The sequence below is a fragment of the Pseudomonas sp. 15C genome (genome assembly GCF_055484735.1).
The window spans coordinates 1-48,728 of record NZ_JBUDGD010000045.1 but is presented as its reverse complement, the minus strand read 5'-3'; the positions used below and the strand labels follow the sequence as shown (position 1 = coordinate 48,728).

Annotated in this window: 34 protein-coding genes; 13 read left to right on the top strand and 21 right to left on the bottom strand. The window is 61.0% G+C overall.

Annotated features, from left to right (window positions below; genetic code table 11):
- Window positions 1-112: 112 nt before the first annotated feature.
- The 11 genes from ACYYKW_RS20230 to ACYYKW_RS20180 form a co-directional block, all read right to left on the bottom strand.
- The gene (locus tag ACYYKW_RS20230) at window positions 113-274 is read right to left on the bottom strand and encodes a hypothetical protein (protein ID WP_157720848.1); all 162 of its coding nucleotides are present in this window, start codon (window positions 272-274) and stop codon (window positions 113-115) included.
- Between the two features lie 6 nt (window positions 275-280).
- On the bottom strand, window positions 281-559 hold the full coding sequence (locus ACYYKW_RS20225) for a DUF971 domain-containing protein (protein ID WP_464990958.1): 279 nt from the start codon (window positions 557-559) through the stop codon (window positions 281-283).
- Window positions 556-1,518: a HEAT repeat domain-containing protein gene (locus ACYYKW_RS20220; protein WP_093101268.1), complete on the bottom strand. Its 963-nt coding sequence runs from the start codon at window positions 1,516-1,518 to the stop codon at window positions 556-558. The genes ACYYKW_RS20225 and ACYYKW_RS20220 overlap by 4 nt, the downstream gene beginning before the upstream one ends.
- Complete coding sequence (locus ACYYKW_RS20215; RefSeq protein ID WP_464990957.1) at window positions 1,515-2,363, bottom strand: ABC transporter ATP-binding protein; 849 nt, start codon at window positions 2,361-2,363, stop codon at window positions 1,515-1,517. Before ACYYKW_RS20215 ends, ACYYKW_RS20220 begins: the two co-directional genes overlap by 4 nt.
- Complete coding sequence (locus ACYYKW_RS20210; protein ID WP_336355677.1) at window positions 2,363-3,145, bottom strand: ABC transporter permease; 783 nt, start codon at window positions 3,143-3,145, stop codon at window positions 2,363-2,365. The genes ACYYKW_RS20215 and ACYYKW_RS20210 overlap by 1 nt, the downstream gene beginning before the upstream one ends.
- A gap of 134 nt (window positions 3,146-3,279) precedes the next feature.
- The gene (locus ACYYKW_RS20205) at window positions 3,280-4,683 is read right to left on the bottom strand and encodes an ABC transporter substrate-binding protein (RefSeq protein WP_336355676.1); all 1,404 of its coding nucleotides are present in this window, start codon (window positions 4,681-4,683) and stop codon (window positions 3,280-3,282) included.
- A 237-nt stretch (window positions 4,684-4,920) separates the two neighbouring features.
- The gene (locus tag ACYYKW_RS20200; RefSeq protein WP_003225615.1) at window positions 4,921-5,166 is read right to left on the bottom strand and encodes a 4Fe-4S dicluster domain-containing protein; all 246 of its coding nucleotides are present in this window, start codon (window positions 5,164-5,166) and stop codon (window positions 4,921-4,923) included.
- 28 nt (window positions 5,167-5,194) lie between these two features.
- Window positions 5,195-6,925: a fumarate reductase/succinate dehydrogenase flavoprotein subunit gene (locus ACYYKW_RS20195; protein ID WP_464990956.1), complete on the bottom strand. Its 1,731-nt coding sequence runs from the start codon at window positions 6,923-6,925 to the stop codon at window positions 5,195-5,197.
- Window positions 6,922-7,674: a GntR family transcriptional regulator gene (locus ACYYKW_RS20190; protein ID WP_090283790.1), complete on the bottom strand. Its 753-nt coding sequence runs from the start codon at window positions 7,672-7,674 to the stop codon at window positions 6,922-6,924. The genes ACYYKW_RS20195 and ACYYKW_RS20190 overlap by 4 nt, the downstream gene beginning before the upstream one ends.
- Window positions 7,675-7,890: 216 nt before the next feature.
- On the bottom strand, window positions 7,891-8,778 hold the full coding sequence (locus ACYYKW_RS20185) for a Dyp-type peroxidase (RefSeq protein ID WP_093101258.1): 888 nt from the start codon (window positions 8,776-8,778) through the stop codon (window positions 7,891-7,893).
- Between the two features lie 189 nt (window positions 8,779-8,967).
- Entirely contained in the window at window positions 8,968-10,065 is a 1,098-nt protein-coding gene (locus ACYYKW_RS20180) for an AraC family transcriptional regulator (protein WP_093101256.1), read from the bottom strand.
- A 210-nt stretch (window positions 10,066-10,275) separates the two neighbouring features.
- Between ACYYKW_RS20180 and ACYYKW_RS20175 the strand changes: the two genes are divergently transcribed.
- The 3 genes from ACYYKW_RS20175 (at window position 10,276) to ACYYKW_RS20165 (ending at window position 11,873) form a co-directional block, all read left to right on the top strand.
- The gene (locus ACYYKW_RS20175; RefSeq protein ID WP_336355673.1) at window positions 10,276-11,220 is read left to right on the top strand and encodes a SphA family protein; all 945 of its coding nucleotides are present in this window, start codon (window positions 10,276-10,278) and stop codon (window positions 11,218-11,220) included.
- A gap of 253 nt (window positions 11,221-11,473) precedes the next feature.
- Window positions 11,474-11,668 (top strand): type II toxin-antitoxin system RelB family antitoxin, encoded by a 195-nt coding sequence (gene relB / locus ACYYKW_RS20170; RefSeq protein WP_093101253.1) that lies wholly within the window; start codon window positions 11,474-11,476, stop codon window positions 11,666-11,668.
- Window positions 11,649-11,873, top strand: a complete 225-nt coding sequence (locus tag ACYYKW_RS20165) for a type II toxin-antitoxin system RelE/ParE family toxin (RefSeq protein ID WP_464990961.1) — start codon at window positions 11,649-11,651, stop codon at window positions 11,871-11,873. The genes relB and ACYYKW_RS20165 overlap by 20 nt, the downstream gene beginning before the upstream one ends.
- A 116-nt stretch (window positions 11,874-11,989) precedes the next feature.
- On the opposite strand, the gene ACYYKW_RS20160 is transcribed toward ACYYKW_RS20165, so the two are convergent.
- From ACYYKW_RS20160 to ACYYKW_RS20150, 3 genes are all read right to left on the bottom strand, one after another.
- Window positions 11,990-24,490, bottom strand: a complete 12,501-nt coding sequence (locus ACYYKW_RS20160) for a filamentous haemagglutinin family protein (RefSeq protein WP_464990955.1) — start codon at window positions 24,488-24,490, stop codon at window positions 11,990-11,992.
- Between the two features lie 831 nt (window positions 24,491-25,321).
- Window positions 25,322-25,663: a YajG family lipoprotein gene (locus tag ACYYKW_RS20155; RefSeq protein WP_093101244.1), complete on the bottom strand. Its 342-nt coding sequence runs from the start codon at window positions 25,661-25,663 to the stop codon at window positions 25,322-25,324.
- Between the two features lie 87 nt (window positions 25,664-25,750).
- Entirely contained in the window at window positions 25,751-26,395 is a 645-nt protein-coding gene (locus ACYYKW_RS20150; RefSeq protein WP_464990954.1) for an ATPase, read from the bottom strand.
- 165 nt (window positions 26,396-26,560) lie between these two features.
- Between ACYYKW_RS20150 and ACYYKW_RS20145 the strand changes: the two genes are divergently transcribed.
- The 4 genes from ACYYKW_RS20145 to ACYYKW_RS20130 all read left to right on the top strand — a co-directional run bounded on the left by ACYYKW_RS20145 (window position 26,561) and on the right by ACYYKW_RS20130 (window position 29,719).
- Entirely contained in the window at window positions 26,561-26,809 is a 249-nt protein-coding gene (locus tag ACYYKW_RS20145) for a hypothetical protein (RefSeq protein ID WP_464990953.1), read from the top strand.
- Between the two features lie 220 nt (window positions 26,810-27,029).
- Entirely contained in the window at window positions 27,030-28,187 is a 1,158-nt protein-coding gene (locus ACYYKW_RS20140) for a GGDEF domain-containing protein (protein WP_464990952.1), read from the top strand.
- Window positions 28,188-28,195: 8 nt separating this feature from the next.
- Entirely contained in the window at window positions 28,196-28,690 is a 495-nt protein-coding gene (locus ACYYKW_RS20135; RefSeq protein ID WP_464990951.1) for a PaaI family thioesterase, read from the top strand.
- A 312-nt stretch (window positions 28,691-29,002) separates the two neighbouring features.
- Window positions 29,003-29,719 carry an NYN domain-containing protein gene (locus ACYYKW_RS20130; protein ID WP_336355666.1) on the top strand — a complete coding sequence of 239 codons (717 nt, stop codon included), beginning with the start codon at window positions 29,003-29,005 and terminating at the stop codon, window positions 29,717-29,719.
- Window positions 29,720-29,808: 89 nt separating this feature from the next.
- On the opposite strand, the gene ACYYKW_RS20125 is transcribed toward ACYYKW_RS20130, so the two are convergent.
- Entirely contained in the window at window positions 29,809-32,013 is a 2,205-nt protein-coding gene (locus tag ACYYKW_RS20125) for an OsmC domain/YcaO domain-containing protein (protein WP_464990950.1), read from the bottom strand.
- A gap of 219 nt (window positions 32,014-32,232) precedes the next feature.
- Between ACYYKW_RS20125 and ACYYKW_RS20120 the strand changes: the two genes are divergently transcribed.
- A complete protein-coding gene (locus ACYYKW_RS20120) occupies window positions 32,233-34,854 on the top strand; it encodes a bifunctional diguanylate cyclase/phosphodiesterase (protein WP_093101232.1) in 2,622 nt (873 codons plus the stop codon).
- Window positions 34,855-34,856: 2 nt separating this feature from the next.
- Here ACYYKW_RS20120 and cydB read toward each other — a convergent pair whose 3' ends face one another.
- The 4 genes from cydB to ACYYKW_RS20100 are packed head-to-tail and all read right to left on the bottom strand — an operon-like array spanning window position 34,857 to window position 37,883.
- Window positions 34,857-35,858, bottom strand: coding sequence for a cytochrome d ubiquinol oxidase subunit II (gene cydB / locus ACYYKW_RS20115; RefSeq protein ID WP_464990949.1), 1,002 nt, complete (start codon window positions 35,856-35,858; stop codon window positions 34,857-34,859).
- Between the two features lie 12 nt (window positions 35,859-35,870).
- Window positions 35,871-37,247: a cytochrome ubiquinol oxidase subunit I gene (locus tag ACYYKW_RS20110; protein ID WP_464990948.1), complete on the bottom strand. Its 1,377-nt coding sequence runs from the start codon at window positions 37,245-37,247 to the stop codon at window positions 35,871-35,873.
- 8 nt (window positions 37,248-37,255) lie between these two features.
- Window positions 37,256-37,645: a VOC family protein gene (locus ACYYKW_RS20105; protein WP_464990947.1), complete on the bottom strand. Its 390-nt coding sequence runs from the start codon at window positions 37,643-37,645 to the stop codon at window positions 37,256-37,258.
- A 22-nt stretch (window positions 37,646-37,667) separates the two neighbouring features.
- The gene (locus ACYYKW_RS20100; RefSeq protein WP_464990946.1) at window positions 37,668-37,883 is read right to left on the bottom strand and encodes a hypothetical protein; all 216 of its coding nucleotides are present in this window, start codon (window positions 37,881-37,883) and stop codon (window positions 37,668-37,670) included.
- A gap of 260 nt (window positions 37,884-38,143) precedes the next feature.
- Here ACYYKW_RS20100 and ACYYKW_RS20095 point away from each other — a divergent pair, with 260 nt between their 5' ends.
- A complete protein-coding gene (locus ACYYKW_RS20095; protein WP_464990945.1) occupies window positions 38,144-40,270 on the top strand; it encodes a TonB-dependent receptor family protein in 2,127 nt (708 codons plus the stop codon).
- 119 nt (window positions 40,271-40,389) lie between these two features.
- Window positions 40,390-41,442, top strand: coding sequence for an alpha/beta hydrolase family protein (locus ACYYKW_RS20090; RefSeq protein WP_464990960.1), 1,053 nt, complete (start codon window positions 40,390-40,392; stop codon window positions 41,440-41,442).
- Window positions 41,443-41,465: 23 nt separating this feature from the next.
- Here ACYYKW_RS20090 and ACYYKW_RS20085 read toward each other — a convergent pair whose 3' ends face one another.
- Window positions 41,466-41,900 carry an HhH-GDP family DNA glycosylase gene (locus ACYYKW_RS20085; RefSeq protein ID WP_093101218.1) on the bottom strand — a complete coding sequence of 145 codons (435 nt, stop codon included), beginning with the start codon at window positions 41,898-41,900 and terminating at the stop codon, window positions 41,466-41,468.
- A 271-nt stretch (window positions 41,901-42,171) separates the two neighbouring features.
- Between ACYYKW_RS20085 and ACYYKW_RS20080 the strand changes: the two genes are divergently transcribed.
- The 3 genes from ACYYKW_RS20080 to ACYYKW_RS20070 all read left to right on the top strand — a co-directional run bounded on the left by ACYYKW_RS20080 (window position 42,172) and on the right by ACYYKW_RS20070 (window position 46,111).
- Entirely contained in the window at window positions 42,172-43,737 is a 1,566-nt protein-coding gene (locus ACYYKW_RS20080) for a sensor domain-containing diguanylate cyclase (protein ID WP_464990959.1), read from the top strand.
- An 80-nt stretch (window positions 43,738-43,817) separates the two neighbouring features.
- Window positions 43,818-44,795 carry an AraC family transcriptional regulator gene (locus tag ACYYKW_RS20075; protein WP_093101216.1) on the top strand — a complete coding sequence of 326 codons (978 nt, stop codon included), beginning with the start codon at window positions 43,818-43,820 and terminating at the stop codon, window positions 44,793-44,795.
- 188 nt (window positions 44,796-44,983) lie between these two features.
- Window positions 44,984-46,111, top strand: a complete 1,128-nt coding sequence (locus tag ACYYKW_RS20070; protein WP_464990944.1) for a mechanosensitive ion channel family protein — start codon at window positions 44,984-44,986, stop codon at window positions 46,109-46,111.
- Window positions 46,112-46,159: 48 nt separating this feature from the next.
- Here ACYYKW_RS20070 and ACYYKW_RS20065 read toward each other — a convergent pair whose 3' ends face one another.
- Window positions 46,160-48,079: a tyrosine-protein phosphatase gene (locus ACYYKW_RS20065; protein ID WP_464990943.1), complete on the bottom strand. Its 1,920-nt coding sequence runs from the start codon at window positions 48,077-48,079 to the stop codon at window positions 46,160-46,162.
- Between the last annotated feature and the right edge of the window lie 649 nt (window positions 48,080-48,728).

Sequence of the window (48,728 nt, the reverse complement as noted above, 5' to 3'; positions counted from 1 at the left end):
CACAGCGGAAGGAGGTGCAGCGAAGCAAACCGTAGCCGCTGCGCCCGGATCGATCCCGGAGCGAAGGGACCCGAGCCTGCGAGGGCCGAACGCAGGAGCTAGCGTTTTTTGCTTACTTTTTTAGGCGCTTGTAAAAAAGTAAGTCGCCGTCAGGCGAAACCGCCAGCCGCAGCACCCGAAGCAAAGGATATGTACCCAAACCAAAAAAACTCAGCGCCTGAAAAAAAGCCATCGCCAGCAGGCTGGCTCCCACAGTTTCAACCGCGTACGCCATTGAATATCAGGCCCCCAGCCCCACCAGATACTCCCAGGGATAAATCCCCCGCTGATGCCCATCACTGAACACCAACTGCACCCCATACCCTTGACCGTTCACCTCAATCAGACGCACCCGATCATCGATCAACGGCGTAACCCCCCGCAGCCGAAACGCACGGCATTGCGAACACGGACACTGCCGCCGTAGTTGAGCATGCCCCAACACCGACTCACGCCCATCCGGCCAGCTCAGACGCAACGTCCGCGTGCTCTGCGAATTGACCACCGCCAAAGGACTCATTGCAACTGACTCAAGGCAATGCGCACCGCCTTGCGCACTTCCGGATCGCCGTCATCCTGCGCCGCCTGCAAAGCCGCCACCGCGCCACGATCATTCAGCTCACCCAAGGCCAGCGCCGCCTCCTTGCGCAGGTTGCTGATGCGATGACCGAGCGTATCGATCAACGCCTCCAGCGCCGGCACAAAACGCAAACGACCCAGGCTGCGAGTGGCGCGCAGACGCACTTGCCAATAGTCATCGCTCAACGCCTCGACCAGCGCCGGGCCGGCGTCGCCATGGCCGACCTTGCCCAACGTCGTCGCCGCTTCTTCGCGCACCTGCCACGCAATGTCGCGCAAGGCCTGACGCAGAGCTGGCAACACCTCGGCACAAGAGGCCAACCCCAGCGCACCTGTCGCCGCACGGCGCACTTCGGTGTCCGGATCATCGCTGGCCAAACGCGCCAACGCCGGCAACGCGTCGAGTTGCTTGAGCCAACCCAGCACGCCGACCGCTTCGCGGCGCACATTGGCGTCGGCATCGTTCAGCGCGGCGACGGCAGCGGGTGCCGCGTCGGCAAAACGCAACTCACGTAAAGCGCGAAACGCAGCGATGCGCACATTAACGTCGGCATGATCAGTCCACGGCAGAATCACCCGCCCCGCCGCTTCAGACTTGAGCAGACTAAGGCTTTGTGCGGCAGCCGCTTGCACGGCCAGCGATGGATCGGTCAGCGCCTCACACAAGGCCTGCACGACCGGCTCATCCTCCCAGGCCTCAAGCAATCGCGCTGCTTCGGCACGCACTTCTTCGGCAGGATCGTGGCCAAGTCGATCGACCAGCCAGAGCAAGCCGTCGGGTTCTTCAAGATCCGCCAGCTCGATCAGGGCGATGCGCCGCACACCAGCGTCATCAGCGGTCAGGCGCGGTTGCAGGGCAAGGATTTCATCGATATCGGTCACAGCAAAAATAGAGGTCATAGGGCAAATCGCGGCAAAGGGTTTTCAGGAGGCAAGCCGAGCGGGTTGAGGCGCGGCAGCGGTCGGTCGGTGTCGTGGCGCAGCAGGTCGAGGCAATGACGCTTGAGGCGCGCGAATTCAGCGCTGGTGACCAGTTCGCTGGTGCGTGGACGCGGGAAATCCAGACGCAGGTCTTCGATGATCCGCCCAGGGCGTGCGCTCATCACCAGCAAGCGGTCGGCGAGAAACAGCGCTTCGTCGATGTCGTGGGTGACGAACACGACGGTGGTACGGATGCGCGTCCAGATATCCAGCAGCAGTTCCTGCATGTTCAGGCGGGTCAGCGCATCCAGCGCGCCGAACGGCTCGTCCATCAGCAACAGCCGTGGACGATTGACCAGCACCCGAGCAATTTCCACCCGTTGCTGCATGCCGCCGGACAGCTGATCGGGCCAGCGCTCGGCAAATCCGTCGAGGCCTACCAGTTTGAGCATGTCATCGGCCGCGCGATGCCGCTCGACCTTGCCGATACCCCGCATCTTCAAGCCGAAGGCAACGTTGTCGCGCACCGTGCGCCATGGAAACAGCGTGTGATGCTGGAACACCATGCCGCGCTGCGGCGACGGCCCGGACACCGCCGCGCCGTCGACTCTCAGGCTGCCGGTGCGGGCCTTCAAGTGCCCGGCCAGAGCGCCGAGCAACGTCGATTTGCCGCAACCGGACGGGCCGAGAATGCACACGAACTGGCCGGGTTCGATCTGGCAATCGAGATCCTGCACCGCTTCGAAAGCATCGCGACCTTCGCCGAGCACGATCGACAACCGGCGAATGTCGATCCGCCCTTCCGGGGTTTGCATTACGCTCATCAGGCTTTTCCTCGCGGTCGATGCCAAGGCGTGAACACGCCGCCCAGACGTTTGATCAGCCCACTGCTGCCCATGCCCAGCACACCGATCAGCAGCATGCCGACGACAATGTCGGCGTAGTTCTGAATGGTGTAGGACTCCCACGTGTAGTAGCCGATGCCGAACTGGCCGGAGATCATTTCCGCCGTGACCAGACAGAACCACGACGTGCCCATGCCGATGGCCAGGCCAGTGATGATGCTCGGTGCCGCGCCGGGCAGAATCACTTCGAGCAGAATCGCCCGGCGTCCTGCCCCGAGGCTTTTCGCTGAAGCGACCAGCCGCGGGTCGACGCCCTCGACGCCGTGCACGGTGTTGAGCAGAATCGGAAACAGTGCGCCGGTGAAGGTGATGAAGACCATCGACAGTTCCGAGGACGGAAACATCAGGATTGCCAGCGGTATCCACGCCACGGCGGGAATCGGGCGCAGGACTTCCAGCGGTGGCAGCAACACGTCTTCGGCCCATTTCGAGCGGCCGATGGCCAGGCCCAGGGCGATGCCGATGACCAGCGCGGCGAGGTAACCGGCAAACACGCGGCCGAGGCTGGCGGTCAGGTGCTGCCAGAGTTTGCCGGAGTCACCGAGGCCCAAAGCGGCTTCGATCACGGCCAATGGCGTGGGCACGTTGGCGAACGTGACCAGGCCGAGGTTCCAGTGGTGGCTGGCAGCGAGTTGCCAGAACAGCAGGCAGAGCAACAGTGAGGCGGCTCTTGGAACCCAGCGTAAACAGGATCGGTACACAATAATTCCTCTCAACACAAATCCCTGTAGGAGTGAGCCTGCTCGCGATAGCGGTGTGTCAGGCGATGATATTTTGGGTGTGCCACCGCTATCGCGAGCAGGCTCACTCCTACAGGGGAAACGGTGTTCCGAAGTTAGCGAGCAGCAACGACTTGCGCCGTGGCATCGCTGAAATCAAACACCTTGCCCCCCTGCACCGAAGCAAACGCCTGCGCCTGCCCTTTCAGCAGAAACGCACTCAACCGCCCCTTCGCATCACTGGCAAACCACGCCTGCTCGGCCAACAACTTGATCCCGCTGTCGCTCGCCTGCGCATACACCGCACGAATGTTTTTGCCCTCCTGCTTCAACGCGGCCAACGCGCTGAACGCCGATTCAGCCGAGGCATAACGGCGCACCTTGTCTTCGCCGCGCACCCAGATTTCCGCGACGTGGCTGACGTCGGTGATCGCTTTGCCCGTTGCGGCATCCACCCCCGTTAATGGCGTTTGCGCGTAATCGGCCAGTTGCGCGGTGTAATCCAGATTCGACGCCTTGAACGCCGCGCGGATGTACTGGTCGTCGATGAAGCTGTTGAGATCGAGCCCACGATCGGCCTTCTTCAGTAGTTTCAGCGTGTCGATGGCGGTACCCACCGCTTGGCGATATTCAGGTTTCCAGCTCAGGTCACGGGTCTGCACGCCAAGCGGGCCGTGGAACAGGTAGGCGACCTCGGCATCGACACCGGTGACCTTGGCGATCAGTTCGCTGTATTTCTCAGGCTCTGCGGCGAGCAGTCGATTGGCTTCGATACTCGCCTGCAGATATGCGATAACGATTTCCGGGTATTTCTTCGCATAGGCCTGATCGACCAGCGCACCGTGGAATGTCGGCGCGTTGGCTTGAGAACCGTCATAAATCTTGCGAGCGAAACCGCGACTGGGGAACAGTTCGGCGAACGGCACGAAATCGGCGTGGGCGTCGATCTTGCCAGCCTGCAACGCCGAGCCAGCGACTTCCGGTGGCTGGGCGATGATGTTGACGTCCTTGAGCGGATCCCAGCCCTGCGCCGCCACCGCACGTAACAACATGCCGTGGGCCGTGGAGGCGAATGGCACGGATATGGTCTTGCCCTTGAGCTCCGCCAGTGACTGTACCGTCGACGCGCTTGGCACGACGATGCCGTTGCCGCTGCCCTTGATGCTGCCCGACAGCACGCTGATGAACAGGCTATGTTTGCCCGCCGTTTCAAACGCCACGCCGTTGAACGCACCGGGGAAATCGGCCATGGTGCCGAAGTCGAGTTTGCCGGCGACCATCTCGTTGGTCAGCGGTGCGCCGCTGGTGAAGTTCTTCCACTGCACGTCGTATCTGGCGTCTTTGTAGGCGCCGTCGTGGGGCAGGTATTTGTCAAGCAGACCGAGCTCACGAATCAACAAACCGCCAGCGGCGCAGTTGATGGTGGTGTCCTGGGTGCCGATGGCGATGCGGATGGTTTCGGCCGAAGCCGACACGGTGAACGAAGCCAGTAGCAGACCGGCAATTGCTGCACGCAACATGGGTGTTTCCCCTCGAATCGTTTATTGGATGTTCGTCTCCGCCGCGATCAGGGTGCGGTGGGAAACGAGGGGGTTTCGGTAAATCGAGCGTCCGGCGTTTCCGGATGGCTTTGGGTTGTCTCGGCTGGCCTCATCGCTGGCAAGCCAGCTCCCACAGTTTACTTCGGTGTTTATACAATCGTTGTTCGACCACAAATCCCTGTGGGAGCTGGCTTGCCAGCGATGGCGTCCGCCCGATCAACGCAGGAGATAGGGGATGTCGACCTTGACGGCCCCGGTCGGGCAATCTTTCTCGCACGGCATGCAGTACCAGCATTCATCGAACGCCATGTAGGCTTTTTGCGTCGCCGGGTTGATCGCCAGCAAGTCCATCGGGCACACATCGACACACACGGTGCAGCCCTTTTCGGCGATGCATTTGTCCTCGTCCACGGTGACGGGAGCGTTGGAGCGGAAGAAGATTTCCTGAGCTTGATAGGCCATGGTTCGGGCTCTCTTGTCTAGTCGTGCATCAAGCGGCGAAGGCGCCTACGCGCAAGCGGTCGTAGGCCTGCAGTTCTTCGGCATCGAGCGGGATGATGTAAGGCTCGACGGCTTTCTTGAAACTGGTCATCTGGCCGTCCTCGCCCTTCTTCAGGTGGCAATGGCAGAACCACTCGCTGTCGTCGCGTCGCGGGTGATCGACGCGGTAGTGATACAAGCCCCAGCGGCTTTCGGCGCGGAACAACGAGGCGCGAGCAGCCATTTCGGCGCAGTCGCGAATCACGCTGGTTTCCATAGCGCGCATCAGTTCGTGAGCATTGTTGGCTTTCATCTGCTCGAGATCGCGCGCGATGTCGCTGAAGCGTTGCAGGCCGATCTGCATTTTCTTCGTTACTTTCGGCGGTTGCAGGTAATCGTTGACGAATCGCCGCAGCTTGTATTCGACCTGCGCTGGCGGCAGGCCGTCTTCGCGTTCCAGTGGGGCGTAGACCCGGGCTTTTTCCTTGGCGATCTGCTCGGCATCCAGCGCCGTAAATTCGCGGTCGGCGACAAACTCCGCCGCGTTATGCCCGGCGAACCAGCCGTAAGTGAAGGCACCGAGCATGTAGTTGTGCGGCACGGCGGCCATATCACCCGCCGAGTACAGGCCTTTCACCGAGGTTTCTGCGCGTTCGTTGACCCACACGCCAGACGCCGAGTGGCCGCTGCAAAAGCCGATTTCGGAAATGTGCATCTCGACCATGTGCGTGCGGTAGTCGGTGCCGCGATTGGCGTGAAACTGGCCGCGACTCGGGCGCTCGTTGCTGTGCAGGATCTCCTCGATGTTCTGGATGGTTTCCTCGGCCAGGTGATCGAGTTTGAGGAACACGGGGCCATTGCCGCTCTCCAGTTCCTGATGAAATTCCCACATCATCTGCCCGCTCCAGTAATCGCACTCGATGAAGCGCTCGCCCTTGTTGTTGGCGGTGTAGCCGCCCAAGGGACCGGTGACGTAGGCGCAGGCCGGGCCGTTGTAATCCTTGATCAGCGGGTTGATCTGGAAGCACTCGAGGTTGGCCAGTTCGGCGCCGGCGTGATAGGCCATCGCGTAGCCGTCGCCGGCATTGGTCGGGTTCTCATACGTGCCCATCAGGTAGCCCGACGACGGCAGACCGAGGCGCCCCGCCGCACCGCACGCGAGGATCACCGCTTTGGCCTTGATCACATGGAAATCGGCGGTGCGACAATCAAAGCCCATCACGCCATTGACGGCGCCCTCCTCGTCGGTCAGCAAACGCGTGCAGACCAGGCGATTGGTAATGCTCACCCGCGCGCGCTTCAACTGCCGATACAGGACTTTCTTGATGTCGTGCCCTTCCGGCATCGGCAGCACGTAGGCGCCCATGTGGTGGACCTTTTTCACCGCGTAATCGCCGGTTTCGTCCTTCTCGAATTTCACGCCCCAGCGGTCGAGCTGTGAGAGGGTTTCGAAACTGTGCGTTGCATAGGCGTAAACCGCTGCCTGATTGACGATGCCGTCGTTGGCGATAGTGATTTCCTTGGTGTACTGCTCCGGCGTCGAATGGCCCGGAATGATCGCGTTGTTCAGGCCGTCCATGCCCATGCTGATCGCGCCACTGCGTTTGACATTGGCCTTGTCGACCAGCAGAACGCGCAAGTCACGGTTCTGCTCTTTCGCCTTGATCGCCGCCATCGGCCCGGCCGTACCGCCGCCAATCACGACAATGTCGTATTCCTGCTCGAGCACGTTGCGGGTCATGCCTGCTCCCCTTTTTGCCGATCGATGCGCAGGCGGTACTGGAAGGCATCGCCACGGTAGTAAAGGTGTTCAAAGTCCAGCGGCTGGCCTTGGGCATCGTGGGTCAGACGCTCAATGCGCATGATCGGCGAACCGGCCTCGACGTTGAGCGCCTGGGTCAGGTCGCTGTCGGCGAGCACCGCGTCGATGGCCAGATCGGCGTGGCCGAGGGCGATGCCGCAGTCGTTTTCGAGGATCAGGAAAATGTCGCGGGTGACCAGATCAGCCTTCTCCAGACGCTCGCCCAGCGCTTTGGGCAGGTAGGTGATTTCCAGCGAGATCGGCTCGCGGTTGATCAGGCGCACGCGTTTGATCTGCGCGACGATTTCGCCTTCCGCTACCTGCAAACGCTCGGCGACACGCTTGTCTGCGGCAATGAATCTGAAACTGCGCAGGCGGTTGATCACCTCGTAACCGCGGCCGGTCATCGACTCGGCGAGGCCTTGCAGGCTGCTGACGTTCTGGAAGGTTTTCGGCTTGGCGACGAAGGTGCCCTTGCCATGGATCTTGAAGATCAGCCCTTCCTTTTGCAGATCGCCGAGCGCCTGGCGCACGGTGATGCGGCTGACTTTGAACAGCGCACCGAGTTCGCTTTCGGAGGGCATCTGGCTGTCTTGCGGGTATTCACCGTCGAGAATCCGCGCGCGCAGCACGTCGCGCAACTGGGTGTGCAGCGGGACGCTGCCGAGGGAGAGAACGTTATCGGTCATCTTCGGATCACTTGTCATAACGAGTTATGGCGTGATCTTAGGGTTGTTATGACAAGTGTGGGAAATACCGAATGGGCATAACCTTAGACGCTTCACACGGTCGCTTTTGTAGGAGTGAGCCTGTTCGCGATAGCGGTTCAGTCATTGATGTGTTGTCTGACACACCGCTATCGCGAGCAGGCTCACTCCTACAGGGAATCGCGGTCCAGCACGCGATCAGCCGATGCGCAAGGCGCGCAGGTCGAGGTGGCCGTTCTGGAGTGGTGGGCACCAGTAGTAGCCGCCGGTGATTGGCCGGCTGATGCGGTACAAGCCGTCGGTGATGCCGTCTTCCAGGCCGCTCATGCGTCGCAGTTGCGCTTCGAAGGCATCCAGCGAGAAGCCGAACGCGAGGAACATCAAACCGGCGCGATCGCCTTCGATCCACGGCATCGAGCGGCGCACGACGAAGGCTTCCGGGGCAAAGCTTTCCTGCGCGGTGCGTTTGACGTGGGCCGAAACCGGCGCGTCGTCGATTTCTTCGTTGTCGCTCAGGCGCCGGCCCATGATGTTGTCTTTGTCTTCGGCGGACAGTTGGTGAAAGCCCTTGAGGTCGTGCTGCCACTGCTGGATGGCGGCGAAACTGGCACCGACGTGGCCGTCAGCGCCCTGGCTCAGCAGCGCGGCAGCGATGGCGGCGTCATCGTGCGGGTTTTCCGTGCCGTCTTCGTAGCCGGTCAGGTCGTGGCCGTCCTTGTGGCGGAAGGCTTCCTGACGATCGACGAGGCGCAAGGCCGGTGCGAGTGCGGCTTCGAGGGCGTTGGAGCGATTGAGCAATTCGCCACGGTCGACGCCGTGCAACCAGACCCACAGCGCGTGCTGGGTGGCAGGGTTTTCGACACCGACGCCGGCCAATGCCGGGAAGCTGCGCAGACCGTCGATGTGCACGTTGAGCACCTTGACCAGCGGTTCACCGAAACCCACCACCGCCGACGCGCCATCTACCTGATTCAGCAGGTTGTCGAGCGCCTGCGGCAGCGCTTCCACCGACTCGAGGGCGAAGAACAGGTGACGCGCTTGCGCAGGAACTGGGGTGGCGAGAATGCCCGGCTGGTAGTAACTCATGTGAACTCCTTGAAAAAGTGCGCGGAGTTTACCTGCGGGCGGTGGATTTGTGGGGGTTTGGTGAATGTGTAGAACACCGAGGACCCTCACCCCAGCCCTCTCCCAGAGGCAGAGGGAACTGATTGGGGGATGTCCGAGGGCTTCGTCGAGTTGAACGTCCTGCTGTGAGTCCATCATCGACGCGGTTTCTCAGGTCGATGCATGACTCAAGACGCCTCGGTCGGCTCCCTCTCCCTCTGGGAGAGGGCTGGGGTGAGGGTTGGCCTCGTTGCGCCAGGCACTCGGGCTCAGTCCGGTCCAGCGTTTGAAGGCGCGGCGAAAACTGCGCACGTCGCTGTAGCCGACTTCTTCGGTGATGCGCTCGATCGGCATGTGCGGATTCGCCAGCAGGCTCAATGTGCGCGCCTGGCGCACTTGCTCCAGCAAGGCCTCGAACGTCAGCCCGTGCTCGGTCAGGCGCCGGCGCAAGGTGCGGCTGCTCATGTTCAAGTCGCCGGCAATCTTTTCGATATGGCTGCCACGACTCAAGTCCCGAGCGATCGCCCGCTCCACCGCCTGAATCAAATCGAGCTTCTGATGCACCTGCGCCGCCTCCAGCTCCAGCAACGCCACGGCCTGCCGCAACGCCAGTGAATGATGATTGGGCAGGTTCACGTCCAGCCATTGCACGTCGATCAGCATGCGATTGTGCAGACAACCAAAGCGCACGTCCGGCCCGAGCAAGCGCTGATATTCGCTGCGATAGTCCGGTGCGGCATGCACGAATTCCACGGCGACCGCCTTGAATTCAGCCCCCACCAGCGCGCGCCCGTACACCAGCAGACTGGCGAAGAATTCCTCGACCGCAAACACCTGCACATCTGCAAATGGCAGGCGACATTCGGCATCGAGCCACACCTGATCGCCCACCACATCGACACTCGATACGACAATCCCGCCCGAGGTGTGCTGATGGCGAATGCCAAGCGCGAACGCATCGCGCAAGGTCTTGCACAGCGACAGCACATGGCCGAGCAAGCCCAGCGTACCCAACACATTCTGCGCACCGACCCACAACCCCAGGCCCTGATTGGGCAGCACCTTGAGCGCACGTTGAATCATCGCCACGGCCTGACGATAGGAGATCCGCTGCGCCGGATCCTGCAGATCTTCGAGGTTGAAACCCAGCCCGCGACACAGGCTCTGCGGATCGACACCGTTGATCTGCACCACGTCGGCGAGAGTCTGCAACAGGAATGGCGAGACCATCGCTATTTCAAAAGTGGGGTCTTGGACTTTTACGTTCATGGCGGCTGACATTCCGGATCACGCTTGATTGTTATTTTTGTAACCGGTTATGTCGAACGAAGTTAGCACAGGGTTGGCCGAGTGTCCGCAGAAGTCCCCCTGATTGTCCGCCAATACCCTGCCGTGCCGGGCGCCAAGCGCTTATTTCTAGCGTACCCGACACCCCACGTGCCGACGTTGCGCTCCACCACAATAATAATGAGGACCGCCATGCACCCGAACCGCGCGACATTCCCCCTGCGCCTGGCCCTTTGCTTGCTGGGCTGCGCTAACGCAGCGGCCTTGGCGACCGAGGCCGGCGTCGACAATATCGGTCCCGGCACCGATGGTTTCTTCATGCTGCCGACTGACGTCGACAGCCTTCCCGACCACATGGTCGCGTTCAACCTCTACTACAACCATTACAAGTCACGGAAGCTCAATATCAGCTCGCTGGGCGGCAAGGTGCCGAATGTCGAGATCGAATCGACCGCGGTGATTCCGCGCCTCGACTATCTGAGCCCCGTGCGGGTGTTCGGCGGGCGCCTGGCTGGGTACATCGCCCAGCCGTGGCTGAAGCAGGAGGTCTCGGTGTTCGGCCTGCGTGACACCCGCGAAGGCATGGGCGATACCACCGTCGCGCCGATCATCCTGTGGGACATGGGCAAGGACCTGACCCTCGCTGCTGCGTTGGAAATCACCGTCCCCACCGGCGAATACAGCGTCGATCGGCTGGCCAACACCAGCAACAATTTCTACACCTACAAACCGTTGTTTTCCTTCACCTGGCTGCCGACCGACAAGACTGAAGTCTCGATGAAGACCACCTACAGCTTCAACGAGAAGAACAAGGACACCGACTACAAATCAGGACAGATCTTCCACTTCGATTATTCGGCCAGCTACAAGCTGACCGACGACCTGATGCTCGGTATCAACGGCTATTACCTGAAACAGACCACCGACGACAAACAGTTCGGCCATACCGTGCAGTTCGCCGGGCAGGACGTCGATGACGGCGTACGTGGGCAGGTCTTCGCCATCGGCCCGGCGCTGCATTTCACCTTCCTCAAATACGCCAGCGCCGAGATCCGCTGGGCCAGGGAGCTTGATGTGGAAAACCGGCCGGAGGGGGAAATGTTGTGGGCGAAGATCAGTATTCCGTATGCCTTTTGAGTAAATTTGTAGGAAATTCGCACCCGAATTTGTAGCCTGAACAACTGAAAAACGTATCGATGGAATACGCCTACAGCGGCGGTCGTGATTACCCGACGACAGGAGGAAACGTCTGGCAGATTTAAAGGGGGTGCTTGCAGATACTGGGCTCCGTTATCCCATGGTTCATCAAGGGCTCATGGGGTGCATCGTCAGCCAGTGACGACAATGAGCCATTCCCCTTAGACTGCTTGAAATTGATCACGGAGGTCATATGAGCCTATTGCTTTCCCCGTTTTATTCTGAGTTCGATTCCGAAGAAGAGGCAGAGAGCTACGATCGCTGGTTTCGTGCCAAGGTGCAGACTGCGCTGGATGATCCTCGCCCGGGCATCCCCCACGAGGAAGCCATGGTGCGGCTCGACCAATTATTAGAAGAGAAACGCAAGAATCGACGCGCTGCCGCTTGAATGGAGCGATCAAGCTCTGGACGATCTGGCTGACATTATCGATTACGTTGAACAACACAATTCCAACGCTTCAGTTGCTCTGCAACACAAGGTGGGTGCAGCAACGCAAAGGCTTTCATCAATACCCTATGGCTACAGATCCGGTCGAGTGCAGGTACCCGGGAAATGGTGGTCAATTCAAGCTATCTGCTGGTCTATCGGGTAAACGGCCGCATCAGAATCCTGACGCTGGTTCACACCCGACAACAATACCCGCGAAAACTCATAGAATAAAAAAAGGGCGACCCACCGGTCGCCCAAACGTACTGCACGAGAGTCCTCTTACAACGTCAGCTGCCCACGCTCCTCCTCGGTCAACTGCTGCCTGGCCTGTTCATCCAACGCCCCGGCGCCCAGTACCTGCACCGGGCTGTTCGGGTTGTACCCCGGCGCCGGTGCGCGGCTGGCGCCATCGCGCGAGGGTGTGAGCTGTTCGTTGCCGAAGCTCAGCACCTGCACGGTAAATACCGAGGCCTGATTCTGCCGCGCCGCCGCTTGTTGCTGGCGCGCCACATCTTCCGCCGCTTGCGTGGCAGAAGAGGCTGCCGAGCTGGCCGAGGTGATCGCGCCGGTATTCACCGCCGACACCACCGGCACACCGGTCGCCTTGCCCTGCACCGAAATGTTTGCGGCGTTGACCACCGTCAGGGCGGCGATGTTGACGTTGCCAGACACGCGAATCCCCGCCTCGCCCGCATCAATGGTGCCCAGCGGCGCGATCAGGTCGATATCGCCCGGTGCCACTTCGGCAATCGGGTTGAGCGTGGCGATACCGGCGCCGGTGCTCGGCACCGATGGCGACAGCGTGACGTTGCCCCAAGTGTCGTAGACACGTTTTGGCGGGGTGTAGACCACGGTGGTTTTCGAACCGCGACCGGCGTTGATGTCGCCCTCGGCCGACCAGCCGAGAATCGAGCCGCCGAAGGTGGTCATGATCCGGCTCTGCCCGAGCAGAATGCTGCCTTGCGAATACAGCTGAATGTTGCCCGAGCCCTGGGTGATGATCCCGGCCGTGGACGGCGGTGCTGCACCTTCGATGCCGAACACCTGACCACCGCCCGGGGTGAGCATCTGAATGTCGCCGCCGAACAGGGTCTTGACCCCTGCTCCGCCGTACAGCGTGATGTCGCCGTCATAACGGATCGCATTGCCGGCAACATCAGTGGTCGGGAACAACGCAGCTATCGCGTTGCGGCCACGCAGATAACTGCCCGGACGCGGACCGTCGGCGTCGTTGTATTCCAGGCCACCGGCGCGCAGTTCGGCGAAGTACACCTGCCGCGCGAAGATCGCTTGCTCGGCACTCGGCAGCGCGGCGTAGAAGGCTTGTGCCTGTTCGGCGTTGCCGCTGAAGCCGTAACCGAGGGTCAGCCAGCTCTGCAGTTCACCGACGTAGCTCTTGACCACCTTGCCTGGCTGCGCGCTTAACGAAGCATCGGGATTGGCCAGATTTTGCAGCGTCAGATAGCGCGCGACGAAGCGCGAATAATCCGGCCCCTGCGCCCCGACGCCCGCCTGCATCACCACACTGGCGCCTGGACGTTTGTCCCCCGCGACCAACGAGCCCAGGCTGGTGATACTGGCGCGGTCTTCCATGAGGATGTTGCGCCCGGCATTGATATCCAGAGTACCGGGGCCGGCGATATCGAAGCTGCTGTAAAGAATGTCGCGGCCTGCCGACACTCGCGATACATCGCGCGGGTCGTTGTGCACGAACAGGTTGCCGGTCGAAGTGATGTTCTCCTGATCAACGCCCATCTCCTCGGGCTGCACGGTTGTCGGTTGGCCCAGGTTGGTCCCGGACGCCACGATGTCGCGTCCGGCAATCATCCAGACAGGGCCGGCGGCTTCGTACCAAGTGCGTTTGGAAAGCGCGAAATTCAACGTTTCGCCGCTGCGTATCCCCACCAGATCACCGGTCAGGGCGTAGAACCGCGCCGGCCCCGGCACATCATTCAACCCGGAATAGCTGTCGGGACCGAACGCGAACAATGGATAACGCGTGTTGCTGTCCGGCAGTACGCCGTCTCTGCTGTAGTTGCTGCTCTGCGGTTTGCCGGAGGTGTTAGTGGCGAAAGTATTGAAGGCCGGATTGAACGGCGTGGCAATCGCCGAAGGACTGGCCCCGGACTGGTTGATGGCGTAACCGCCGGCATAAATGGAATCCCCGGCCAGCAGCTCGAGCTGCCCCGATGGCGACGGTGCCAGAAGCAATGAGTAAGCCGTAAGCGGGTTTTGCAGGTTGGTAAACGTCGCCGATGGCCCGGCATAAATCGAGCCCTGCCCTGCCACCGCACGCAATATGGACGGATAGACAAAGCGGCCGTCGGTCGGTGAGGTATTACGGCCGCTGATCAACCTGCCGAACTCGCTGAATTCGCCGATTTGAGTGCTCGGCGCCAGGTTGCCGCCGGCTGAGAACAGGTCGATTGCCGTGTGCTCGGTCCACAGCGAGAAACCACTGAGTACGCCGCCCTGGGTGACGCTGCCAGTGTCGTCATAGACCGGCGAGGCATTGGTCAGGATGACGCGACCCGGATCTGTCGCCCCGCCCAACACCAGGTCACCGCGGCTGTTGAGCTGCATGGCCGAATCGCCCGGTATCAGGACCAGGCCACCGGACGCACTGCCTACGGTTGCCGTGAAGGGATCGAACGGGCGTGTTTCCCGTGAATCGTTGACCTGCGCCAACGCACCGTATTGCAGGTTGATGCCGCCCAGCGCACCGCCGTTCAATTGCGCCGCACCGCGCAGGTTGATCAACGCGCCTTGCAGATCATGGGTCGGCTTGCCGATGCCGGTCTCACTGGCGCGCGCTTGCAGGGACGGATTGAGCGCACCGCCGATGCGAATATCCAGGTCGCCGCCACCGGTCATTTGCACACTGCCATCGCTGCCGACTCGCCCGGTGCTGCCGACGGCGAGGATCACTCCTTGGCTGCGCGGGTAATTGATCGCATCACCCAGCGGTTTGAGCATGCCGACGTCTGCCCCGGCGCGCAGACTGATGTTGCCGCCGCCCAGGGTGCCGAAGCCGGTGAAGCCCACCAGGTACGGTTCGGTGTTGTTGCTCCCGGTTGAAATCAGCTGGCTGCCATAGCTGCCGAAGTTGATCCACCAGGCTGTAGGCATGCCCGCATCGCCCGTGCCTTGACGCCACAGCCAGTTACCGACGGCGGCACTCGCCATCTGTTCGCGAAAGCCACCGTTCAGCGAGGACACTTTGGTGCCCACCGAATCGCCGGACACCGAGCCGCCGGCATTGATCGTCAGTTTGCCGCCCAACTGCGGATACCAGGCCTGATAGAGGCTGTCAGTCCCACCGTTGACCCATTTTTCATAATCGGTGCCAGCGCTGCCAAGCACCGAATTGCTGTCCGAAAGATGCCCGCGCGGCTGATTGTAGAGCGGGTCGATATTCGCCGACTGGGTGCCGGCGGTGTACACGCCAAACGGTGAGTCCATGCTCAGATTACCAGCTGCGATGAGGTCGAGATCACCCGTACCGGTGCGCAGCACGCTGAACATCTGGGTGTGGGCTTTGGCCGTTTTCCCGGGATTGTTGCCAATGCACAGATCTGGCTGTAGATCACAGATCACGTAATATTCTTCCGGCACCGGCTCGTAGTCCGCGCCCATGCCGCTGCCCGGTGCCCAGACCCAGCGGGCCATGGGTGCGCAGTCGCCCGGTTCTATATCGCACAGGATGAGATATTCCTCGGACACCGGCTCGAACTCAGGGAATCCATACGGGTTGCCAGCGGCCCAGACCAGTTTGCCGGCCTCGGTGGTGACCTTTACGCCGTAGTGACTATCCGCCAGGTGCAGATTGCCCTCGCCTGTCAGCGGTTTTACCGTACGGCTGTCGGCAGCATCAAGGTCCGCGCCCGCCACTACACGCATCGACCACGACGCGCTGCCGGAAGGCAACATGCTTGCCACTGCCCAGTTCTTGCCTTGTTGCTCGCCGGTGAACGGTCGCAGCTCAATCAACGACGTGCCCTCGGCAAGTTTCACATCGGTCATCGACGGAATCAGCGAACCGCGCAGCAACGCCAGCGAACCACTGAGTTTCACCCCGGAGACGCTGAGGAGATCGGCGTCGTAAACCCCCGGCAAGGGCACGCCTTTAGGCCAGGTCATGGCTTGCAGAGCGGTCGCCTTGTTCAGGCGAATGCCGGCGCCAAGGCGCGTTTGCGCGGGCAACGTCACGCTCTCGCTCAGCAACGTACCGGCGGCGTACAGCAAGTTGCCGCTCGGGTCATGAATGGCGCCGGTCAGCACCGTACCGGCGCTGAAGGTGTACGCTTCGGTCAGCACCGCCTGCGTCGGCAGCAAGGTGCCACTGGCCAGGACCGCGCCCTGAATCGTCACGTCGTAATTGAGCGTGGCACCGATCGGAAACTGCGTGCCCTCGGCCAGCGAAACACCGCTGCCCGGCACGATCAGATCACCGCCAAACGGTTGCACCCCGGCAATCAGTTTCCAGCCAGCGTCATCGACGGTTTCCGGCGGCGGCGCGAAGCCGTCGTTGATGCTGCCATAGATATCGAGGTTGCCACCGGCGCGAATCACCAGGCTGCCGGCCTCACCGGAACCGTAAACCGACGGGTTCAGTTGTGTATGCCGGTTGAGGCTGGCGTAGCGATAACCGGACAAGTCCAGATCGCCTTCCACCACCAGATCGCCGTCCGCGGTTTTGCTGGCAATTTCCACACCGGGGCGCAGGTGGAAAGTGTCCGCATAGGTGGCGTTGTTCAGGCCAGCCAGTTTGCGTTGCAGCAGGTCCGTGTTGTTCAGTGCTGCATTGATGAACGTGTCGCTGTCGGTGTGAATGCGATCGAGCATGGCCTGATCGATCACTTGATACGGCCGACCGCTGACTGCCTCATCGACGCCATCGCGGGCATCGGTATAGCGACGGGTGCCGTTGAGACCGATGGAGCGTGCGCCCTGAATCGTCAGCGCACCGCTGGCATCGATGGCGATGTCATTGCTGCCCAGGCGCGGCGCATTCAGCTCCAGCGTGCCGCGCAGCATGCCATCGTTTTGTCCGGCCAGATTGCCCGGCACGGCATCGGTGCCGTGGCGCAGGTCGATCCGCGCACCGGAGGCCAGCGTCAGCGCGCCTTCACCGGAGTTGAGCTCGACGGTGGCGCGGTTTGGCGCATCGATGATTTCGCCATAACTGTCGACGCGCAACACGCGGCCGTGAGCGTCGAGGACGCTGTTGCCGGTGAGGGTCAGGCCGTTTTTGGCCGACAGGCGTATGCTGCCGACGCGCTCGCCACTGGCGTCAACAAGTCCCGCAATGGTCAGGCTGCCGTTGTCCAGCGAAACGTTGACCTCGCTCGCCTTGAGGCCATCGCCGATCAGCAGATCGCCTTGCTTGAGCTGCAAGCTGCGGCTGCCGAACACTTGCCCAACGTTCAGGCGCTGATTGAGCGCTGCGAACTGCTCAGTGGCATCACCGCCCAGCCGTTGCGCACGGATTTCCACACCGCCCGCCTTGTACGGCACCAGCGTGCCGCCGGCATCGTAATAACCGCTGCTACTGCCAAGGATCTGTCCTTGCAGATCGACAGTTCCCGCCGCGTCAGCCAATGCGATGGCGCTGAGGTGGCCGGCCTGATTGTTCTTCGCCGACAGATCGATTCGCGAGCCCGCCGCCTGACGAATGTTGCCGTTGGCGCTGAACAGCGACACATCACCGCCCCAGCTGTATTTGTTCACATCGTTGAACGGCAAGGTACGCCCGGCCAGATCCAGCACCGCGCCGCTACCCAGATTCAGATCCTCTTCGGACTTGACCGTCAGTTTGCCGCTGGCCAGGGTAATACGGCTGTCGAGAACGATACTGCGCGCCTCGAGATTGAGTTCTGCACCCAACGCATCCGCGACACCGGCAGCCCCGCCACCATTGAGCGTCAGGTTGTTACCGGCCTTGAGCAGGTTGACCGATGCCGCCTCACCGGTGAGCAACGGCGTACGCAGATTGAGGTTGCCGCCGCTGTAGGTGTAACCCTTGACCGGGTCGTAAGCGCCCTGCTCCTGATGCACCGCGAGGCTGCCCTTGTGGTTGGCGGTGATGCGCTCGCTGGCCGTCAGGTTGACGTTGGCAAAACCCAGCGCCAGACGATTGTTCTGATCCAGACCACTGGCTTGCGGCATCGGCCCGTAACCCAGTTCGATGCGTTGTGCCTGAATGTCCAGGGTGCCGCTGCCCGTGCCGGCGCCGTCGGCAATGACACCGCCAGGGCTCTGCGTAGCGCCGTTCCAGATCAGACTGGCGGTGCGGATGCTCGCCACATCGCTGGCATCGCCCAGACCGTAGATCGCGGGCGTGACCAGTACCAGATTCTGCAGTTTGCTCTGGCCGGTCTGCGGATCGAGGGTGTCGAGGCTGACGCTGCCAAAGAAGTTGAATGCATCGCGGGTGGTGAGACTGAGGGTTTCCAGGGCCGGCGCACCGGCCTGCGTATCGCCGCGCAGCAAACGGTCGAGGACATTCTGATTGAGCGTCAATCCGGCGGGTACGCGATTACCCGCCGCGGCCAGTGCCTCGGCACTGCCGGCATTCACCGCACCGACCGACAACGCCAGATGCCGGGTGCCGAAACGCACCGCGTCACTGAGTTCGAACTGATTGTCCGTGGCGGCGGTGATGCTGCCGGTCGAATAGAGCACTGCCGGCGCAGTGCAGAGGTCCGTCGCGCAGGTGCCGATGCGGATACTGCCGGCGCCCGTGATGCCGCTCGCCACCTCTGGCGCCAGCACGTTGGTCCAGCCGTTGGAAGCCAGCAACAGACTGGAATTGCGCGGCTGATACAGATAGCCGGCGGTCGAATCGTAAGCCACCTTGCCATGCCCCAGGGTATTGATCCCGGCACCTGCCTCGATGGTGATGCCACCCAGGGTCGAGGTGGTGCGCAAGATGACCTCCGGCGCAGCCAGAATCGCGCCTTCGCGCAGGACGATATTGGTGCTGGTGCCCGTGAACTCGATGAGGTTGGGTGAGATGTTGTACACAACCTTGGGCAATGCACCGAGGGTCAAGCGCGCGGCGTTGAGGTTGTTCAGCGAATCGGCATACAGCGACACACCGGCGAAATCCTCGGTCGGCGCACGTCCCGTGCCGAGTACTTCGATGTCAGCGCCAGCATTGCCGCCGCGTATCGCAGCCGTACCGGTAAAACCACCCTCGGCAGCCTTGAACAACGCCTGCCCGTTGAACTGCAGGGCGATGTCCTGCTCGCCACCGGCGCTTAACCGCATGTCCAGCGTTTTGCCATCCATCGGCGCCAGTGCGCGGGGTATGCCACGGCGTGCCGCATCGCTTTGAATGAACTGCGTGAACCCGGTTTCGTTGTATTGCGAGTACCGCCGCAACACATCCGCCGAAGTCAGGATGACCTGGCTGGCGAGGCTGTCACGGACCGCGGTGTTGGCAATCGACAATTGCCCGCTACCTGCCCACGAACCGTTGCGCAATGGCAACGCCGAAGTCATCGCGCCTGCTGTGGCCTGACCGTTGACCTCAACCCGGAACGCCCCTGGCAACAGCGCAAAGGTGGATGGCAATAGTGTGTAGGTGCCCGCCGCCAGCCCCGGCACGCCTGCGCCGAGGGTGATCTGCTGGCCGATACGCGGGTCGACCGCACCTGCCTCGGCCAGCATCGGCGCATAAACGCTCTGATTGCCCGGAACAATGGCGTACACCGGGTTGCTCGCCAGCCCCGGCAGGCTGAAGCTGCCGTCGCTGGCATTGCGTACCAGCGGGTTGAAACGTGCATCGGTCGAGCCGCCGCGTCCGGAAACGAATCCGGCGCCACGCAAATCGCCACCGCCTGACAGGTCGATCAGCGCGCCGCTCTGTACATCAATGAATTGCGAGTTCAGCACAACGCCATCGGTATCGCCGGTGACGCCGTTCAGCACCACAGACTTGCCGTCGTAGCGATAATCGATGCCATCGGTAGTGCCGCCGTAAGGCATCACCAGTCCGGCGCCGCTGACTGACGTCACGCTGCCCGGCAGCAGGCGCACTTTGCGGGTTTTGGTGACCACATCGTCACCTACTGTAATCAGGCCCAGTGGCGCGCGGATAACGCCGCCCTGCTCAATGGTGCCCGCTGCCAAACTCAAACTGCCGAATACCGAGTACGGCACGGCAGCGGGTGCCGGTCCGCGACCGCTGATGCGCAGGGTGTGTGAGGAAGTGGCAATGTCACCCTGATAACCGACGCGCACCTCAGCCTGTACCCCCGTCGCCGGATAAATCTGCGCTGCGCCCAGGTCCAGGTCACCCGGCGTCCATAGTCGGGTTTTCGGTGCGCCATCGTTCGGCGCGAGGAAACGCAGGTCACCGCTGCTGTTCAGGGACACCCGACCAAAAGCGCGCCGACTGTATTCCACCGCCGGAGCCTGCAGTTGCGCGATCGAACCCTGGGTGCCGAATGACAGGCCATTGCGCAGATCCAGTAGATTGGCCGATGCGCTGAAGGTTGCGTCGGCCAGCTTCGTTGTTGGATTGAGCAGCAGTCGCGGACGCATTAAGCCAACGCCCGCGAAGTAGCTGCCGACGCCTGACAGCCGCAGGTACGGAGCGCTCAACTCGACATGGGCCGTCGCCTTTGAATCCTCAGCCAGCGACAGCGCTGCGGCATAAAGATTGAGGCTCTGCTTCATCTGCAGAGCGACATCACCGTCAAACGACAGCAGACCGTTGCTGAACAGACTCAGGTTATCGAAACCGCCGGCCATCAAGCTGTCCGCACTCAGGCGCGTCTGCCCATAACGCAAGCCATCGGCAGCCTCGCCCGGTTGCAGACCCACCGGCAACGGTTTGCCACCGGCGCTTTGGCCGACGATCATTTCCCGTGGCGCGCGTACCGCGTTGCTCGCCGAGTCCGCGTACAACGGCGTTTCAAGCGCCAGCTCCAGACGTCCACCCGCCGCGCCGAGACCACCGGCCGCCGCGCGCAAATCACCGTCGATGAACAGGCCGTTGTAGGAACTCAGGCTGATGCGTCCGCCGTCGCTGGCGACACGGGTCTGGCCCTGGCCCGCAACGTCGAGCACCGCCTCGCTACCGGACGCGTCGAGCCGCGCGCCCTGGCGAACAATCACGTAGGCATCGGCCGCCGTTGCGGTGGCGGCTGTTGCATCGATCTCGCCACCGACAATGATGCTGCCACCCTTGCCGACCTGGCCGTAGCTTCGGCCTAGCGCATCGGGCGCCGTGCTGGCGCGCCCGGCAACGTCGAGCACGGCCTGTTCGCCGATCCAGATCGAACGCTCGTGCGCCTTCGGGTCGGCCTGTTGATTAGACGTGGTCGGATTGATCGACCCGAACTGCTGTTGACGGATATCGATCGTACCGCCCCAGGCGTTCAGCTCACCGTCAACCGTAATCTGCCCGGCGCCACGCAGCGTGATGCGCTGCCCCGGATCGACGCTGATGCGCGATCCGCGGTCCAGGGTTAACGTGCTGTTGGCGGCATCGATCAGCCCGATCAGGCTGGCCCCGCCTTGCAGGGTCAGGCTGGCGCCGCCGCGTTGTGTCAGCACGCCTTTGAGCGGATCTTGCTGAAACAGCGGTGGTGTCCACAGTTCCAGCGCCGCCCGAGGGTCGACAGCGCTGGTCAGATTCAGCGCTTGCTCGGTAAAGCGGTACACCGGCAGGCTCACGTCGATCGCGGCGCCTTCGGCAACCTGCAGCCCGCTCAGGCCGATGAGGTTGTAAGCGGAAAAACCTTTTTTGAACAAGTCGGCAGACACTTGCAGGGTATGGTCTGCCAGCGCTTTGTCAGTCTGCCCGACGCGTATCTCGTTGGCCTGCACCGTCAACGTGCCGCCACCGGTGACACCGTAACCGCGCAAATCGCCTTCAAGCTTGAGATGCGTCTGGCCAGGCGCTGAAATGGCACTGGACTCCAGCGTCAGGTCACCGCCCTTGCCGCCCCGGGGCTTGCCATTGGCGAGAATGGCGCCACCGGAAGAAACGTCCAGCAGGCTGCCGGCGCCAATGTCGATATCGCCACTGCTGCGAATCGACAGCAGACCACCATTGAGGTACGCCAGGCTGGCGCTGTCGTCCGGGTTGGTGCGCAGGTTGCTCCACAGACCACCGGCATCAAGCCGCACGCCCTCGGTGACGGTGACTTGCGTCGCCTTGCCATCCTTCGCCGTCAGGCGGGTGTCAGTGGTACCGCTGCTAAGGAACTGATTGAGTACATTGCCCAGCCGCAGACTGCCGCCACGCGCGGTCAGATCGGCACCAATCTGCACATCCGGCGCATACAGGGTGATGTCGCCGCCGTTATCGACCGTGAGCGCGCCATCGACCACGACCTGATCCCTGGCCGCGACCTTGAGCGCGCCGAGGCGGAAACCGTTGAGTTGCTCGTTATCGAGGTACAACGCGCCCTTGCGTGCATCGGCCACCGCACCGGTGAGATCCAGATCACTGCCGCCGACCGGACGTTCGCCACCGATCTGCACTTTATCGAGCGTCGGATTGAGCGTGTACAACAAGCCGCCCGCCGCCGCGACATAGGTCGGCTCATAACTGCCGACGATCAATTGCGCACGCCGCGCCAGCGCCGTCTGGCTCTGATCGTAGCCATCGAGCTGAGGTTTCGGCGCCTGATTCTGCCGCTCGCCCTGGTACACCTCGCCAACCATCTGTCCATCAAGCAGCGCGTTGGCGGTGGCGATCACCAGTTGCCCGGCGTCGCGGCCGACGGTGTATCCCGACTCGAACCGTGAGCGCGGGGCAATCAGCGGATTGTAAAAAACGCTGGTCTGACCCCAGCGTTCACTGTGATCCTCATATCCCTTGTACAGCCCGGTGTAGAGCAAATCCCCGGGAGCGCGGGAAACTTCATAGAGTTTGCCATCCTCGCCACGCAGCCAACTCTGCCGCACTTCGCCACTCTGCACATCGAGGGTACCGCCCGACAGGTTGATCAGCGAACCGTTCTCGGTGACCACGTCGTTGCCGGCAAAACTCACCGTACCGCCCTGGGCCATCCACTCGCCAACGCTGTGACCTTGGGTGCCGAGATAACCACCGACTTCGAGCAAGCCACCTGCCGTGTACCAGCGGTCGGTGGCATAGCCGTTGGTGCCGGCCGGCACGTAAACCAGTTCGCGCACGTCGACCCAGATGTCATTGCTGTTGAGCGCGCCTTTGTCACGGTTGCCCGAGGCATCGCGCTGCTCGTTGCCCTGCACGTTGATCTTGATGCTGTTGTTTTCCATCGCCACTTTGACGCCGAGGGCTCCGGACACATCAATCATCGCGCCATCACGCACCAGGCTGCGGCGCTGCGCACTGACAGCCACCTGGCCGCCGGTGGCAAGGGTAATCGAGCCATTCTGGAATTCGACGGTGCCACCGCTCTGCACCTCGATACGCGATTGATCGCCCCGAATGCGGTTGTTGGCGTTGACGCCGGTCAGCGCCGCGTCATGCTGACTGTCGAGGGCGGTCAGGTCGCTGCTGTCGAGCAGAACCGCCGTGGCACTGCCCTGCCCCAGCGTGATGCTGCCAGTGGCGTCGGTGCTGGGGTTGCTCAGGTGAATCGTGCCGCGCGTTGCGACCGAAGTGCTGGCGAGCAAGACGCCGTTTTGCACCACCTCATGACCGGCCAAGGTGATGTCACCGGTCGCCGACTGAATCAGACCGTTGTTGGTGACCTTGCCGGCAACCGCCCCGGCTTTGAACCCCGGAATGACTTCACTGCCGAACGTGGTCGACAGGGCATTGCCCTCGGTGCCAGCGCCTTTGCGGATGTAGAAGCGATCACCGGCGGCGAGTACGGTCTGGCCCTTGACGGTGTTGATGCTGCCGTCGTTCTGTACTTCATGGCCGAGCAATAACGCGTAACCGCCGGCATCGGTCGAGGCCGCCGGTTTGTGGGTTTCGATGGCCGCGCCGCGCTCCACCAGCACCTTGCCGGCCGCGTCGGTGAAGGTCGGCTGCGTGCCGTTGCTGTCAAAATATAGCCCGCGGTCACGGAACTGGATGTCAGTGATATTCGCCGCAGCCGCCACCAGATTGCGCACGTTGACCTGACTGCTGCCGCTGAAGACGATGCCGTTGCGGTTGATCAGCATCACCGTGCCGTCGCCCTTGATCTGGCCCTGAATCTGGCTCGGCCGCGCGCTCGGATCGTTGACCCGGTTGAGCACCGCCCAGTTCGATTGCTGGGCGAATTCGACGGTGGTGTTGCGACCGACGTTGAAGGTTTCCCAGTTGAGGATCGCCTTGTCGGCGGTCTGCTCGATCTTCACCGTGGTCTTGCCGCCGCTCTGGGTCTGCTGCGGACCTTTGGCGTTCTGCCAGCCTTGGGCGAGGCTGTTATCGACCTTCAAGCCGCCCTCACCCAGCCCGTCCGGCACCCCTTGCACCGTCCCCAACGCCGCAGCCCGCCCAGCCGCCTGCGCCGCTTGCTGCGCAGCAATCGCCGCGACCGTGTTGTTGAGCGTCTGAATCGAACGCTGCAATTGCTGATTGGCCTTCTGCTGCTGCTGCGCCAACGGCGGCGTCATCCCCGGCAACCCACCCCCACCCGGCCGCGCCGCCGCAGCCTGCTGCGCCGCGCCCTTGGCCGCAAACCAGGCCGAATTGAACGCCGTCTGCGCCTGCGCCCCACCCGCCACCAGACACAACGCCACCGCCTGCGCCAACGGCTTGAGCAGCCACAGCGCCGGCTCGACGATTTCACGCCTGGATGACTGAACGTTGGAACGACGACGGGACGGGCGAGCGAGCATCACTACGAGATCCTTTTGTTGACTGCCACACATGGCTGCAGGCATGCATAGACCTGCTGTTACGACATAGGCAGTTGGCAAGGACCACGACCGAACGGATGTCACACAAACTTCATGAAGGGGGAGTAACTGGGCGGGAAACTACGCTGAAAATCAAAAGCCCCTCATCGGAACGCCGCCCGACGGGCCCTCTCCCAGAGGAAAACGGAACTGACCGAGGTGATTGGCGGGGAATTGCCGGCGTGAAATACCGAGTCGAATGCAGACTTGAAAGCAAAAAATCAAAAGCCCCTCACCCTAGCCCTCCCGAAACGTCGGACCGCCCGTAGGGAGAGGGGACTGACCGTGGTGGATGCGAGAACTACGCCGACTTGGGATATGGAGTCGTACGCGATTTCGAAGCCAACATAGATCGGCTCCCTCTCCCTCGGGGAGAGGGCTGGGGTGAGGGGCGAATCCACCACAAATCCCAAAGCCATGCGACGCTTCTAACCACTCAACAATGAGCGTTAGCTCGCGTGCTTTTGATCTTGATCTTGCGTCACCGGCGACATCGGAAGGCTGAGTGGAGGGATTGATCCGGGCGAGGGAGCGCAGCGAAGGGACCCGAGCCTGCGAGGGCCGAACGTAGGAGCAAGCGTTTTTTGCTTACTTTTTTAGGCGCTTGTAAAAAAGTAAGTCGCCGTAAGGGCGAAACCGCCAGCCGCAGCACCCGAAAAAACGGATATTCACCCAACCAAACAGCCAAAAAAAAGCCCCAAAACCAAAAGGCATGGGGCAAAGGAATTGGTTGGTTGCGGCCAACCAAAGGAGCTCAGCCAAATCAAATAATCAGATGCAATCCTGCGCCGCCCGCTCAAAACTCGACGGCAACAAATTAGACGCCAGCAAATGCCGCTCATAAATGAACACCTTGCCGCCATTCCCCGCCTTGTAAGCCTCAAGCACGTTGTCCGCGGAAATCTTGCTCGGCACCACAATCCGATAACTGCGCTGGGTCTGCGAAACCGTCGGGTGCAGCGCACTGCCCTGCAACTTCGGCACCACGCACTCGGCGTACTGCTCTGGAGTCTTGCTGGTCTGCAAGGTCAGGCTCGGATTGTTCGGCGCCGAAGCACAACCGGCGAGCAACAAGGAAGCAACAGCCATGGCAGGAACGAATAAAAGACGCATCGGGGTAATCCTGAAAAATAAAGGTTCGGTTCAACCGGCAACGGTCCAGCCTCACGGAGCCGCCGTCGCCATTTATGTTTTGAGAGATCAGCTCGACGCCACCAGGGCCTTGAGCGACACATCGAATTGTTTCAAGGCATCGAATTGCAGGTCGCGCTGTTTATCGATCTGCGCCGCAATCGCCGGTGCGTCCTGGTCATGCACCCAGACCGAAGGCAGCTGTTTTTCCACCGCGCCTTCAGCCTTGCCGATGTATTGCAGGTCGGCGTCGTAGAAGCGTGCGGTAAAGCGCGCCTCGACCAGGCTGTTACGCTGGGTCAACAAGCGGTTGAAGGTGTCGAGCTTGACCACCACGTCCGGATGCGCCTGCACCAGCGCATCGAGGTTGTCGTAGACCGTCACCGACAGAAATTGCTGTTGCAACGAACTCACCAACCAGTCGATCGCCAGTTCCGGATCGGAGCTGCCGACAAACGCTTCACGAATCCGCGAGTCCAGCGCATCTTTCGCGCCATTGGCCGCCATGTCGTGATAACGCTCAAGGTATTGCAGGTTGTCCAGGGTGTTTGCACTGAGCAACACGCCAACGGTTTGCGAATGCTGCAAGGTCGCGCTACTGCCACCCAGGCTCTGGAAATGGCACGCCCCGCCGTCGGCTGCGTAGGTCGGTGCGGTAAACATCGCGCCCGCTGTCAGCAGGGCGAGCAAAGCCAGTCGGGGCAGAATGTTCATCGCGCAATTTCCTTGAGCGGCGTGGTCGATGGAGGCGATTTTCCGCCGATTGCCGACAAAGCAGAACTTGCGTTTCTTGATGGTCACTATTACTTCTAGCAATAGTTGCGCTCGCGCAGACTGCGAGACACTCCATTACAACGACAAAGACCCGTGAGGTTTGCCTTGAGAACGTTTGACCTGATCCGTGACGCGGTTTTTCCCGAATATCGCGAGCGCGTGGCCGAGTATCTGGTGCAGTACGAAAGTGTGTTGCTGGACAAAAACCGCCCCGATCCACAACTGATCAAAGACACTGCCAACCAGTTGCGCGGTTACCTGCGCGGGCTCAACACCACGCGCGTGTTGGGTATGGCTTATTGGGAGGAACTGGATCGCCGAGTGGTCGACACCTGGCTCGCGCCCGCGCCATGACCGTCTAGACTTGCCGGCAGGTCGAGATGTTCCCGATGAGCAAGGTCAACGAGGCGGTCGACCACTTGCGCAGTGGCAAGGCACGCTACCGCGTGGTGCTCGACGCCAGCCAATAACGCCAAGGCGCGGCGGTGCAGGCCGACCGCGCCCTCTGCGAAAAATCCGCCCGAACGCTTACAATCGCCGGTCTTACCGCCCAATCAGACAGGCCCGCCCGTAAATGCTGCTCGACCCGCCAACGATGCTCACCATCACCATCGCACTTGCAGCCGCTGCCGCGCTGTACCTGGCGGTCGAATGGCGCAGTATTCGTGAATCTTCGCTGCTGTTCTGGAGCGCCGGTTTCGCCACGATCAGCGTGGGCTCCACCCTCGCCCTGTTGCGCAGCAGCGGCTTCCTGTGGCTTGGCATCTGGTTCGCCAATGGCTTGTTGGTGACCGCGCACTTCTTTTTTCTGCTCGGCGTGGCGCGCTTTACCCAGACACGGCTGTCGCCGGCCTGGTACCTGATTTTCCTGATCTGGCTGGTAATGCTCCAGTTACCGGACGGGCCGCTGTGGTCGAAAGCCATGCTGGTGGCCAATTCGCTGCTGGTGGCGCTTCCCACGCTCAAGGCCAGCTCGCTGTTGCGCCCGCACGGCAAATCGCTGAGCGTCGGCGCAGTGCAACTGCGTTATGTGCTGCTCGGCCATGGCCTGTTCTACGTGGCCAAAGCGCTGACCGTGGTGATACCCGGCACGTTGATCGATCTGGCGGCGTTTCGCGGCGAGATCATTCAGATTTCCCTGGTCGAAGGCGCAATGGCGATCATGTTGATCGCGTTATCGATGACCGGCACCGAACGTTATCGCCGGGAAAAACAGATCGCCCGCCTCGCCGAGCGCGACCCGCTGACCGCCCTGTACAACCGCCGCGCCCTGGAAAAGCGTGCACCGCGCCTGCTGCAACAGGTGTCGCCGCAACAGCCAGGCGCCCTGCTGCTGATCGACATCGACAACTTCAAACTGGTCAACGACCACTACGGTCACACCGCCGGCGACCGTTTGCTCATCGCCCTCAGCGAAATGATCCTTGCGGCCCTGCCGCGCAATGCACTGACCGCGCGGCTCGGCGGTGACGAGTTTGTCATTCTGTTGAACAACACCTCCAGTGAGCGCATCGTTGAACTCGGCGACAGCCTGCGCGATCAGTTTTTGAACATGGCCTCACAAACCTTTGCCACGTCAGCCGCGGTCACCCTGAGTATCGGCGCCACCGCATTCGACACGGCCCCGGCCAGCCTCGCGGCACTGATCGAACAAGGTGATCTTGCGCTCTACGAATCCAAACGCGGCGGGCGAAATCGCCTGCGTCTGACCGGGCTCACCACTTCAGGATAATAAAAAACATGTCCAGCCTCGACACGCCACTGCAAGATCTCGCTGCCCCCGAAGGCGTCTGCTACGGCTGCGGTGGCCGCAACCCGCAGGGCCTGCACGTCAAAAGCCGCTGGCACGACGACGGCATCCACGTCATCGCCGAACATTTGCCGGACAGTCAATATTGCGGCTGGCCGGATCTGGTTTACGGCGGGCTGATCGCCATGCTCGTCGACTGCCACTCCAACTGGACGGCGATGGCCTACCATTACCGCGCGGAACACCGCGAAGCCGGCAGCCTGCCGCGCATCGACTGTGTCACCGGCAACCTAGGCATCAAGTTCATCAAACCGACACCGATGGGCGTGACGCTGATCTTGCGGGCCAGAGTTGACGGTGAAGTCGGGCGCAAAACGCGGGTGATTTGCGAGGTGTATGCAGGGGAAGTGCTGACGGCGGTAGGCGATTCGGTGTTCGTGCGGGTGGATACCGGACAGTTGGCGGATGCGGCGCATGGGCGTTGAAGCCTCGACCATTCGATGCTGCCGATTGGGTGGTTTATCTGAACCCTGCAAATGCGACATTTTGTAAACTCATAGGACTACGCGGCCCTGCGTCGTTGCCTACAAACATCACGGAAAGCGCCGGCTTGTAAGGCGCTGGTCCAAACTCTATCGTTTGCATGTCGCTGCCAAGCAACAAATCGCAGTGGAAAAATCGGGTTGACGCTAATGTCTGCCAGATCTAATCTGCCCCCATCTCGCCCAAGGCAGTACGCCGTCCTAACCATCCAGGACGTGCCAAACCCTTGGGCGTTTTGCTATCAGGAAGAAAGCATGCCAACAGCGGTATTGGTTGACGGCGCCTTTTTCATCAAGCGCTTTCGAAAGATCGAGCCACAAAATTCTTTCAATGCCGAGCGCGCCGCCGACCTTGTTCATCGTTGGGCCACGGCTCATCTCACTAGCAGAACAAACACATCCAACAGCCATTGCGCTGCTTCTCAACCCCGCCACAGAAGAGACCTGTACCGGATCTTTTTCTATGACTGCCCGCCACTCGACACCAAGCAGCACAATCCAATCACCAAAAGAGCCATAGATTTCTCCAAATCCAACGAAGCGCTTTTTCGTCGAGAACTCCATACCCGATTGCGCACCAAGCGCAAGCTGGCTTTACGACTCGGTCATCTCTCAAAAGATGTGAAGTGGACAATCAAACCGGCGAAAATCGCTCAGCTCCTGAAAGGAATCATCCAGATTGCAGACCTTACGGAAAACGACGTCAGCATCGAAACACGCCAGAAAGGCGTAGACATGAGAATCGGTGTAGACGTGGCATCGCTCTCGTTCAAGCAACAGGTCGATCAGATTGTGCTCATCGCGGGCGACGCGGATTTTGTACCCGCGGCGAAGATGGCCAGGCGAGAAGGTGTCGACTTTATCCTCGACCCAATGTGGCAAAGCATCCCTGACGGTTTGATGGAGCATATCGACGGTCTGCGTTCAACCTGTCCGAAGCCGGCTGTACGGCTTGACTGCCCTACCATATGAATCCTCCCTGGCGCTTTAGAGGGATTCCAGGCTTTGACTGATTTCCAGAAGGCATGAAGCCTGAGATTTACCCCCAGGCCCTACCAGCGTCAAAGGGACAGATTTGCCACTTTGGCCCGCGCCGAATGCAACTTCCTGTAACTCTCAATCAAACGCAAATGCCGATCCAGCCCTTCCAGCTTCATGCTCGTCGGCGTCAGTCCGTAGAAGCGTACGCTGCCGTTGACCGAGCCAATCGCTGCGTCCATGCGCTCATCACCGAACATGCGTCGGAAGTTGGCTTCGTAGTCTTCCAGTTGCAGATCTTCGTCCAGTTCCATTTCCAGCACGACGTTGACTGCTTGATAGAACAAACCGCGTTCGACGGTGTTGTCGTTGTATTGCAGGAAGGCTTCGACCAGGTCCTTGGCTTGTTCGTACTTCTGCAGGGCGAGGTAGATCAGCAGGCGCAGTTCGAGGATCGTCAGTTTGCCCCACGGCGTGTTGTCGTCGAACTCGATGCCGATCAGCGTGGTGATGTCGGTGTAATCGTCCTGCTCGCTGTTTTCCAGACCTTGGGCAAGGTTGCGCAGGCCGACTTTGCTCAGGTTGTGCAGGTTGAGGATGTCAGCGCGAAAATGCAGGGCTTTGTTGGTGTTGTCCCAGATCAGGTCTTCGATCGGGTAGATCTCCGAATAGTCCGGCACGAGGATGCGGCAGGCCTTGGCGCCGATGTGCTCGTAGACCGCCATGTAGACTTCCTTGCCCATGTCTTCAAGGATGCCGAACAGCGTCGCGGCTTCTTCGGCGTTGGAGTTTTCGCCATGACCGGAGAAATCCCACTCGACAAACTCGAAGTCGGGTCTGGCACTGAAGAAACGCCACGACACCACACCGCTGGAATCGATGAAATGTTCGACAAAGTTGTTCGGCTCGGTCACGGCCTGGCCGGAGAACGTCGGCTGCGGCAGGTCGTTGAGGCCTTCGAAACTGCGGCCCTGGAGCAATTCGGTCAGGCTGCGTTCCAGCGCCACTTCAAGGCTCGGGTGCGCGCCAAACGAGGCGAACACGCCACCAGTGCGCGGGTTCATCAGGGTCACGCACATGACCGGGAATTCGCCGCCCAGCGAGGCATCCTTGACCAGCACCGGGAAGCCCTGTTCTTCCAGGCCTTTGATGCCGGCAAGGATGCTCGGATACTTTTCCAGCACTTCCTGTGGAACATCCGGCAGGGCCATTTCGCCCTCGAGGATTTCGCGTTTCACCGCGCGTTCGAAAATCTCCGACAGGCACTGCACCTGCGCTTCGGCCAGGGTATTGCCGGCGCTCATGCCGTTGCTCAGGTAGAGGTTTTCAATCAGGTTCGACGGGAAGTACACCACTTCGTTGTCCGACTGACGCACGAACGGTAGCGAGCAGATGCCGCGCTGGGTGTTGCCGGAATTGGTATCGAACAGGTGCGAGCCGCGCAGTTCGCCGTCGCGGTTGTAGATCTTCAAGGTGTAGTCGTCGAGGATCTCGCTCGGCAACTCGTCTTTCGCACCGGGCTTGAACCATTTTTCGTCCGGGTAATGGACGAACTCGGCGTTGGCGATCTCTTCGCCCCAGAACTGGTCGTTGTAGAAGAAGTTGCAGTTCAGCCGTTCGATGAACTCGCCCAGCGCCGAAGCCAGCGCGCCTTCCTTGGTCGCGCCCTTGCCGTTGGTGAAGCACATCGGCGAATGCGCATCGCGGATGTGCAGCGACCAGACGTTGGGCACGATGTTGCGCCACGAAGCGATTTCGATCTTCATGCCGAGGTCGGCGAGGATGCCCGACATGTTGGCAATGGTCTGCTCCAGCGGCAGGTCTTTACCGGCGATGTAGGTGCCCGCGTCAGACCCCGAATGTGGCATCAGCAAGGCCTGCGCATCGGCGTCGAGGTTGTCGACTTCTTCGATGATGAATTCCGGGCCGGTCTGCACGACTTTCTTCACGGTGCAGCGGTCGATCGAACGCAGGATGCCCTGGCGATCCTTGTCGGAAATGTCCGCCGGCAACTCGACCTGGATCTTGAAGATCTGGTTGTAGCGGTTTTCCGGGTCGACGATGTTGTTTTGCGACAGGCGAATGTTTTCCGTGGGGATATTGCGCGTATCGCAGTACAACTTCACAAAGTAAGCCGCGCACAGCGCCGACGACGCCAGAAAGTAGTCGAACGGCCCCGGTGCCGAGCCATCACCCTTGTAACGAATGGGCTGATCGGCGATCACCGTGAAGTCGTCGAACTTGGCTTCAAGTCGAAGGTTGTCGAGAAAGTTGACCTTGATTTCCATGCGGGATTACCAGAATACGGCTAAACGAATGGCCGCCATTATCCGGCTTTTGCGCGCGATGTCTTGTGCTTTCGGGATTCGCCGCCCGCCGGCGACACTGGCAATTTCGGCAAATTCGCTACACTTCGAAGCAACGCGTCGTCATCCATGACAACAATCTGAACAATGTGCCCGCGCCGTTGTTCTAGATTCAGAAGACACCGGATCAAGGACGAGCACATGGCCGTTTCTGCTTCTGCGCCACCTCTGCCGAGCCCGCAACGTGCGGTCACCCGCCGCTTGGCCATCGCCGTCGGCGCGCTGTTTATTGCCGGCGTCATCGCCGCGGTCAGCGCCCTCCTCGGCATCGCCAATCAGCTTGATGAAAAAGACGTCGAACAGAACCAGTTCTACTCGGCGCGAGCATTGGAAAACCGTATCACCGCCACCAAAAACTACATCACCAGCTACGCCTACTGGACCACCGCGTATGAACATTTGAGCGGGCCGGTGGATACGGACTGGGCCTACGCCGAGCAGAACATGGGCAAAACCATGTTCACCAGCGACGGCTATGACGGCGTTTTCGTGATTGATCGCAATCGCACCAAATACTCGGTGATTCGCGGGCAAATGGTCGAGACCGACATTTCCGAGGTATTGCAGGTGCCAGCCGCGGCCTTGCTGGAGCAAGCGCTGAACCAGCCGGATCTGACCAAACCGGTCGCCACCTATTCGCTGTTCGAGGGCTGGCCGGCACTGATTACCGCAGCGCCGATCATCCCCAACGACGAACGCCCGCTCGACGAACTGAGAAACACCTCGGTGCTGGTGTTCGTTGACAAACTGACCCCGACCAAGCTGCGCAAGATCGGCAGCGGATACGGCCTGACCAACCTGACGCTGGCCCCGGATGACACCATCGAAAGCCATCAGCCGAGGGTGGCGCTCGACAGCACCGGTTACAGCCTGATTGCCGATCTGCAGCGGCCCGGCCAGCAATTGTTGTGGTCGTTGATCCCGCCACTTGGCGCGACGCTGGTGGTGCTGATGCTGCTGACTGCGTATTTTTTCCGCCACGCGCTGCGCTCCTCACAGTATGTCGATAACAGCATCGAAGCGATGCAAGCCTCCAACCTCGCTCTCGAAAGTGCCAACCATGCGCTTGAAGCCAGTGAAGAACGTTTTCGTGCCGTGGCCGAGGCGGCTTCGGACTGGATCTGGGAAGTCGACCGCGACCTGTTGCTGACCTACCTGTCGGCACGCTTCAGTGAAGTCACCGGTTACCCGCAAACCCTGTGGCTGGGTCAGCCTGTCGGCGAACTGCTGTCGTGCGACACCACACCGCTGGACCTGTGGCTGCGCAAGCTCAGCGAAGAAACCAGCAGCGGCGATTTGCGCTGCACTTACCGCGACCACTCCGGCCAGCCGCGCCACTGTCGACTGTCGGCGCGGCCAATCGTCCATCAGCACGATGTCGTCGGCTATCGCGGCACCGCCAGCGACATCACCGACGAAGTGGCCGCCCATGCGCAGATCCAGCACTTGTCGATGCACGATGCCCTGACCGGCCTGCCCAACCGCAACAAGCTCGCACGTTATCTGGATGAAGCCCTGTTGCTCAAGGAACACGCGCTGCCGCTGACGTTGCTGATGATCGACCTCGACAATTTCAAACCGATCAACGATTCACTCGGGCATCCGGCCGGCGACGCGGTATTGCAGGAAGTCGCCGCACGCCTGCGCGAATGCACCCGCGAACATGACCTCGTCGCGCGTCTGGGCGGCGATGAGTTCATCGTCGCGCTCAACGGCATGGACAGTCATCACGAGATCGACAAGTTCTGCACGCGCCTGATCGGCAGCCTGCACCAGCCGATCGTGTTCGAAGAACATCCACTGCACATCGGCGCCAGTATCGGTATCGCGCTGAGTCGGCGCCACGGCTACGTGCCGAGTGATCTGATTCGGTATGCCGACATTGCCTTGTATCAAGCGAAATCCGACGGCAAGAACACCTGGTGCTATTTCGAAGCGCACATGAGCGATCAGATCCAGACACGTCGGCAGATGGAAGACGACATGCGCCACGCGCTCAAGCACAACGAATTCATCCTGCATTACCAGCCGCGCTACAAGGTCGATGGCAAGCAGATCGTCTCGGTCGAAGCGCTGGTGCGCTGGCAGCATCCGACCAAGGGCCTGCTCGGCCCGGACGTGTTCATCCCGCTGGCAGAACAGACCGATCTGATCGTGCCGCTCGGGCGCTGGGTGTTGCGCGAAGCCTGCGAAACAGCGCTGGCGTGGCCGGAGGATGTGCTGTTGTCGGTGAATCTGTCGCCGGCGCAATTTGCGGTCAGCGATGTGGTTGAGGATGTACGCGAGGTGCTGGTCGCCACGCGCTTCCCGGCCAGTCGCCTGGAGCTGGAGATCACCGAAAACGTCATGCTCAACGACACCGACGGCGCACTCGCGACCATGAACGCTCTGAAGCAACTCGGCGTGCGCCTGAACATGGACGATTTCGGCACCGGTTATTCCTCGCTCGGCTACTTGCGCGCTTACCCCTTCGATGGCATCAAGATCGACAAGCGCTTTATCGCCTCGATCAGCAGCGGCGCCAACGATCGCGCGGTGGTGCAGGCGATCATCGGGCTGGGTAAAGCCATGGGGCTGACCGTGACCGCAGAAGGTGTCGAAACCGAAGAACAGCTGGATATCCTTGGCGTCGACCAGTGCAACGAAGTCCAGGGCTACTTCATGAGTCGGCCGATAGACAAAGCCGCGTTTGCCGAGTTGTTGCAGGCCTCGCGCCTGTCGCCAGTGAGCAGCACGACCAGCAGAAAGGGCCGGGTGACCTGAGGTCAGCCCTGCCCGGCTACCCTGACCTTGCCGCTGAAGACCTTGAAGCCGAAGGTGTTGTAGGCCAGCGTCAGCGGTACCAGCACGGCAAAACCGATGAGCATGAATGTTTGACTGTTCGGGCTCGACGCTGCCGCGCTCAAGGTCAGGTCCGGCGGGATGATGTACGGAAACAGCGCGACCAGCATCACGGCGAAAGCCAGTACGAAGACACCCAGCGCGGCGAACAACGGCAGGAAATCCAGGCGGCTGCGAAAACCCGTGGCAAAGACCAGCAGTGAGACGCCGAGGAGCAACCCCGCCGGCAACCACAGCCGTACATCCATCAAGCGATGCGTGTATTGCGGATACAACGTGGCAGTCCACACAACCAGCGCCAGCAACAACAGCACAACGATCAATGCCAGGACCCGGGCCTGGCGCGCCGAGCGCTGCTGCAATTGATCCATCGTGCGCCAATAAAGCCAGCAGGCGCCCAGCCATAGATAGCCGAGCACCAGCACCACACCGCAGAACAACGCAAAAGCACTGAGCCACTCACGGCCATCGCCGCTGTATTGGCCATCACGATGCGCGACGCCCTGAACCAGCGTACCGAGCACCATCCCTTGGACGAACCCGGTCAGCAACGATGCAACCATCAACACCCTGTCGATCGCCCTTTTGTGACGTTCATTGGACGCATGGTCACGAAACTCCAGCGCCACCGCTCGCGCGATCAATGCCATAAACATCACAATGAATGGTACATACAGCGCCGGCAGTAAAATCGCATAGGCCAGCGGAAACAGCGCCAGCAGCCCACCGCCGCCAAGCACCAGCCATGTCTCGTTGGCGTCCCATACCGGCAGAATCGTCACCGCCATGGCCCGGCGCTCGCGGCTGCAAGCGGTCACGCCCATAAGCATGCCGACGCCCAGATCGGTGCCGTCGAGAATCACGTAATTCATCACCGAAAACGCCAGCGCGGCGGCGCACAGCAGGGTCAGCCAGTCAGTGTCCATGCAGAGGCGTCCTCAAGATTGTCCGGTTTCGTCAGCCAGGGTCGGTTGCGGTCCCGGCTCATCGGCTTGCGGCGGCTTACGCAGCAAGCGCAGCAACACCCACAGGCCGATGGCAAAAATCAATAGATAGAACAGCAGGATCAACCACGTCGAACCGAGCACTTGCGCACGCGATACCGATGACAGGCTGTCCGCCGTACGCATCAAGCCGTACACCGTAAAAGGTTGTCGGCCGACCTCGGTAACGACCCAGCCGCTGAGCATCGCAACAAATCCCGCCGGGGCCAGCCACACACAGCCGTTCAACCACCAGCGCGCGCTGTACAGGCGCCCACGCCTGCGCAAGATCAGGCTGATCACGCCTTGCGCCAGCATCAACAGCCCCAGCCCGACCATCAGGCGAAAGGCAAAAAACACCGGCGCCACGGGCGGGATGTCTTGCGGCGGGAATTCATCCAGCGCGGCGATGCTGCTGTGTAAATCGTGATGCAGATACAACGAGCCCGCGCGTGGAATCGACAATTCCCACAGATTGCGTCGCTCGTTCATGTCTGGCCAGGCCAGCAGGCGCAACGGTTCGCCGGCGCCTGCGGGTGGTCGGGTCCAGGAACCCTCGATCGCGGCGACCTTCTGCGGCTGGACCTGCAAGCTGTGCCGGCCATGCAGATCGCCGACCACGATCTGCAGCGGCATCAACAGCGCGATTAGCCAAAGGGCCATGGAAAACTGCACGCGGGCGCGGGGATTGTGCGCGGCCTTGCGCAATTGCCAGGCGCTGACGCCGGCAATGAACGTGGCACTGCCGATGAACACGGCGAGGATCATATGCGCCAGACGATACGGAAACGACGGGTTGAAAATAATCGCCCACCAGTCCTCGGCGATGAACCGGCCGTCCGAGGCAATCGAATAACCTGCCGGCGTTTGCATCCAGGAGTTGGCGGAGAGAATCCAGAATGCACTGATCAGCGAGCCCAGCGCCACCGCGCAGGTGGCGAAAAAATGCAGTTTCGGCCCGACCTTCTTCAGGCCAAACAGCATGATGCCAAGGAAACCCGCTTCGATGAAAAACGCCGCCAGCACTTCGTAGAACATCAGCGGGCCGATAACGTCGCCGGCCTGCACCGCCAGCCGCGACCAGTTCAACCCGAACTGATATTCCAGAATCAACCCCGACGCGGTGCCCACCGCGACGTTGAGCGCGAACACTTTTAACCAGTAGCGATAAACATCCAGATAAACCGCGCGCCCGGTTTTCAACCACAACGCTTCCAGCACCATCAGGAAGTTGGCCAGACCGATGCTGAACGCCGCCAGCACGATGTGAAAACCGATGGTGATTGCGAACTGGGCGCGGGCCGCCATCAGGGCGGAATCAACGGACTCCATGCGGGCATTCAGCCGCTGAAGAACAGCGCAAGCTTGTTGCCCTCGGGATCGCGCAGGTACGCCACATAAAAGTCCGGCGTGTAAGCCTCGCGGGTGCCCGGCGCGCCTTCGTCGCTGCCGCCATGCTCCAGCCCGGCCTTGTGAATCTGGTCGACCTGCTGCCGTGATTCGGCACGAAACGCCGGCATCATGCCGTTGCCTGCAGTGGCCGGCTCGCCGTTGAAAGGCTTGGCGATGTGCACGCTGCCGGGTCCATTGGATTTGTCAGCGGCGCCGGACAGGTAAAAGCAATCGTGTTCTTCGCGATCGTGCTGATAACCCAGCGGCGTCAGGATCGCGTGGTAAAAGGCCGCCGAACGCTCCACGTCATTGGCGCCGATAAACAGATAACTGAGCATGGGAAGTTCCTCCGCTGGCCATTCAACCGTGGGTTTGTTCTTCGTTGAGGGTGAACAGGTTGCCGGCCTCGCGCACCAGCTGCCGCCATTCGGCGCTGGTGATCAGGCCTTGTTCCTCCATCGCATCGGCAGCCTTGAGCAGTTCGTCGTAGCGGTGTTCGGGGTCCGGATCGTCCTGTATTTGCGCCGCCAGTTCGCGCCAAGCCGCCAGTGATGCCTGTTTTTGTTGATCGAACATGGGGGTATCTCCTGAAAGACTCACCCGGTAGAAAGAATCGGCCCGGCGCAGGTTCAGGGCAGTCGACGGATGGACGGTCTGTTTGAAACGGCTCAACGGCGTCGCGGTATTTGTTTATTGACCGTGCAGTGCCGATCCGCGAAGTTATTCCTCGTTCGGTGCGGACCATGGCCGGGAAAAAGCGTGCTCATCATGTGTTTCCCCGCTTGTTTCCTGCGTCGCACTGTTCACTGTTCATCCCTGTTCGCTGGAGTTTTCCAATGCCGTCGCCCAAATCCCTGCCCACCGCCCTGCTCGGCCTGGCCCTTGCCTGCCCGGCGCTGGCCGAGACCCAAGGTCTGGAACTGGGGCAAGTGCTGATTTCGGCGGATGAGCGCAACGGTGCAGACGCCAGCGTCGAAGAGGCCGAGGCACGTCTCGAACAAGTGCCGGGGGGCACCAATGTGGTCGACATGCGCCAGCCATTGCAGGGCCGCGTTGCGAGCAATCAGGATGTGCTGGCCTACCAACCGGGCGTCTATGCGCAGTCGGCGGGCAATGAAGGCGTAAAGATTTCCGTGCGAGGTTCGGGCATCAACCGCGCGCCGGGGGCGCATGCGTCGGGGCTGTACACAATGCTCGATGGCTTGCCGCTGACCGGCCCCGGTGGTACGCCGTATGAATTGCTCGAGCCGCTGTGGGTCGATCACGTCGAGGTGCTGCGCGGCGCCAACGGCTTCGATCGCGGCGCGCTGGCGCTGGGTGGGGCCATCAATTACGTCAGCCACACCGGCTACACCGCACCGAAGCTGCAAGTGCGCTATGCGACCGGCAGCCACGGCTATCAGCAGCGCCAGGTCAGTTCCGGGCAGGTGCTCGGCGACTTCGATTACTACGTGTCGCTGACCGATGCCAATGCCGACGGCTATCAGGATCACACCGCCAGCGACAGCAAAGGCGTGATCGCCAACTTCGGCTATCGCTTCAACCCGAACCTGGAGACACGCTTCTATATCCGCTACCGCGAAACCGACAACGACCTCGCCGGCCGCGTGACCAAGCACTCCATCGAGCATCACTCGCGGGCCGCCAACCCGTCCTACGTGGCGCGGGACGACAGCCGCAAGCAACCCGGCAGCACCTTCATCGGCAACAAGACTACCTTCTATATCGACGACGATTCGAGCATCCAGACCGGCCTCGTCTATCACGACTATCCAATGGATCTGCGTGAAGGCCCGAACCGCTTGAAGGTCGCCTATACAGACGTCAGCGGCACCTTTGACTACAAGCGCCGCGACACCCTTTTCGGTATGGAAAGCCGCAGCAATGTCGGCCTGCGCGTGACCAAGCACCTGCCCAATGACGGCGCCAGCGAATTCGTGCGGGTCCCGAGCGGCAATACGGCCGGTTACGCGCCGGGCACGCGCATGCGCAACTTCACCTATCAGGGTTCGGACACCGTCCTGCATTTGGGCAACGACCTGGAAATCGCCGACGACCTGTGGCTGACCACCGGCCTCGCCGCTATTTACACCCGCCGCGAAAGCGCCGTGACCTATCCGAACAGCGGCGGCAAAACCAGCCTCAACGATTGGGACTACGCGCCGCGAATCGGCCTGCGCTACCAGATCACTCCGGATGTTCAAGTGTTCGGCAACCTCAGCCGCTCGGTCGAGGCGCCGCACCCATGGTCGCTGATCTACAGCTCCAACGTGCGTTTCCCGGCCGGCAATGGCGCGGCCACCGGCACGCAAAAAGACCCGACCACCCTGCAAAACCAGACCGCCACCACGCTCGAACTTGGTGGCCGGGGCGACAGCGCTGTCGGCGAATGGAGCCTGGCCTGGTATTACGCGCAGGTGCGCCACGAACTGCTTTCGGTACTGCCTGACGCCACGGCGGTGACCCCATACGAACTCAACGCCAGCCCGACCGTGCATCAAGGCGTCGAAGCCAGCCTCACCAGCAAACTCTGGTCGGCGGCGGACGGCCGTCAGCTAAGTCTGCGTCAGGCCTACACCTTCAGCGATTTCCATTATCGCGATGACCAGCGTTTCGGTGACAACCGTCTGCCGGGCTTGCCGATGCACTATTACCAGGGCGAGTTGCGTTACGACTGGCCGCAAGGTTTCTTCGCCGCCGTAAACACCCAACTGGTATCGAAAACGGCCGTGGATTATGCCAACAGCTACTACGCTGATCCCTACGCCCTGTTCGGCGCAACGCTGGGCTACAACGCACCGAAGGGTGACTGGCAGGGCTGGGTCGATATGCGCAACCTGACCAACAAGCATTACGCGGCCACGGTCACACCGGGGTATGACGACAAGGGGCTGGATGCAGCGCGGTCGACGCCGGGTGAAGGGATGGGGGTGTATGTCGGGGTTTCGTGGAGCTTGCTCTGAGGGTTTCCCCTGTAACCGGTGTCTTGACTGTGGTTATATCTCGGCTCGCCGGCTTCGCGCGGATTTTCCGAGCAAGCAAGCCAAACCGGTTCCCTGGCTCATCACGGAAGATACCTGAATTGAAGACAGCTCTTGGCGCCCTGCTTTTAACTTGCCTCTCGACTCAGGCATTCGCGCAACTTAGCCCCATCGGCTTTCAGTCGCTTACTCTGCCCGACCCGCATCATCTGCGCCCACTGGAAATGGTCGTGTGGTATCCGAGCCCGACAAGCGACGCGCCAGAGCTGATTGCCGACGATGTCGTGTTTGCCGGCGCCAGCGCCGTTCGCAACGCGCCTCCTGCTACGGGCGAACATCCCTTGGTGGTGTTGTCTCACGGCTATCGCGGCAACTGGAGCAATCAGATCTGGCTGGCCAGTGCGCTGGCTCATCAGGGCTACATCGTTGCGGCCATCAACCATCCTGGCAGCACGACCCATGATCGCAGCGCACAGGCAGCAGAACAGTTGTGGCAGCGACCCGTCGATCTCAGCCGGGCGATTGATGCAGTCATGGCACAACCGGACAAATTCGGTGCGACCGCCAAACGGCGGATCGCAGTCGTCGGACATTCCCTCGGTGGCTGGACTGCGCTGGAAATCGCCGGTGCACGCTTTGACCCACAGCTGTTCGCTGGCGATTGCAAAGCCCATCCGCAGCTGTCCAGTTGCAAGGTTTACCAGATCATGAGTTCCGCAAAAACTGCGCAACTTACAGCAGCATTAGCCAGCGATTTGCGCGATCCTCGCGTCAGTGCCGTCGTGACACTGGACCTTGGGCTCTCGCGCGGAACGACCAACCAGAGTCTCGCCGCTCTACCCGTGCCGGCGCTGGTGATCGCAGCCGGCGCACCCTCGCTGGATCTGCCCGCCCAGCTGGAGTCCGCCGACCTCGCCAAGCGCTTGCCCAAAGCGACCAGCCGATATGTCGAGATCGGCGACGCCAGTCATTTCAGTTTCCTGCCAACGTGCAAAGCGGGGGCGGTCGAACTGTTGGAGGATGACGCACCGGGGGACGGGATCATTTGCAGCGATGGCGGCAACGCCCGTCCAAGGGCAGTGATTCAGCAGCAGGTGACCTTGCTTATTTCCGGCTTTTTGACGCAAGCGGCGAACATCCAGGAAGAACGTTGAGTTCTGCGTGGAAGGTTACCTGATCACAAAAACAGCACAGCCGCCGCTTCCCGCATGAAAATCTCAACGGTCTTTGGCCCGATCCCGTCGAACTCGCAGAGGCGCTTTTCAAACGCCCTGCGATCAGCACTCGCGGCGACAATGTTGCTCACCTTGCCGGCGTATTCGCTATTGAGTTTGTTTGCCAATGCAAGCAAACGCACAGCCGTGCTCTCGTCGTAACGCACATACCGAGCCTGCCCGAGAAGCCCGACCAACTGGCGGTGGCTGCACTTCGCGAGTTTTTGCGGTGAACCGTTTTCATGCGCCACGACGATGATCTGGTACGCCTGCGCAGCAATCGCGCCCTGGATTCTTTTGCCCATCAAAAAACTGGCAACCAGCCATTTGAACAGCCCCGCTTCGTTGGCTCCTTGAAGGTCGATCTGCAAATCGCTTGCGCTGATGTTTTTACTCACGGTCTGGTCTCAATGAAGACACTCGGCCCGGCGTGGCAGCCGAGATGTAGCTACGCTTCAGTCTTGCCTCGTCATTTCTGATAGGCCCGGACGGGTGAAGGTTCGGAAAAACATCACGCTTGGAACATGTCGCGAGTCTCGATGTAGTCAACGATGTCTGCCTCGGCCGTTAAATTGAATCTCAACCCGGTCAGCGCGGTCAGCTTGTGGAGGAAGACCAGACGAATGCCACGGGAAGAACCTATGAGCCTCGCAGCCTATGAATGCGCACATGCCCGGTCGAAACCGGCCTGACGAGAAGATGCAAGACAACGCAGACGCTGCCCCGATCAAGGCTGTCAGCGCTGTCGCGGCGTTCCGCCTCACAGTGGCGTTCATGTTGACGGTGATCCTGGCGTTTCTCGGCGTGGAAGGATGGCGGACCTGGCGTGACTACCACTCAGCGTTTACGTCGGCGCGCAATTCCGTCACCAACCTTGCCAGGGCGACGGCGCAGCATGCAGAGGATGCCATTCGACAGGTGGATGTACTGACTGCTGCGCTGGGCGAGCGCGTAGAAGGTGACGGACTGCAAAACATCAATGTGAATCGCATTCACAAATTGTTGGTACAGCAAGCCAGATTGATGCCGCAATTGCACGGCCTGTTCATTTATGGTCCGGATGGACAATGGATCGTCACCGACAAGGAAGTCATCCCTGAACCGGCGAACAACGCCGACCGCGATTACTTCCAATATCACCGCTCACACACCGATCGTAATGTGCGTATCGGCAAAGTGGTGAAAAGCAAATCCACCGACGATCTCATCATTCCTATCTCGCGTCGCTTGAACAACCCTGATGGTTCCTTTGCAGGGGTTCTCCTTGGGACCATCAAAGTCAGCTATTTCGTGGATTATTACGGTGATTTCAAAATCGACGACCGAGGCGCATTGGTTCTGGCACTGCGCGATGGAACAATCCTGGTACGTCGACCGTTTATCAAATCCGTTATCGGTCAGAGCCTGGCGAGCAGTGAAATTTTCACCCGTTACCTGCCCGTCTCCAGCGACGGCATCGCAGAAGTCAAAGCCGTCGTGGACGGCACCGAGCGCCTTTATGGTTATCGGGCGCTGACCACATACCCCTTGGTGGTCGAAACCGGGCTGTCCCGTGAATCGATCATCGCGCCCTGGCGCTGGGATCTCTACAAGACCGGATTTGTGCTGTCCTCGGTGATCTGCGCATTCACGGTGTTCGGTCTGATTGTCCTCAATCAGCTTCGCCAGCGCATGGCCATTGAAAAAGAGCTGCGTCTTGCTCATCAGACCATGCGTGATATGGCCCTGACCGACAGCCTCACCGGCCTGGCCAACCGGCGTCGGCTGGACAGTGCGCTGGCAGACGAGATTCGGCTGGCCAAGCGGCAGAACTCGTCACTGGCATTGATCATGATCGACGTCGATTACTTCAAACGCTACAACGATACCTACGGGCACGCCGCTGGTGACGAATGTCTGGCCACTGTAGCAAAGGCGATTTCCCACGCGCTGAAACGCCCCGGGGATCTTGCCGTCCGGTATGGCGGCGAAGAGTTTTCCGTGCTGCTGCCGAACACCGATCTCCAGGGGGCAGAAATGGTCGCCCGGCACATCATCGAAACCATTCGAGCTTTGGGTATAGACCACGCCGCACATCCCCTCGGCCACGTCACTGTCAGCGCAGGCATCGCGGCGGCCAGGCCAGCCGAACATGAGGTTAGCGCCGCTGTACTGATCAATGCCGCCGACAAGATGCTCTATGCCGCGAAGCAGCAAGGTCGCGATCGCTACTGCAGTGCCACGCAACTAGCGTGATCGCCGCTCGTCACAATCCAGTCACTGCCATTTGCTAGGCTCTGCCGCACGTACCATTTGCTCAAGGCCCGCAATTTCACATGCAATGGAATGAGTCCACACCTCGCCAGCCCATCATCCTGCGCTCCGACAACCTCCACTCCGATGACTTCGGCGCCCTCTTCTCCCGATTTTTCGGCAACCGCTACGCCGACACTCCGCCGATTCCCTCGAACATCGTGATCAGTGGCGTCTACGGTCGACACGAAGGCGTGAGCTTTCGCCGCATGCATTATCGCGGTGACTTCAGCGTGGCCTTCCCTGACCCACAGGACGAGATCACGTTCGTCATCCCGACCGCTGGCAAGATCCTGTTCAATCACGCCAGCGAATCCATCGGTGCAAGCCACATCGGCCTGGCGATCGACAAGGCGGACATCCGCTCGATGCGTTTCTTCGATGATCACGCGCATCACGGCATGTCGATCAACCGCCATCAGCTCACCGAGCGTTTATCGGCGCTGCTGGACAAACCGATCGTGCAGAAGATCGCTTTTCAGCCCAGCGTGGATTTGCAGTCGCCAGCCTTTCAGGGCCTCAAGGCGCTGATCGATCTGGCGACGGGAACCGAGTTCGACACGTTGCTCAACAGCGGAACCTTGATGCCCTCGCGCCTGCGCGAAATGTTGATCGATGCGGTGCTCGAGGCGTGGCCGCATAACTTCTCCGAGGTGCTGCGGCGGCCGGCACCGCTGGTGGCGCCCAGGCACGTGAAGCTGGCGGTGGAGTTTATCCAGGCACATCCAGAGCAACCGGTCAGCGGCGTGGAGCTGGCGCGAATGAGCCATGTCAGCCAGCGCGCGTTGCAGGAAGGCTTTCGCCGCTTCGTCGGGATGTCGATCGTGGCGTATCAGCGCCAGGTACGTTTGCAGCGTGCTTATGAAGCGTTGGCGCAGCGGCATTCGGCGTCGGTCACGGAGGTGGCGCTGCGCTTGGGTTTCAGCAATGTCGGGCGGTTTTCCCAGTACTTTCAGAGCGCGTTCGGAGTGAGCCCGGCGCAACTGAAGTCGAGGCTTTGAGGTTCGCGTCTTGCCGGTTGTTCACATGCCCGTCGTTCGCCGCCCGCGTAATTTGATGGAACAGCCACCTGCTCAAAACGACTAACCCCTGACAGGCCACTCGATCGCCGCAACGCATCGGCTGGCGTCTACCTGGCTGCGACGGCCGCTGCGCATGCGTCGTCGCAGGCTTTGATAGGGGGTTTCGCATGACTGAGGACTTCACAGGATTTTTCATCCATCACGCGGTTTTAGGCATTTCACTGGGGAACTGGATTCTGGCGTTTTGCGCAACGTTGCTGAGCTATTTCCTCGCACGAACGGCCATCCGCTTCGTGTTTCGCAAGGTGCAGGCGCGGGCGGCGGCCGGTAATGGACACTTGAGTTACATGGCCAGCGAAGTGCTGTCGGCAACCAGCACCACGCTGTTGCTGCTGGCGTCGATTCTGATCGGGATCGGTTTGCTCGACTTGCCCGAGCGCTGGCTCACTCGAGTCAGCAGCCTGTGGTTTGTGGTGGCGGCATTGCAGGTCGGTCTGTGGGTCAATCGCGCATTGGCGCTGGCGCTGCATCGTTACTTCTCGCGCCACAGCACCACCGGCACGTTTCAGGGCAGTGCTCTGGCGACGCTGAGCCTGTGGGGCGTCAAGGTGTTGTTGTGGGCGGTGATTCTGCTGGCCATGCTGTCGAACCTCGGCGTCAACATCACCGCGTTCGTCGCCAGCCTCGGCGTCGGCGGTATCGCGGTAGCGCTGGCGGTACAGAACATTCTCGGCGACGTATTCGCCTCGCTGTCGATTGCCGTCGACAAGCCTTTTGAAGTGGGCGATTTCATCGTCGTCGGCACGCTGGCCGGTACCGTCGAACACGTCGGCCTGAAAACCACACGCATACGCAGCCTTGGCGGCGAGCAGATCGTCATGGCCAACGCCGACATGATCGGCAGCACCATTCAGAACTATAAACGCCTGCAGGAGCGGCGGATCGTTTTCGAGTTTCGCCTGACCTATGAATGCTCGACCGAGCAGATCAAAGAGATCACCCGCCGCGTCGAAGCGATCATCAAGCATGAAAAACAGGCGCGCTTCGATCGCTGCCATTTCCGCAGTTTTGGCGAGAGCGCACTGGAATTCGAGACGGTGTATATCGTCCTGGATGCCAGCTACAACGTGTACATGGACGTGCAGCAGCGAATCAATCTGCAGATCATGGAAGCGGTTGCCGATGTTGACGCCGAGTTCGCCTTCCCGTCGCGGACCGTACACATCGCGTCATTGCCGGAAGCCGCTGCGTTGCCGCCAAGAGCGCAGCATGTTTCGCGTACGGAACATGCCTGAGCGCTTTGAACAACCGGCCGCCAGCAGCGGTGGCGACCGGTTGTTCGTTCAGAACGCGTAACTGGCCTTGAGCCCGCCGTTGAAGCCGTGGCTGTCACCGCCGCCACTGGCACCGACCTCAGCGCCCAGGCTCAGGGCGCCGAGATTGGCCATCAGGTTGACGCCGCCGCTGAACTGATCGCGATTATCGAAGGCCGCGCGCTGCTCAACGTCGAGGCCGAGCAAGTGACCCTGGCTGTCGACCCGGTTATCACCCAGGGTGCGTTCGTAGCCAACCTGTACGCCCGGCACCAGTTGCCAGGCGCCCATTGTCAGCGGAGCGAAGTCGACGTTGAGGTTGGCGATCGCGCTGCGGCGGGTGGCGCTGTTGTCGTCGACGTCCAGCGCCAGTTCGCTGCCCTTCTCCTGGAAGCCGTTGAGGTCGAGGTGACTGATGCGCAAACCGAGGCTCGGTTCGAAGGTCATGCCGTTGACCGGAGCGCGATAACCCAGCGCCAACGTCGCACCGGTGAGGTTGCCATGGCTGTCGCCTTTCGCCGTGCCGAGGCCACCGCCGAGTTCGCGTTTGCTGGTGTAATCGACGTAACCGGCACTGGCATTGGCGTCAAGGAACAGGCCGCGCTCCAGGTTGCTGAAACCGTAGCGCCCGCCGACATTGAGGAGGGTCAAGTCCGTGTCCGCCTCCCCACCTGCCCCGCCGACGTTGCCATTGCTATAGCCAAACCCGCCGCGTGCACTGAATTGTTCGCTGAAGCGTTGAGTAATGCCGACCATCAGGCCTTGGCTGTGTTCGTTGCTGCTGTCGGCATGGGCCGAGCCATCGGTGCCGAGGTAGCCAGCCAGCGCGGTACTCCAGAGGCGGTACTGCCCGACCTTGAGATCACTGCCGCTGGCGAACGGTGCCGCGGTTTGCTCAATCATTGCGTTCTGGCGCAGCAGGTAACTCGCCGCATCGGCATGCACCTGACCGCCAACCTGGCTTTCAACCCCGCCGAGAGTGCCGGCATCGATCGCCGATTGCAGATAGTAGTTGTAAGCGCTGTAAGTCCCGGACAAGTCGGTGTTCTGCAACTGCCGCAGCAACTCGGCACCGGCGGCAGCGTTACCGATCAGCCCGGCCTGCCCCGGCAGACTGTTGTATTCGACCAGCTTGCCGCGCAGCACGTAGATGGTTTCCTGCGACAGACCGAGACCCTGTTTGAGGTAATTGTCCATGCTGCCGTACTCGGCGGCGACCTGATCGAGACCGGCCTGCAAATAACTGGCCTGCACGCCCAGCAACGGCTCGTAGACCTCGGCCATGCTCGGCGGCAAGGCTTTCAGGGTTGCCGCGACGCGGGCGGCGGTGTAGTCGTTGGTCGCCAGATAGTTAGCCATGATGGTCGCCTCATCGACCCCGGCAATGCTCTGCAAAACAGCCGCGGTCCAACCGGTGCGGTCCTTGCCGGCGGTGCAGTGAAACAGCTGCGCCGCATCGACACTGGCGAGGGCATTGAACAACTGGCCGAACTGACTGCGCATGCCGGCGTCGCTGACGAAGGCGCGGTTGGTCTGCTCCATCATCGCGATGGCGTCAGCGGCGCTTTTGAACGAGATATGGGTGATATCGGCACCGGAGGTCGTGCTGCCGATGATATCGATGTTCTGCCAGGTCGCGCCCTCAATCATCGTGTCAGGCGTGGCGGCAATTTCGCTCGGCGTACGCAGATCATAAATCGCCCCGATACCCAGCCCGCCAAGCGTCGCCAGATCCGCCGCCGACGGCGTCAGCGCATTGGAACGATAGAACACCCCGCCACGCATCGTGCCGTCATGGGCGGTGGAATAAGCGCTGGTGGTGCCGGCGACATCACGAAAATTATCGATGCCTTGCAGGCGCGGCGTGTCGAGCACGACAGGCTCGGCAGCGTGGGCGGCAGCAATGGACAGGCTCAGAACGGACAGCGAACACAGAAGACGTTGGAACACAGTGCAGCCTCATTGAACAAGCGTTGGGCTTTTCACTATGGGGATGCCAGTGGGACGGAATATGACAGTTTCGAATGGAAGGGAAATGCCTGCGCAAATGGGCCGTGGGGTGCGTGAATGGTCTGTTTTTGACAACGGGAACGAGTGCTACCTGGATTGCCGGGGCGGCTTGAAATCAGCCTTAAAATCAAAAGCCCCTCACCCTAGCCCTCTCCCGGAGGGAGAGGGAACTGACCGTGGTTTTTGGAAGAGTTACGCAGACATGAAATACCGCGTCGTACGCCAACTTCGAAGCCAAACGAAATCGGCCCCCTCTCCCTCGGGAGAGGGCTGGGGTGAGGGGCAGCCACCGCAGATCCAACGCCATGCGACGCTTCTCACCACTCAACAATGAGCGTTAGCTCGAGTGCTTTTGATCTTGATCCACCGGCGACGTCGGAAGGCTGAGTGGAGGGATCGATCCGGGCATGGGAGCGCAGCGACCGTCTGGCGAAGCCAGACACAGCGGAAGGAGGTGCAGCGCAGCAAACCGTAGCCGCTGCGCCCGGAGCGATCCCGGAGCGAAGGGACCCGAGCCTGCGAGGGCCGAACGCAGGAGCAAAGCCTTTTGGTTCCTTTTTGGCGTCTGAAAAAGGGACTCGCCGTAAGG

What these genes read in the sequence shown, in the direction of transcription:
- ACYYKW_RS20230 (WP_157720848.1), bottom strand. Translation starts at nt 274, where the DNA reads ATGGCGTACGCGGTTGAAACTGTGGGAGCCAGCCTGCTGGCGATGGCT.
- ACYYKW_RS20225 (WP_464990958.1), bottom strand. Translation starts at nt 559, where the DNA reads ATGAGTCCTTTGGCGGTGGTCAATTCGCAGAGCACGCGGACGTTGCGT.
- ACYYKW_RS20220 (WP_093101268.1), bottom strand. Translation starts at nt 1,518, where the DNA reads ATGACCTCTATTTTTGCTGTGACCGATATCGATGAAATCCTTGCCCTG.
- ACYYKW_RS20215 (WP_464990957.1), bottom strand. Translation starts at nt 2,363, where the DNA reads ATGAGCGTAATGCAAACCCCGGAAGGGCGGATCGACATTCGCCGGTTG.
- ACYYKW_RS20205 (WP_336355676.1), bottom strand. Translation starts at nt 4,683, where the DNA reads ATGTTGCGTGCAGCAATTGCCGGTCTGCTACTGGCTTCGTTCACCGTG.
- ACYYKW_RS20200 (WP_003225615.1), bottom strand. Translation starts at nt 5,166, where the DNA reads ATGGCCTATCAAGCTCAGGAAATCTTCTTCCGCTCCAACGCTCCCGTC.
- ACYYKW_RS20195 (WP_464990956.1), bottom strand. Translation starts at nt 6,925, where the DNA reads ATGACCCGCAACGTGCTCGAGCAGGAATACGACATTGTCGTGATTGGC.
- ACYYKW_RS20190 (WP_090283790.1), bottom strand. Translation starts at nt 7,674, where the DNA reads ATGACCGATAACGTTCTCTCCCTCGGCAGCGTCCCGCTGCACACCCAG.
- ACYYKW_RS20185 (WP_093101258.1), bottom strand. Translation starts at nt 8,778, where the DNA reads ATGAGTTACTACCAGCCGGGCATTCTCGCCACCCCAGTTCCTGCGCAA.
- ACYYKW_RS20180 (WP_093101256.1), bottom strand. Translation starts at nt 10,065, where the DNA reads ATGAACGTAAAAGTCCAAGACCCCACTTTTGAAATAGCGATGGTCTCG.
- ACYYKW_RS20175 (WP_336355673.1), top strand. Translation starts at nt 10,276, where the DNA reads ATGCACCCGAACCGCGCGACATTCCCCCTGCGCCTGGCCCTTTGCTTG.
- relB (WP_093101253.1), top strand. Translation starts at nt 11,474, where the DNA reads ATGAGCCTATTGCTTTCCCCGTTTTATTCTGAGTTCGATTCCGAAGAA.
- ACYYKW_RS20160 (WP_464990955.1), bottom strand. Translation starts at nt 24,490, where the DNA reads ATGCTCGCTCGCCCGTCCCGTCGTCGTTCCAACGTTCAGTCATCCAGG.
- ACYYKW_RS20155 (WP_093101244.1), bottom strand. Translation starts at nt 25,663, where the DNA reads ATGCGTCTTTTATTCGTTCCTGCCATGGCTGTTGCTTCCTTGTTGCTC.
- ACYYKW_RS20150 (WP_464990954.1), bottom strand. Translation starts at nt 26,395, where the DNA reads ATGAACATTCTGCCCCGACTGGCTTTGCTCGCCCTGCTGACAGCGGGC.
- ACYYKW_RS20140 (WP_464990952.1), top strand. Translation starts at nt 27,030, where the DNA reads ATGCTGCTCGACCCGCCAACGATGCTCACCATCACCATCGCACTTGCA.
- ACYYKW_RS20135 (WP_464990951.1), top strand. Translation starts at nt 28,196, where the DNA reads ATGTCCAGCCTCGACACGCCACTGCAAGATCTCGCTGCCCCCGAAGGC.
- ACYYKW_RS20130 (WP_336355666.1), top strand. Translation starts at nt 29,003, where the DNA reads ATGCCAACAGCGGTATTGGTTGACGGCGCCTTTTTCATCAAGCGCTTT.
- ACYYKW_RS20125 (WP_464990950.1), bottom strand. Translation starts at nt 32,013, where the DNA reads ATGGAAATCAAGGTCAACTTTCTCGACAACCTTCGACTTGAAGCCAAG.
- ACYYKW_RS20120 (WP_093101232.1), top strand. Translation starts at nt 32,233, where the DNA reads ATGGCCGTTTCTGCTTCTGCGCCACCTCTGCCGAGCCCGCAACGTGCG.
- cydB (WP_464990949.1), bottom strand. Translation starts at nt 35,858, where the DNA reads ATGGACACTGACTGGCTGACCCTGCTGTGCGCCGCCGCGCTGGCGTTT.
- ACYYKW_RS20110 (WP_464990948.1), bottom strand. Translation starts at nt 37,247, where the DNA reads ATGGAGTCCGTTGATTCCGCCCTGATGGCGGCCCGCGCCCAGTTCGCA.
- ACYYKW_RS20105 (WP_464990947.1), bottom strand. Translation starts at nt 37,645, where the DNA reads ATGCTCAGTTATCTGTTTATCGGCGCCAATGACGTGGAGCGTTCGGCG.
- ACYYKW_RS20100 (WP_464990946.1), bottom strand. Translation starts at nt 37,883, where the DNA reads ATGTTCGATCAACAAAAACAGGCATCACTGGCGGCTTGGCGCGAACTG.
- ACYYKW_RS20095 (WP_464990945.1), top strand. Translation starts at nt 38,144, where the DNA reads ATGCCGTCGCCCAAATCCCTGCCCACCGCCCTGCTCGGCCTGGCCCTT.
- ACYYKW_RS20080 (WP_464990959.1), top strand. Translation starts at nt 42,172, where the DNA reads ATGCCCGGTCGAAACCGGCCTGACGAGAAGATGCAAGACAACGCAGAC.
- ACYYKW_RS20075 (WP_093101216.1), top strand. Translation starts at nt 43,818, where the DNA reads ATGCAATGGAATGAGTCCACACCTCGCCAGCCCATCATCCTGCGCTCC.
- ACYYKW_RS20070 (WP_464990944.1), top strand. Translation starts at nt 44,984, where the DNA reads ATGACTGAGGACTTCACAGGATTTTTCATCCATCACGCGGTTTTAGGC.